The sequence below is a fragment of the Sphingomonas corticis genome, assembly GCF_012035195.1.
GTDB lineage: Bacteria > Pseudomonadota > Alphaproteobacteria > Sphingomonadales > Sphingomonadaceae > Sphingomonas > Sphingomonas corticis.
In genome coordinates, this window is the sequence record NZ_JAAVJH010000010.1 from 55288 (window position 1) to 110480 (window position 55193).

At 70.5% G+C, this 55193-nt stretch carries 58 protein-coding genes, 1 tRNA gene and 1 pseudogene (1 of these 60 running past the window's edge); 48 read left to right on the top strand and 12 right to left on the bottom strand.

All coding sequences use genetic code 11. The features are described from left to right. The first annotated feature begins 72 nt into the window (after positions 1-72). The 4 genes and pseudogenes from HBH26_RS14740 to HBH26_RS14755 form a co-directional block, all read left to right on the top strand. A complete protein-coding gene (locus HBH26_RS14740; protein WP_338057405.1) occupies positions 73-564 on the top strand; it encodes a cold shock domain-containing protein in 492 nt (163 codons plus the stop codon). After that, on the top strand, positions 561-1025 hold the full coding sequence (locus tag HBH26_RS14745) for a DUF192 domain-containing protein (protein WP_168135400.1): 465 nt from the start codon (positions 561-563) through the stop codon (positions 1023-1025). The genes HBH26_RS14740 and HBH26_RS14745 overlap by 4 nt, the downstream gene beginning before the upstream one ends. 127 nt (positions 1026-1152) lie before the next feature. Further along, positions 1153-1584 (top strand): NADH:ubiquinone oxidoreductase subunit NDUFA12, encoded by a 432-nt coding sequence (locus HBH26_RS14750; protein ID WP_168135401.1) that lies wholly within the window; start codon positions 1153-1155, stop codon positions 1582-1584. 194 nt (positions 1585-1778) lie between these two features. Continuing rightward, positions 1779-2012, top strand: a pseudogene (locus HBH26_RS14755) (DUF2155 domain-containing protein); the annotation flags it as partial. A 35-nt stretch (positions 2013-2047) separates the two neighbouring features. Here the strand turns inward: HBH26_RS14755 and aat are convergent. From aat to HBH26_RS14780, 5 genes are all read right to left on the bottom strand, one after another. After that, the gene (gene aat / locus HBH26_RS14760) at positions 2048-2770 is read right to left on the bottom strand and encodes a leucyl/phenylalanyl-tRNA--protein transferase (protein WP_168135402.1); all 723 of its coding nucleotides are present in this window, start codon (positions 2768-2770) and stop codon (positions 2048-2050) included. 85 nt (positions 2771-2855) lie between these two features. Continuing rightward, complete coding sequence (locus tag HBH26_RS14765) at positions 2856-3248, bottom strand: hypothetical protein (RefSeq protein ID WP_168135403.1); 393 nt, start codon at positions 3246-3248, stop codon at positions 2856-2858. 71 nt (positions 3249-3319) lie between these two features. Continuing rightward, on the bottom strand, positions 3320-4624 hold the full coding sequence (locus HBH26_RS14770) for a Y-family DNA polymerase (RefSeq protein ID WP_338057406.1): 1305 nt from the start codon (positions 4622-4624) through the stop codon (positions 3320-3322). A 21-nt stretch (positions 4625-4645) separates the two neighbouring features. Further along, positions 4646-5038 (bottom strand): PIN domain-containing protein, encoded by a 393-nt coding sequence (locus HBH26_RS14775; RefSeq protein WP_168135405.1) that lies wholly within the window; start codon positions 5036-5038, stop codon positions 4646-4648. Beyond that, positions 5035-5304, bottom strand: coding sequence for a type II toxin-antitoxin system VapB family antitoxin (locus HBH26_RS14780; protein WP_168135406.1), 270 nt, complete (start codon positions 5302-5304; stop codon positions 5035-5037). The genes HBH26_RS14775 and HBH26_RS14780 overlap by 4 nt, the downstream gene beginning before the upstream one ends. Positions 5305-5404: 100 nt before the next feature. On the opposite strand from HBH26_RS14780, the gene HBH26_RS14785 reads away from it, so the two are divergent. The 23 genes from HBH26_RS14785 (at position 5405) to tatC (ending at position 28883) form a co-directional block, all read left to right on the top strand. Then, positions 5405-6400: a cysteine synthase A gene (locus HBH26_RS14785; protein WP_168135407.1), complete on the top strand. Its 996-nt coding sequence runs from the start codon at positions 5405-5407 to the stop codon at positions 6398-6400. 13 nt (positions 6401-6413) lie between these two features. Further along, on the top strand, positions 6414-6719 hold the full coding sequence (locus HBH26_RS14790; protein ID WP_168135408.1) for a hypothetical protein: 306 nt from the start codon (positions 6414-6416) through the stop codon (positions 6717-6719). Between the two features lie 293 nt (positions 6720-7012). Continuing rightward, entirely contained in the window at positions 7013-7567 is a 555-nt protein-coding gene (locus tag HBH26_RS14795) for a division/cell wall cluster transcriptional repressor MraZ (RefSeq protein WP_338057407.1), read from the top strand. Next, a complete protein-coding gene (rsmH, locus tag HBH26_RS14800; protein WP_338057408.1) occupies positions 7564-8496 on the top strand; it encodes a 16S rRNA (cytosine(1402)-N(4))-methyltransferase RsmH in 933 nt (310 codons plus the stop codon). Before HBH26_RS14795 ends, rsmH begins: the two co-directional genes overlap by 4 nt. Before the next feature lies 1 nt (position 8497). Then, a complete protein-coding gene (locus tag HBH26_RS14805) occupies positions 8498-9217 on the top strand; it encodes a hypothetical protein (RefSeq protein WP_168135410.1) in 720 nt (239 codons plus the stop codon). After that, entirely contained in the window at positions 9214-10923 is a 1710-nt protein-coding gene (locus HBH26_RS14810) for a peptidoglycan D,D-transpeptidase FtsI family protein (protein ID WP_168135411.1), read from the top strand. The genes HBH26_RS14805 and HBH26_RS14810 overlap by 4 nt, the downstream gene beginning before the upstream one ends. A gap of 49 nt (positions 10924-10972) precedes the next feature. Continuing rightward, positions 10973-12388: a UDP-N-acetylmuramoyl-L-alanyl-D-glutamate--2,6-diaminopimelate ligase gene (locus HBH26_RS14815; protein WP_168135412.1), complete on the top strand. Its 1416-nt coding sequence runs from the start codon at positions 10973-10975 to the stop codon at positions 12386-12388. Positions 12389-12419: 31 nt separating this feature from the next. Further along, positions 12420-13793 carry a UDP-N-acetylmuramoyl-tripeptide--D-alanyl-D-alanine ligase gene (locus HBH26_RS14820; protein ID WP_168135413.1) on the top strand — a complete coding sequence of 458 codons (1374 nt, stop codon included), beginning with the start codon at positions 12420-12422 and terminating at the stop codon, positions 13791-13793. Continuing rightward, on the top strand, positions 13794-14864 hold the full coding sequence (gene mraY, locus HBH26_RS14825; RefSeq protein ID WP_168135414.1) for a phospho-N-acetylmuramoyl-pentapeptide-transferase: 1071 nt from the start codon (positions 13794-13796) through the stop codon (positions 14862-14864). It abuts the gene before it with no gap. Beyond that, a complete protein-coding gene (murD, locus tag HBH26_RS14830; RefSeq protein ID WP_338057410.1) occupies positions 14861-16267 on the top strand; it encodes a UDP-N-acetylmuramoyl-L-alanine--D-glutamate ligase in 1407 nt (468 codons plus the stop codon). Before mraY ends, murD begins: the two co-directional genes overlap by 4 nt. Beyond that, complete coding sequence (locus HBH26_RS14835) at positions 16264-17478, top strand: FtsW/RodA/SpoVE family cell cycle protein (protein ID WP_168135415.1); 1215 nt, start codon at positions 16264-16266, stop codon at positions 17476-17478. Before murD ends, HBH26_RS14835 begins: the two co-directional genes overlap by 4 nt. Further along, entirely contained in the window at positions 17475-18632 is a 1158-nt protein-coding gene (gene murG, locus HBH26_RS14840) for an undecaprenyldiphospho-muramoylpentapeptide beta-N-acetylglucosaminyltransferase (protein ID WP_168135416.1), read from the top strand. The genes HBH26_RS14835 and murG overlap by 4 nt, the downstream gene beginning before the upstream one ends. Next, positions 18629-20047 (top strand): UDP-N-acetylmuramate--L-alanine ligase, encoded by a 1419-nt coding sequence (murC, locus tag HBH26_RS14845; protein ID WP_168135417.1) that lies wholly within the window; start codon positions 18629-18631, stop codon positions 20045-20047. Before murG ends, murC begins: the two co-directional genes overlap by 4 nt. Before the next feature lie 146 nt (positions 20048-20193). Next, a complete protein-coding gene (murB, locus tag HBH26_RS14850; RefSeq protein ID WP_168135461.1) occupies positions 20194-21069 on the top strand; it encodes a UDP-N-acetylmuramate dehydrogenase in 876 nt (291 codons plus the stop codon). Between the two features lie 40 nt (positions 21070-21109). Further along, positions 21110-22027 carry a D-alanine--D-alanine ligase gene (locus HBH26_RS14855; RefSeq protein WP_209308592.1) on the top strand — a complete coding sequence of 306 codons (918 nt, stop codon included), beginning with the start codon at positions 21110-21112 and terminating at the stop codon, positions 22025-22027. Continuing rightward, entirely contained in the window at positions 22024-22995 is a 972-nt protein-coding gene (locus HBH26_RS14860) for a cell division protein FtsQ/DivIB (RefSeq protein WP_168135418.1), read from the top strand. Before HBH26_RS14855 ends, HBH26_RS14860 begins: the two co-directional genes overlap by 4 nt. A gap of 16 nt (positions 22996-23011) precedes the next feature. Continuing rightward, positions 23012-24271 carry a cell division protein FtsA gene (gene ftsA, locus HBH26_RS14865; protein ID WP_168135419.1) on the top strand — a complete coding sequence of 420 codons (1260 nt, stop codon included), beginning with the start codon at positions 23012-23014 and terminating at the stop codon, positions 24269-24271. A 135-nt stretch (positions 24272-24406) separates the two neighbouring features. Continuing rightward, positions 24407-25891: a cell division protein FtsZ gene (ftsZ, locus tag HBH26_RS14870; protein WP_168135420.1), complete on the top strand. Its 1485-nt coding sequence runs from the start codon at positions 24407-24409 to the stop codon at positions 25889-25891. A gap of 90 nt (positions 25892-25981) precedes the next feature. Further along, entirely contained in the window at positions 25982-26707 is a 726-nt protein-coding gene (locus HBH26_RS20800) for a segregation and condensation protein A (RefSeq protein WP_168135421.1), read from the top strand. Next, a complete protein-coding gene (scpB, locus tag HBH26_RS14880; protein WP_168135422.1) occupies positions 26704-27276 on the top strand; it encodes an SMC-Scp complex subunit ScpB in 573 nt (190 codons plus the stop codon). Before HBH26_RS20800 ends, scpB begins: the two co-directional genes overlap by 4 nt. A gap of 73 nt (positions 27277-27349) precedes the next feature. Continuing rightward, on the top strand, positions 27350-27604 hold the full coding sequence (locus HBH26_RS14885) for a twin-arginine translocase TatA/TatE family subunit (protein WP_168135423.1): 255 nt from the start codon (positions 27350-27352) through the stop codon (positions 27602-27604). 26 nt (positions 27605-27630) lie between these two features. After that, positions 27631-28104, top strand: a complete 474-nt coding sequence (tatB, locus tag HBH26_RS14890; protein ID WP_168135424.1) for a Sec-independent protein translocase protein TatB — start codon at positions 27631-27633, stop codon at positions 28102-28104. Then, entirely contained in the window at positions 28101-28883 is a 783-nt protein-coding gene (tatC, locus tag HBH26_RS14895; protein ID WP_168135425.1) for a twin-arginine translocase subunit TatC, read from the top strand. Before tatB ends, tatC begins: the two co-directional genes overlap by 4 nt. Positions 28884-28948: 65 nt before the next feature. Here the strand turns inward: tatC and HBH26_RS14900 are convergent, their stop codons facing one another. From HBH26_RS14900 to HBH26_RS14910, 3 genes are all read right to left on the bottom strand, one after another. Next, entirely contained in the window at positions 28949-29086 is a 138-nt protein-coding gene (locus tag HBH26_RS14900; protein ID WP_168135426.1) for an entericidin A/B family lipoprotein, read from the bottom strand. A gap of 268 nt (positions 29087-29354) precedes the next feature. Next, positions 29355-30977, bottom strand: coding sequence for a sensor histidine kinase (locus HBH26_RS14905; RefSeq protein ID WP_168135463.1), 1623 nt, complete (start codon positions 30975-30977; stop codon positions 29355-29357). Between the two features lie 34 nt (positions 30978-31011). Further along, positions 31012-31170: a NepR family anti-sigma factor gene (locus HBH26_RS14910; RefSeq protein WP_239024827.1), complete on the bottom strand. Its 159-nt coding sequence runs from the start codon at positions 31168-31170 to the stop codon at positions 31012-31014. A 248-nt stretch (positions 31171-31418) separates the two neighbouring features. Here HBH26_RS14910 and HBH26_RS14915 point away from each other — a divergent pair, with 248 nt between their 5' ends. From HBH26_RS14915 to HBH26_RS14925, 3 genes are all read left to right on the top strand, one after another. After that, entirely contained in the window at positions 31419-32213 is a 795-nt protein-coding gene (locus tag HBH26_RS14915) for a response regulator (protein WP_168135428.1), read from the top strand. An 88-nt stretch (positions 32214-32301) separates the two neighbouring features. Continuing rightward, positions 32302-32439, top strand: coding sequence for a hypothetical protein (locus tag HBH26_RS14920; protein WP_168135429.1), 138 nt, complete (start codon positions 32302-32304; stop codon positions 32437-32439). Between the two features lie 118 nt (positions 32440-32557). Continuing rightward, positions 32558-33214, top strand: coding sequence for a sigma-70 family RNA polymerase sigma factor (locus HBH26_RS14925; protein WP_168135430.1), 657 nt, complete (start codon positions 32558-32560; stop codon positions 33212-33214). Positions 33215-33251: 37 nt separating this feature from the next. Here the strand turns inward: HBH26_RS14925 and HBH26_RS14930 are convergent, their stop codons facing one another. Further along, the gene (locus HBH26_RS14930) at positions 33252-33416 is read right to left on the bottom strand and encodes a hypothetical protein (RefSeq protein ID WP_168135431.1); all 165 of its coding nucleotides are present in this window, start codon (positions 33414-33416) and stop codon (positions 33252-33254) included. Between the two features lie 45 nt (positions 33417-33461). Between HBH26_RS14930 and HBH26_RS14935 the strand changes: the two genes are divergently transcribed. The 4 genes from HBH26_RS14935 (at position 33462) to HBH26_RS14950 (ending at position 38601) form a co-directional block, all read left to right on the top strand. Next, complete coding sequence (locus HBH26_RS14935) at positions 33462-36137, top strand: bifunctional [glutamine synthetase] adenylyltransferase/[glutamine synthetase]-adenylyl-L-tyrosine phosphorylase (protein ID WP_168135432.1); 2676 nt, start codon at positions 33462-33464, stop codon at positions 36135-36137. Next, positions 36095-36565 carry a peroxiredoxin gene (locus HBH26_RS14940; protein WP_168135433.1) on the top strand — a complete coding sequence of 157 codons (471 nt, stop codon included), beginning with the start codon at positions 36095-36097 and terminating at the stop codon, positions 36563-36565. The genes HBH26_RS14935 and HBH26_RS14940 overlap by 43 nt, the downstream gene beginning before the upstream one ends. Positions 36566-36870: 305 nt before the next feature. After that, complete coding sequence (locus HBH26_RS14945; RefSeq protein ID WP_168135434.1) at positions 36871-37617, top strand: M23 family metallopeptidase; 747 nt, start codon at positions 36871-36873, stop codon at positions 37615-37617. A gap of 186 nt (positions 37618-37803) precedes the next feature. Further along, on the top strand, positions 37804-38601 hold the full coding sequence (locus HBH26_RS14950; RefSeq protein ID WP_168135435.1) for a pyrroline-5-carboxylate reductase family protein: 798 nt from the start codon (positions 37804-37806) through the stop codon (positions 38599-38601). A gap of 201 nt (positions 38602-38802) precedes the next feature. Here HBH26_RS14950 and HBH26_RS14955 read toward each other — a convergent pair whose 3' ends face one another. Continuing rightward, positions 38803-39291, bottom strand: a complete 489-nt coding sequence (locus HBH26_RS14955; protein ID WP_168135436.1) for a MarR family transcriptional regulator — start codon at positions 39289-39291, stop codon at positions 38803-38805. Positions 39292-39344: 53 nt separating this feature from the next. Here HBH26_RS14955 and HBH26_RS14960 point away from each other — a divergent pair, with 53 nt between their 5' ends. The 6 genes from HBH26_RS14960 to HBH26_RS14985 all read left to right on the top strand — a co-directional run bounded on the left by HBH26_RS14960 (position 39345) and on the right by HBH26_RS14985 (position 45315). After that, entirely contained in the window at positions 39345-40433 is a 1089-nt protein-coding gene (locus HBH26_RS14960; RefSeq protein WP_168135437.1) for a branched-chain amino acid aminotransferase, read from the top strand. A 49-nt stretch (positions 40434-40482) separates the two neighbouring features. After that, positions 40483-40557, top strand: a tRNA-Gln gene (locus HBH26_RS14965). Positions 40558-40668: 111 nt separating this feature from the next. Beyond that, positions 40669-42717: a site-specific integrase gene (locus HBH26_RS14970; protein WP_168135438.1), complete on the top strand. Its 2049-nt coding sequence runs from the start codon at positions 40669-40671 to the stop codon at positions 42715-42717. Positions 42718-42796: 79 nt separating this feature from the next. Next, positions 42797-43681 carry a 3'-5' exonuclease gene (locus HBH26_RS14975; protein WP_168135439.1) on the top strand — a complete coding sequence of 295 codons (885 nt, stop codon included), beginning with the start codon at positions 42797-42799 and terminating at the stop codon, positions 43679-43681. Between the two features lie 117 nt (positions 43682-43798). After that, positions 43799-44347, top strand: a complete 549-nt coding sequence (locus tag HBH26_RS14980; RefSeq protein WP_168135440.1) for a hypothetical protein — start codon at positions 43799-43801, stop codon at positions 44345-44347. 83 nt (positions 44348-44430) lie between these two features. Then, complete coding sequence (locus HBH26_RS14985; protein ID WP_168135441.1) at positions 44431-45315, top strand: 3'-5' exonuclease family protein; 885 nt, start codon at positions 44431-44433, stop codon at positions 45313-45315. Between the two features lie 39 nt (positions 45316-45354). On the opposite strand, the gene mazF is transcribed toward HBH26_RS14985, so the two are convergent. Both mazF and HBH26_RS14995 read right to left on the bottom strand, forming a co-directional pair. Then, entirely contained in the window at positions 45355-45675 is a 321-nt protein-coding gene (gene mazF, locus HBH26_RS14990; protein WP_168135442.1) for an endoribonuclease MazF, read from the bottom strand. Further along, positions 45672-45914 (bottom strand): AbrB/MazE/SpoVT family DNA-binding domain-containing protein, encoded by a 243-nt coding sequence (locus HBH26_RS14995; RefSeq protein ID WP_168135443.1) that lies wholly within the window; start codon positions 45912-45914, stop codon positions 45672-45674. The genes mazF and HBH26_RS14995 overlap by 4 nt, the downstream gene beginning before the upstream one ends. 114 nt (positions 45915-46028) lie before the next feature. Here HBH26_RS14995 and HBH26_RS15000 point away from each other — a divergent pair, with 114 nt between their 5' ends. The 8 genes from HBH26_RS15000 to HBH26_RS15035 form a co-directional block, all read left to right on the top strand. Next, positions 46029-46880, top strand: a complete 852-nt coding sequence (locus HBH26_RS15000) for a protein NO VEIN domain-containing protein (protein ID WP_168135444.1) — start codon at positions 46029-46031, stop codon at positions 46878-46880. Between the two features lie 96 nt (positions 46881-46976). Beyond that, complete coding sequence (locus HBH26_RS15005) at positions 46977-47999, top strand: helix-turn-helix transcriptional regulator (RefSeq protein WP_239024828.1); 1023 nt, start codon at positions 46977-46979, stop codon at positions 47997-47999. Next, the gene (locus HBH26_RS15010; RefSeq protein ID WP_168135446.1) at positions 47996-48745 is read left to right on the top strand and encodes a PGN_0703 family putative restriction endonuclease; all 750 of its coding nucleotides are present in this window, start codon (positions 47996-47998) and stop codon (positions 48743-48745) included. The genes HBH26_RS15005 and HBH26_RS15010 overlap by 4 nt, the downstream gene beginning before the upstream one ends. 11 nt (positions 48746-48756) lie before the next feature. Continuing rightward, on the top strand, positions 48757-50259 hold the full coding sequence (locus HBH26_RS15015) for a DUF2779 domain-containing protein (protein ID WP_239024839.1): 1503 nt from the start codon (positions 48757-48759) through the stop codon (positions 50257-50259). A 2-nt stretch (positions 50260-50261) separates the two neighbouring features. Continuing rightward, positions 50262-50681 carry a hypothetical protein gene (locus HBH26_RS15020; protein WP_168135447.1) on the top strand — a complete coding sequence of 140 codons (420 nt, stop codon included), beginning with the start codon at positions 50262-50264 and terminating at the stop codon, positions 50679-50681. Then, a complete protein-coding gene (locus HBH26_RS15025; protein WP_168135448.1) occupies positions 50674-51597 on the top strand; it encodes a TerB family tellurite resistance protein in 924 nt (307 codons plus the stop codon). The genes HBH26_RS15020 and HBH26_RS15025 overlap by 8 nt, the downstream gene beginning before the upstream one ends. Before the next feature lie 65 nt (positions 51598-51662). After that, complete coding sequence (locus HBH26_RS20470; protein WP_209308593.1) at positions 51663-54338, top strand: McrB family protein; 2676 nt, start codon at positions 51663-51665, stop codon at positions 54336-54338. Beyond that, on the top strand, positions 54335-55193 hold the 5' portion of the coding sequence (locus HBH26_RS15035) for a 5-methylcytosine restriction system specificity protein McrC (protein WP_168135449.1). Its footprint extends 452 nt past the window's final position; only the first 859 of its 1311 coding nucleotides appear in the window; its start codon is at positions 54335-54337; its stop codon lies beyond the right edge, outside the window. The genes HBH26_RS20470 and HBH26_RS15035 overlap by 4 nt, the downstream gene beginning before the upstream one ends.

Sequence of the window (55193 nt, forward strand, 5' to 3'; positions counted from 1 at the left end):
TCCGCACCCGCCGGCGATGGCACGGACATCGCGGGTCGGGAAACTGACGCCGGGGCGGCACCGCCCCGGGCGGTGGGCGGCGTGCTGAAATGGTTCGACGCCACGCGCGGCTTCGGTTTCCTCGTCGCGGACGAGGAAGGGATCGGCGACGTGCTGATCCACTTCAGCGTCCTGCAGAGCTTCGGCCGCCGCACCCTGCCGGAGGGGACGCGCATCGACGCCATGGCGGTGAAGGGCGCGCGCGGCTGGCAGGCGACGGAGATCCGCGCCATCGACGTCAGCGACGCCGCCGAGGTGGTGCGCGAGCGCGACCGCGCTCGGGTCGATCCCGACGTGCTGGCCGACCGCGCCGGCGACTGGGAGGACGTGGCGGTCAAATGGTTCAACCGCCTGAAGGGCTACGGCTTCCTCACCTCCGCCACGCGCGAGGGCGACATCTTCGTCCACATGGAGACGATGCGCCGGGCCGGGATCGACGAGATCCTGCCCGAACAGCCGCTGCGCGCCCGCATCGTCGCCGGTCGCAAGGGGCCCCTGGCCGTGACCGTGGCGGCGGTGGAATGAGGGCGCTCGCGTCTTTCGCCGCGCTCGCGCTCGCGCTGCCGGGCTGCAAGGGCGAGAGCGCACCCGCCGCGGCCGCGACGCCGGCCACGATCCCGCTGACGATCGAGAGCGGGGGCAAGCGCCACGCCTTCCGCGTGGAGGTGGCGCGCACCCCCGCCGCGCAGCAGCGCGGGCTGATGTTCCGCCCGCCGCTCGCCGACGACGCGGGCATGCTGTTCGCGCCCTATCCTCCCGAGGGCGGGCCGCCGCGCGAGGCCAGTTTCTGGATGAAGGACACGCCCAGTCCGCTCGACATCGTCTTCATCCGCGCGGACGGCACGATCGCCACCGTCGCGGCGGACACCATCCCCTATTCCGAAGTGCCCGTCACCTCGGGCGAGCCGGTCGCCGCGGTGCTGGAACTGCGCGCCGGCCGCGCCGCGGAACTGGGGATCGCGGAGGGCGACCGGGTCCGCTGGTAGCGGAAGGCCCATCTTCCGTTCGCGCTGCCGGCACGGACGCCGACGCCTCGACAGGCCCGGTGCCCCGGCATCCCGCTTCACACCCCGGTTGAAGCCGCGCCCGCGGGGCGGTAAGCGCGTCGCCACGATGGGCATCAACCTCAATCCCTTCACCTGGTGGACCGGCGCGAGCTGGGGCACGATCCTCTACGGCCTGCGCGGCAAGACGCAGGTGGGCGAGGATTCGCTCGGCAACACCTATTGGGAGGGCGGCAGCGACACCGCGGGCAATCCGCGCCGCTACGTCATCTACGCCGGCGCCAACGACACCAGCCGCGTGCCGCCCGAATGGTTCAGCTGGCTGCACCACCAGGTCGACCACGCGCCCGACCGCTCGCTTCCCGCGCCGCGCGCGTGGGAGAAGCCGGCGGTACCCAACCTGACCGGCACCGCGCTCGCCTATCGCCCGCAGGGCGCGCTGGAGAAGGGCGGCCGCCGCGCCTCCGCCACCGGCGACTACGAGGCGTGGACGCCCGATGGCGACGAGGCGCCCGGCGACGAGAGGGGCGCCGCGGCGTGAAGCGCGGGCTCGCGATCGGCGGGCTGGTAGTGCTGGCGGCGGGCGGGATCGCCTGGGCGGGCGCCAACCTGATCGGTCGCGGCAACGCGCCCAAGGGCGCGGTCTCCGCCGACGTGCCGCCTCCCGTGGCGGAGAGCGCCGATGCGGCCGAGGTGACCGACGAGGGCGGGCCGGTCGACGCCGGGCAGACGCCGATGGCCCAGCGCGTGGCGGTGCTGGGCGTCCTCAACAAGCGCAACGGCGTGTCGCGCGACATCTCCCTGCGTCCCGGTCAGGCGATCCGCGTCGGGGACGTCGTTGTCAGGCTGCGCGCGTGCGAACGGACCGCGCCGTGGGAGCCGGACCAGCTGACCGGCGCCTTCGTCCAGCTCGACGTGCGCGGCGCGGACCAGGGCTGGCGGCGCGCCTTCTCCGGCTGGCTCTACAAGGAGCGGCCGGCGATGAACGTGGTGCTCCACCCCATCTACGACGTCTGGCCCAAGAGCTGTACCGTAACCTTTCCCGGCACCGCTCCGTCCACGGCGCCCAGCGCGTCGAGCGCGCGGAAACCGCCCGCTCCCGCACCCAGCGCCTCGCCCGAGGCGGAGGGCGCGGCCGACGACAGCGCGGCGCCCAGCAATTCCATATAGGCGGCGCGGTCGATCTCCTGCGCACCCAGCGAGGCGAGGTGCGCGGTCATGAACTGGCAGTCCAGCAGCGTGAAACCGCCCGCCTTCAACCGCGCGACCAGATGCGCGATCGCGACCTTGGAGGCGTCGGCGGCACGGCTGACCATGCTCTCGCCGAAGAAGGCGCGGCCGAGCGCGAGGCCGTACAGCCCGCCCGCCAGCCGGTCGCCGATCCAGCACTCGACCGAGTGCGCGTGGCCCAGCGCGTGGAGGCGCAGGAAGGCCTGCTCGATCGACGGGTTGATCCACGTGTCCGGCCGGTCGGCCGCCGCCTCCGCGCACAGGGCGATCACGGCGGGAAAGGCGCGGTCGGCGGTGACGCGGAAGCGATCGGCCGCGATCGTGCGGCGCAGGCTGCGCGACAGGTGGAAGCCGTCGAGCGGCAGGATCGCGCGTCGGCGCGGCTCCACCCAATAGACGCTGCGCGCGTCGCGCGCGTCCGCCATGGGGAAGACGCCGACGGAATAGGCGCCGAGCAGCAGCGCCGGGTCCAGCGTCTCGAACGGCATGCCGCTCATCGCGGCGGATGCGAAACGCGCGCCGCGGCAGGGCCGCGACGCGCGTGAAGGGGAACCGGTGCCGCGGGATCCGCGGCGCGGGGCATCAGGCGTGGCAGGCGAGCGCGCCCTTGCCGGGCACCTTCACCTCGACCGCGTCGGTGTTGCCGGTCAGCGACCAGCCGCCCTCTGCGGTCAGCGGCTGACCCGCCTCCGCCGCCTTCAGCGTGGTGGGCGTGCCGCCCTTTTCCGTCCGGACGACGGCCTGCTTGTCGCCCTGGAAGAAGGTGACGTAGACGAGCTCGCCGCTCTTGCAGCGCATCGTCTTGTCCGCCTTGATGGCGGGGGGCAGCTCGACCGGCGCGGCGTTCGCCAGCGTCGAGGCCATCGGGTCGGGATTGGTGTCGATCACCTGCGGCTCGTTGGACTGCGAGTTGCAGGCGCCGAGGACGAGCAGCGAGGAGAGGGCGGCGGCGATGGGGAGGGGGGTCTTCGTCATAGCGGGCCTTCGCTTCGCCCATGCAGCACGGACCGTCAAGCGCGTTGTCGCAGTGCAGCGCAGCCGCGCGATCACTCGTGAAATTCGCCGAGCTCGGGAATGCGGCCGAACGCGATCTTCGTGCCCACCCGGTCCAGCCGTCCGCCATTGAGCGGTCCTACGGAAACGGCATTGCGCCCGAAGCGCTGGTTGATCCGGTCGATCGCGCGGCTCAGCGCCAGGCCGCGGGTTTCGCGCGCCAGGGGATCGTCGGCATCCAGGTGCGCGAACAGCGACGCCTGCTCGCCCGCCACCGGCTCGATCTCCGCCAGCGTCACGCCGATCATGCGGCAGCCGGTGCGATGCGCGCGGCCCGCCTCGGCCAGGCGCGGGAACAGCGTCTCCAGCCGGTCGAGCACCTGGAAGCTGTCCTGCGTGGCGGGCAGCCTCGCCGACGTGCGCCACGTCGACTTGTCGTCCTCGAACCGCGCGTGAAGCACCAGCAGCCGCGCGCGATAGCCCTTGCGCCGCAGTCGGCTGGCCGCCTTCAGCGCCAGCCGCCGCGCGGTGAGCCGCACGGGCGCGTAACCGCGCTTGCCCGGACTCAGCACGTGGCTGTGCCCGATCGTGCGGCTCTGCGACGCCTTCTCCGGCAGGTCGACGCCGTGGAGCAGGAACCACAGCCGGTCGCCGTCGCGCCCGCCCCAGGCATGGCCCGCGTCGCGCGGGCGGCGGGCCAGCAGCTGCGCGATGTCGTTCACGCCGTCGCGCGCCAGCCGCCGCTCCATCTTGGCGCCGATCCCGGCGATGTCGCGCAGCTTCAGCGGGTGAAGCGCGTGGGGCAGATCCTGCTCCTCGAACACGACCAGGCCATCGGGCTTCATGAGGTCGGACGCCAGCTTCGCCAGCAGGCGGTTGGGCGCGATGCCGATCGAGGAGGTGAGGCATTCGCCGACCCGAGCGCGGATGCCCGCCTTGATCCGCCCCGCCAGCGCCACCGCGGCGTCGCGCCCGTTCTCGTTGTCGAGCAGGCGGCACGCGACCTCGTCGATCGAGCAGACCTTCGTGACCGGCACGTGCCGCTCGATCTCCGTGATGATGGCATCGTGGAAGGCGACGTAGCGCTCGTGCCGCGCCGGCGTGACCACCAGGTCGCGGCACAGCCGCTTCGCCTCGTAGACCGGCGTGCCGGTGGAGATGCCGTAGCGCTTGGCCTCGACGGACGCGGCGATGGCCACGGTCGTGTCCGACCCCACCGGCGCGACGATGACGGGGCGTCCGCGCAGCGCCGGCTGCACCTGCTGCTCGACGCTGGCGAAATAGCTGTTCAGGTCGAGGAACAGCCAGCGCAGCGGGCGCGGGGGAAGGTCGAGGAGCGGGGAGGGCGACTCGGGCACGCCCGCGAACATAGCATGAACTTACGCCGCAGGCTCGACGTCGGTGTGGGTGAAATCGTCGCCCTTGAACAGCAGCGGCTCGCTGCGTTCCTTCGCGAGCGCGTAGGAGAAGCAGTCGCCGAAGTTGAGCCTGGCCGGATGACCGGTGCCGCGGCCATATTCGCCATAGGCTCGGCGTCCGATCTCCGCCTGGGCGGCGGTGACGGGCACGACCTCGATCCGAAGGCCGGGAAGGATGCGCTCGGCGTAGAAGGCAAGTTGCGGATCCTGGCGCCGGACGAGCACGGTGCCGAGTTCTACCCACGATCCCGCTGACATCCGGCGGGCCGAAGCGGTCACCATCAGGCGCAGCATCCTGTCGGCTTCGTCCTCCTGACACAGCATCGCCATGATCGCCGACGTGTCGACGATCACGACGCGAAGGAGCCGTCTTCGTTGTAGATCTCGTCCATGATCTCCTTCGACGTCCTTCCCTCCCACTCGGGCGGAAGATGCTGTCGTATGTCCGCCAGGACCGCCTTCATGTCGGCCATGCGGCGCTGGATCTCCGCTTCGCGTTCCTCCGCCATCTTCTCCAGCGCCGCGCGCACCGTCTCGGTCACGGTCCGTCGCGTCTGGCCGGCGAGCTCTCGCGCGAGCCGCACGGTCTCGGGATCCTTGATGTTCAGCTGAACGCCCACGTCTACCTCCTGGCCCCCGCTTTCTACCATGGCTCGGCCTTGGCCTCAATCAAGCGACCCTCGCTTGCCGTCGCGCCCGGGCGGACGCATCTGTCGCGCCATGCACACCGCGCCCGACACGCTCGCCCTCATCGGCAACACCCCGCTCGTCCGGCTGAAAGGGCCCAGCGAGGCGACCGGGTGCGACATTTTCGGCAAGTGCGAGTTCGCCAACCCGGGCGCCAGCGTGAAGGACCGGGCCGCGCTGTTCATCGTGGAGGATGCGGAGGCGCGCGGGCTGCTGCGTCCCGGCGGCACGATCGTCGAGGGGACGGCGGGCAACACCGGCATCGGGCTGGCGCTGGTCGCCAATGCGAAGGGCTATCGCACGATCATCGTCATGCCCGACACGCAGTCGAAGGAGAAGATGGACACGCTGCGCGCGCTCGGCGCGGAGCTGGTGACGGTGCCCGCCGCGCCCTATTCCTCCGCCGCGCACTTCGTCCACACCTCGCGCCGCATCGCGGAGGAGACGCCCGGTGCGGTGTGGGCGAACCAGTTCGACAACATCGCCAACCGCCGCGCGCACATCCTGACCACCGCGGAGGAGATCTGGTCGCAGATGGACGGACGGATCGACGGCTTCACCTGCGCGGTCGGCACAGGCGGGACGCTGGCGGGGGTCGGCCTGGGATTGAAAGCGAAGGACGAGAACGTCGTCGTCGCGCTCAGCGATCCCCACGGCGCCGCGCTCTACGATTACTACGCGAACGGCGAGCTGCGCGCGGAGGGATCGTCGGTGGCCGAGGGGATCGGCCAGGGGCGCATCACCGCCAATCTGGAAGGCGCGCCGGTCGACACGCAGTTCCGCATCCCCGATCAGGAAGGGCTCGACTGGATCGACCGACTGCTGACGGAGGAAGGGCTGTGCCTGGGGCTGTCCTCCGGCATCAACGTCGCGGGCGCGGTGCGGCTGGCGCGCGAGTTGGGGCCGGGCCGGCGGATCGCGACGATCCTGTGCGACACAGGCTTCCGGTATCTCTCCACGCTCTACGATCCCGCCTGGCTCGCATCCAAGGGGCTGCGGCGAATCGACAGCGGCGCGGCGAAGGGGTAGAACGACGGGACGAATGACTGCGCCCTCGCCAGACCGGAGCCATGCCGAACAGGTGCGCCAGCGCGCGCGGGTGGGGCTCGTCGGTCTCGCCGCGGTGGTGCTGCTGATCGGCCTCGCCAGCGCGATCCTCGCCACCGTCAATCGCGAACAGCCGGTGACCGCCGCCGGCGCCGCGCGGCCGGAGACGGTCGCCAACATGGCCGACGCCCCCGCCATGCCCTCCGCCGGCAGCCAGCCCCTGGTCGAGATGGGCGTCGCGCCCGCCACCGGCAACGTCGCCGCGCCGACATCGGACCCGTCGCCCGACGCCGCGCGCTGATTCGCCTGCCGTAGTGACGCGGGCGGTTCGGGGAAATCCGGGGAAGGTCCCTGACGGTGCCACGAAGTCCACCGATGTTCGTTCTATGTTCTGGAGGAGGGGCTGCGAAGTCGTGCTCGCCTTGCCTGCACGTCCGCCATCTCCGACCTTCGTAGGACGGAAAAGGTTACAAAAACGGGGCTGATCCCCGACTTTCCCCGATCCTCCCTTTCCATCCCCGCAACTCCCTGATACATCCTTCAGCAGACATTGGGGGCAGGACCAGCGTCATCTGAAGATCGGATCACTCGTCGGTGGCGGTGGCCGCGGGCGAGGCGGGAAGTCCTGTGCCCGGGTGCGAGGTGGGCGTGGCCGAAAGGGTGCAATATCAGGGAAAGGGACTGGGGCTCGTCGATCCGAAGGGTCGCGTCGCCATCCCGAACGCCCTGCGCGCCATTCTCGCGGCCAACTCGCCGCGTGACGACGGCAAGGACGGCGGCACCGTCATCGTCGCGCCGCATCCCGAATATCGCTGCCTGATCGCCTACGATCCCGCCTTCGTCGCGCTGTGGCAGGCGAAGCTCGAGTCGCTCGACGCGGCGCAGTTCGCCGCCTCGGGCCGTACCGACTGGAATATCCTCGACCGCGCCGGCGGGGCCGAGCCGCTGCCCTTCGACGGATCGGGCCGCTTCATCCTGCCCGCATTCGAGCGTCGCTACGCGCGGATCGACGAATCGGCCTATTTTCACGGCTCGTTCAACTGGATGACGATCTGGTCGCCCAAGGTGATGATGGAGACCGACGGCGTGGACGCGTTCCTGAAGGAATCCTGCGCGTTCGCGTGCGAGGAGAAGGGGATCGTGCTGTGACGCCGCACGTCCCGGTCCTGCTCGCGGAAGTCGTCGCCGCGCTCGCCCCCGCCCCCGGCGAGCGCCACGTCGACGCGACCTTCGGCGCCGGCGGCTACACCCGCGCGATCCTGTCCACCGGCGCCAGCGTCATCGCCTTCGACCGCGATCCCGACGCGCTGGCCGCCGGCCGTGTGCTGGAGAAGGAGGAGGCGGGCCTGACGCTGGTCGCGTCGGATTTCTCGCGGATGGAGCGCGAGCTGGCGTCGCGCGAGCTAGCGCCGGTGGACGGCGTCACGATGGATATCGGCGTGTCGTCGATGCAGCTCGACCAGGCGGATCGCGGCTTCTCCTTCCAGGCCGACGGCCCGCTCGACATGCGGATGAGCCGCGAGGGCGAGAGTGCGGCGGATTTCCTGAACACCGCCGACGAGGAGACGATCGCCGACGTCCTCTACCGCTACGGCGACGAGCCCAAGTCGCGCCGCGTCGCGCGCGCGGTGGTGGCGGCACGCCCGCTGGCCACCACGGGCGAGTTCGCCACGGTGGTCAGGAAGGCGCTGGGCCATCGCCCGCACGAGAAGAAGGACCCGGCGACCCGCGCGTTCCAGGCCGTGCGCATCCACGTCAACCGCGAGCTGGACGAGCTGGCCGAGGGCCTCGCCGCGGCGGAGCGCGTGCTGAAGCCGGGCGGACGGCTGGCTGTCGTCACCTTCCACAGCCTGGAGGACCGGATGGTGAAGCGCTTCCTGCGCGACCGTTCCGGCGCGGCGCCCGCGGGATCGCGGCACCTGCCGGTGACCGCCGCGGCGCGCGCGCCCAGTTTCGAGATCACGTCCCGCGCCATCCGCGCGGGCGAGGCGGAGGTGGCCGCGAACCCGCGCGCCCGTTCCGCGACACTTCGCACCGCCCGGCGTACCGCGGCGGCACCCTGGCAGTCGGAGGCGTAACATGGCGGCGATGTATCGGTTGAAGGGGATCGGCTGGCTGGGAAGCTGCGCCTTCGCGGCGATCGGCTTCTATCTCGTCTCCTCGCAGGTGGCGGCCGAGCGCAAGAAGCTGGAGACCATCGACCGCCAGATCGTGTCCGCCGAGCGCGACATCCGCGCGCTGGAGACCGAGTTCGACGTGCGCGCCAACCTGGCGCAGCTGGAGCGGTGGAACGGCGACACGCTGGCGCTGACCGTGCCGGTGGCGGCGCAGTTCGTGTCCGACGAGGGCGCGCTGGCGGCGCTGTCGCCCCGGCCCGTGGCTCCGGCGATGGGCGGGGTGCCCGGGATCGATGGGGCCGAGGTGCGCACCGCGCAGCTGATCGTCCCCGCCGCCCCCGCGCCTATGCCCGCGCTGATTCCCGTCGCCGCCCCCGTCACTGGCCCCGTCGCCGCCCCCGCGACGGCGCGCCCGGTGATCGCCGCGGTGGCGCCCGCCACGCGCCACGCCGAGACGCCGGTGGTCTCCGGTGGCACGCGCCCGCTGCCGACGCTGGTGAAGGCCGCCGCGATCCGCCCCGCCGCCCCGGTCGCACGGATGCAGACGGTCGCGATGGTGCAGCCCGCGGCGCGCGCGCGAAACATCCGCGCGGTGGCGATGCTGGACAAGTCGCTGCTGTCCGACACGACCATGGGCGACCTGATGAGCGGCGCGCGGCACGAGGGGAGCCGTCTGCGTTGACCGCACTCGTCGCCCGGCCGATCAGGACGCAGCGCGCGCCCGACCAGCGTCAGGCGATGCTGGCGACGCAGCACCTGCGCCTGATGGTGCTGATGCTGCTGTTCGGCGCGGCGGTGACCGTCATCGTCGCGCGGTTGGCGCTGCTCGGCGTGCTGGAGGGCGGCGGGGCGGATCGCGCGCGCGCGCTGGTGGCGTCGCGCGGCGACATCGTCGACCGCAACGGCGCCCCGCTGGCGCGCACGATCGACGCCTGGACGATCGGCGTCCATCCCGGCAAGCTGATCGGCGATCCGGCGACCATCGCGCAGAAGCTGGCCGACCTGATGCCCGACAAGGGCGATCAGTCGGCGTTCTACGCGCAGATCACCAAGCCGGTCAGCTTCACCTACCTCAACCGCCGTGCCAGCCCCGCGCTGGTGGAGGCGGTGAACGCGATCGGCGAGCCGGGCATCGTCTTCGAGCGGGAGACGCAGCGGCTCTATCCGCAATCGACGCTGGCCGCGCACGTTCTGGGCTTCATCAGCAACGGGCACGGGCAGAGCGGGATCGAGCGCGCGCTGGACGACCGGCTGACCGGCGCGGCCACGTCGGGCGCGCCCGTCGCGCTGTCGATCGACGCGCGCGTGCAGGCGGCGATGGAGAGCGAGCTGGGCGGCGCCATGGCCTCCATGCAGGCGCGCGCCGCCGCGGGCATCGTGCTGGACGTCGACAGCGGCGAGGTGATCTCGATGGTCTCCATGCCGCTGTTCAACCCCAACCGCGTCGGCATGGCGGGCACCGAGCAGCTGCGCAACACGGTGACGCAGTCGGTCTACGAACTCGGCTCCGCCTTCAAGCCGATCACGATGGCGGTGGCGATCGATTCGGGCGTGGTCAGCGACATGAGCCGCCGCTTCGACGCGACCGCGCCGCTCCAGGTCGGCCGCTTCCGCATCAAGGACGACCATCCGCAGAAGCGCTGGCTCAACATCCCGGAGACGCTGATCCATTCGTCGAACATCGCCACCGCGCGGATCGCCGACGAGATCGGCCCGGCGCGGTTGCAGGCGATGTTCCGCAAGCTGGGCTTCGATACGAAGCCCGATATCGAGCTGCGCGAGAAGGGTCGTCCGCTGTGGCCGACGTTCTGGGCGCGCACGACGACGATGACCACCGCCTACGGCCACGGCATCGCCGTCACGCCGCTGCACCTGGCCAGCGCCTATGCCGCGCTGGTGAACGGCGGTATCTGGCGGCCGTCCACGCTGCTGCGCGTGCAGCCGGGCCACGCGCCGCAGGGCCGCCGCGTCATCAGCGCCGACACCAGCTACCGGATGCGCCAGCTGCTGCGGCTGATCGTGCTGGACGGCACCGGGCGCAAGGCGGAGGCGCCCGGTTATCGCGTGGGCGGCAAGACCGGTACGGCGGAGGCGGCGTCGGCGGGTGGCTACGACCGCAACCGCAACGTGTCGACGTTCGCGGCGGCTTTCCCCATGGACGCACCGCGTTATGTCGTGCTGGTGATGATGGATTCGCCCAAGCGCGTGGAAGCGAACTCGTTCCAGACCACCGCGGCCTATACCGCGGCGCCGGTGGTCAGCCGCGTCATCAGCCGGACGGGCGCGATGCTGGGCGTGATGCCCGACGACCGGCGCGACGTCGACACGACGCAGATCGGCAGCCTGGTGTGGCGCGCGCCCGGCGAGCACGGGTCGCAGGGCGAGTGACGGGGACGCGCTCCTCGCCGCCCGCCGCGCCGGATGGAGCCATGGTCGCATGAGGCTCTCCCACCTCGTCCCCGGCGCACCCGACGTCGCCGTCACCGGCTTCGCGATCGACCATCGCAAGGTCGCGCCCGGCACCATCTTCGGCGCGTTCGAGGGCGCGCGCGTGAACGGCGAGGACTTCATTCCCGCGGCGGTGGAGGCCGGCGCGGTCGCGGTGGTGGCGCGCTCCGCCGCCCGCGTGGAAGGCGCGCTCCACGTCCGCTCCGACGAGCCGCGCGCCCTGTTCGCCGCGCTCGCCTCACGCTTCTTCGCGCCGTTCCCGGCGACCTGCGTGGCGGTGACGGGCACCAACGGCAAGACCTCCACGGTGGAGATGACGCGCCAGCTGTGGCGCATGGCGGGGCGCCACGCCGCCTCCATCGGCACGTTGGGCGTCACCACCGCCGATGACCGCGTCACCACGGGGCTGACGACGCCCGACGTCGTCACCTTCCTCTCCAACGTCGGCGGGCTGGCGCGCGAGGGCGTGACGCACCTCGCGTTCGAGGCGTCGAGCCACGGGCTGACGCAATATCGCACCGAGGGGCTGCCGGTGGCCGCGGCCGCCTTCACCAATCTCAGCCGCGACCACCTCGACTATCACGGCGACATGGCGGCGTATTTCACCGCCAAGCTGCGGCTGTTCGCCGAGGTGCTGAGCGCGACGGGCACCGCGGTCGTCTGGCGCGACGATCCCCAGTCGGAGCGGGTGGTCAATCTGGCGCGCGAGCGCGGCAACCGCATCGTGACGGTGGGCGAGCACGGCGACGACCTGCGCCTCGTCGCGCGCGAGCCGACGCTGCTGGGGCAGGGGCTGACGATCCGCGCGGGCGATGCCGACCACCGCGTCACGCTGCCGCTGATCGGCGCGTACCAGGCCGCCAACGCGCTGGTCGCGGCCGGGCTGGTGATCGCGACCGGCGGCGACGTGGCGGCGACGATCGCGGGGCTGGCGCGGCTCCAGCCGGTGCGCGGCCGGCTGGAACGCGCCGCGATCACGACGACGGGCGCGCCGGTCTACGTCGACTACGCGCACACGCCCGACGCGCTGGAGGCCGCCACCGCGGCGCTTCGCCCCCATGTCGAGGGTCGGCTGATCCTCGTCTTCGGCGCCGGCGGCGACCGCGACCAGGGCAAGCGCGAGCCGATGGGCGAGGCCGCGGCGCGCACCGCCGACGTCGTCATCGTCACCGACGACAATCCCCGCGGCGAGGATGCCGCCGCGATCCGCGCCGCGGTGCTGAAGGGGGCGCCCGGCGCGCGCGAGATCGGCGACCGCCGCTCCGCCATCGCCGCCGCCGTGGCGGACGCGGGCGCGGGCGACATCGTGCTGATCGCGGGCAAGGGGCACGAGCAGGGACAGATCGTCGGCGACCTGGTGCTGCCGTTCGACGACGTCGCCGTGGCACGGGAGTGCGCGGCGTGAGGCCCGCTTCGCATGACGGACGTATGCGCCGATGACTCCGATCTGGACCGCCCCCGCCATCGCGCGTGCCGTCGGCGGCACCGCCTCGGCCGACTTCGCCGCCACCGGCGTCGCCTTCGACAGCCGCGAGGTGGGCGAGGGCGACCTGTTCGTCGCGCTGACCGGCGAGAGCACGGACGGCCACCGCTTCCTCGACCAGGCGTTTGCGCAAGGGGCGGCGGGCGCGATCGTCTCCGCCGACACGCCCCATCCGCACGTTCGCGCCGCCGACACCTTCGCCGCGCTGGAGGACCTCGCCCGCGCCGCCCGCGCGCGCGTGGCGGGCAAGGTGATCGGCGTCACCGGATCGGTCGGCAAGACCTCGACCAAGGAAGCGCTGTTCGCCGCGCTCAACCGTTCGCCGTCGAGGCGCGCGCACCGGTCGGTGAAGAGCTACAACAACCATACCGGCGTACCGCTCAGCCTGGCGCGGATGCCCGCGGACAGCGACTATGCGGTGCTGGAGATGGGGATGAACCATCCCGGCGAACTCGCGCATCTCACCACGCTGGTCCGCCCGCACGTGGCGATGATCACCGCCATCGCCCCCGCGCACACCGAATTCTTCCCCGACGAGGGCGCCATCGCCGACGCCAAGGGGGAGATCTTCCGCGGGCTGGAACCGGGCGGCACCGCCATCGTGCCGTTCGACAGCCCGCATCGCGACCGCCTGATCGGCCACGCCCGCCCGCACGCCGGCACGATCGTCACCTTCGGCATGGACCGCGCGGCGGACGTCCACCCGCTCGAACTGGCGCCCGCGCCCACCGGCGGCACCTTCGTCACCGCACGCCTGGGGGCGCGGGAGCTGAGCTTCACCGTGTCGCAGCCGGGCGACCATTGGGTGTCGAACGCGCTCGCCGTCCTCGCTGCCGTCGATGCGGTGGGCGGCGACCTCGCACTCGCGGGCCTCGCGCTCGGCGAGCTTGGCGGGCTGCCCGGCCGCGGCGCGCGGCGCACGGTCGCGCTCGCCGGCGGCGAGGCGATGCTGATCGACGAGAGCTACAACGCCAATCCCGCCTCCATGCGCGCCACGCTGAAGGTGCTGGCGCGCGAGCCCGGCCGCCACGTCGCGGTGCTGGGCGAAATGCGCGAGATGGGCGACAAGGCGGATCGCTACCACGCCGGGCTGGCCGAGCCCATCGTGGAGGCGCGCGTCGAAGCGTTGGTCCTCGTCGGCGAGGCGATGACGCACCTCGCCGCGGCGCTTGAGGGGCGGGTGGATTTCGTCCATGTGCCCGATGCCGCATCCGCGCTGGATCATGCCCGCAGGCTGATCGCGCCGGGCGACGCGGTGCTCGTCAAGGGATCGAACGGAGTGGGGCTGTCGCGGGTCGTCGCGGGCCTCGCGGGGGGCCATCGCTAGGTGCTGTACTGGATCGCCGAACAGCTGGGCTTCCCCGGCGCGCTGAACCTGATCCGCTACCTGTCGTTCCGGTCGGGCGGCGCGGTGGCGACGGCGCTGGTGATCGGCTGGATCATCGGGCCGAAGTTCATCGGCTGGCTGCGCGTGCGCCAGGGCAAAGGGCAGCCCATCCGCGCCGACGGCCCGCAGACCCACCTCGCCAAGCGCGGCACGCCGACGATGGGCGGGCTGATGATCCTGACCAGCCTGTCGCTGTCGATCCTGCTGTGGATGGACCTCAGCAATCCCTATGTATGGGCGTGCCTGTGCGTCACGCTGGGCTTCGGCGCGATCGGCTTCCTCGACGATTACGACAAGGTGCGAAAGGCCAGCACCGCGGGCGTGCCCGGCCGGGTGCGGCTGCTGCTGGAATTCCTCATCGCCGGCGTCGCCGCGGCGATCATCATGCAGGAGAACGGGGCGCACCTCTACCTGCCGTTCACCAACCGCTACTACCTCGACCTCGGCTACGCCTATCCGCTGTTCGCCGCCTTCGTGATCGTCAGCTTCGGCAATGCGGTCAACCTGACGGACGGGCTCGACGGCCTCGCCACCATGCCCGTCATCATCGCCGCCGTGGCGTTCATGGTGATCGCGTACCTCGCCGGCAACGTAAAATACGCCGACTATCTCGGCATTCCCCACGTGCCGCGCGCGGGCGATCTCGCCATCTTCTGCGGCGCAATGGTGGGCGCGGGGCTCGCCTTCCTGTGGTACAATGCGCCTCCCGCGGCGGTGTTCATGGGCGACACCGGCAGTCTCGCGCTCGGCGGCGCGCTCGGCACCATCGCCGTCGTCGCGCATCACGAGATCGTGCTCGGCATCATCGGCGGGCTGTTCGTCGTGGAGGCGCTCAGCGTCATCATCCAGGTGTTCTGGTACAAGCGGACGGGCAAGCGCATCTTCCGCATGGCGCCGATCCATCACCATTTCGAGCAGCTGGGCTGGAGCGAGCCGACCGTCGTGATCCGGTTCTGGATCATCGCGCTGGTGCTGGCGCTGGCCGGTCTGTCGACGTTGAAGCTGCGGTGATCGTTTCGGGCGCCTGGGCGGGGAAGCGGTACGCCGTGCTCGGGCTGGCGCGATCCGGCGCGGCGACCGTGCGCGCGCTGCTGGTGGGCGGGGCGTCGGTAACGGCGTGGGACAGCGACGAGGCGAGGCGTGATGCTATCCTCCCCGAGCTTGCTCGGGGAGGGGGACCGGCGAAGCCGGTGGAGGGGCAGATGCGGGACGCTTCCGTATCCACCCCTCCGCCGTCGCTGCGCGACGGTCCCCCTCCCCAAGACGAGCTTGGGGAGGATCTGACGATCGCCGACCTCGACACGCTCGACCTCTCCGCCTTCGACGCGCTCGTCGTCTCTCCCGGCGTGCCGCTGAACACCCACCCCCTCGCCGCGCGTGCGCGGGCCGCCGGGGTGCCCATCGTCGGCGACATCGAACTGTTCTCGCAGGCCCGCGCCGACCTGCCGCCGCACAAGGTCGTCGGCATCACCGGCACCAACGGCAAGTCGACCACCACCGCGCTGGTCCACCACCTCCTCGCCACCGCGGGGATGCCGGCGCGCATGGGTGGCAACATCGGCCTGCCGATCCTGGCGCAGCAGCCGCTGGCTCAGGGCGGCGTCTACGTGCTCGAGCTGTCGAGCTACCAGATCGACCTCACGCGCTCGCTGGACTGCGACGTCGCGGTGCTGCTGAACGTCACGCCCGACCATCTCGACCGCTACGACGGGTTCGATGCCTATGCCGCCAGCAAGGCGCGGTTGTTCGCGATGCAGTCGCCCGCGCACGACGCCGTGATCGGCATCGGCGACGCGCCGTCGGCGGCCATCGCGCGCGGCCTGTCGGCACGTGGCGAGCACCTGACGAAGATCGCGCCCGGCGTCTGCATGGACCAGTCGCGCTGGCCGAGCCTGCAAGGCCCGCACAACGCGCAGAACGCGCTCGCCGCCATCGCCGCCGCGCGCGCGCTGGGCGTGGACGAGGCGGTGATCGACCGCGGGCTGGAGACGTTCGCCGGCCTGCCCCACCGCATGGAGCGCGTGGCGACGCTGGACGGCGTCACCTATGTCGACGACAGCAAGGCGACCAATCCGGAAAGCGCCGCCCCCGCGCTCGCCGCGTTTCCGCGCATCCACTGGATCCTGGGCGGGCGCGCCAAGGGCGACGACCTCGACGCCTGCCTGCCGCATCTCGGCCATGTCGCGCACGCCTATACGATCGGCGAGGCGGGTGCGCGCTTCGCCGAGGTGCTGCGCGACCACGTCGCCGTGACGGAGGCGGGGACGCTCGACGCCGCGGTGCGCGCCGCCGCCGCCGCCGCGGTGCGCGGCGAGGTGGTGCTGCTGTCGCCCGCCGCCGCCTCCTTCGACCAGTTCCGCGACTACGAACACCGGGGCGCCGCCTTCCGCGCGGCGGTGGAGGGGCTCAAGTGACCGACGTCGGCCGGATCTCGCGCGGCAAGCTGAAGAACCGGGGCGGGCGCGGCGATCCCTCGCCGCTGGGCACCTGGTTCTGGGACATCGATCGCGTGCTGCTGCTGCTCGCGCTGTTCCTGATGGCGATCGGGCTGATCGCGGTCGCTGCCGGCTCCCCCGCCAGCGCGATGCGCTATTCCGGCGAGCATCTGAAGTTCGCGCCGCTGCACTATTTCTGGCGGCAGGTGATGTGGGTGGCGGCCTCGCTGCCGGTGATGATCGGCGTGTCGATGCTGCCCGTCACGCTTGCGCGGCGGATGGCGCTGGTCGGCGCGGCGGCATGCGTCGCGCTGCTGGTGCTGGTGCCCTTCGTCGGCGTGACGGTGAACGGCGCGCGTCGCTGGATCGGCGTCGGCATCGCGCAGGTGCAGCCGTCGGAGTTCCTGAAGCCCTTCTTCATCGTCACCGTCGCCTGGCTGCTGTCGCTGAAGGCGCGCGAGGAGGATCTGCCCACCACTGCGCTGACCGCGGGGCTGACCGCGGTGATCGCCGGGCTGCTGATGCTCCAGCCCGATTTCGGGCAGACGATGATGTTCTCGATCATCTGGCTGGCGATGGTGACGATCGCGGGCGTCCCGACGCGGGTGATCGGCGGTTTCCTCGCCTGCGTGCCGGTGGGCCTGGGCGCGGCCTATGTCTTCTATGGCACGGCGCGCGCGCGCATCGACGCCTTCCTGTTCCCGGGCGTGGAAGGGGAGGGGGCGAGCGACCATTTCCAGACCAACGCCGCGCACGCGACGCTGACGTCGGGCGGCTGGACCGGCACGGGGCCGGGCGGCGGCACGGTGAAGTTCGGCCTGCCCGAGGCGCATACCGACTATATCTTCTCCGTCGTCGGCGAGGAGTTCGGCCTGATCGCGTGCATGGTCGTGGCGGTGGTCTTCCTCGCGCTGGTCGTGCGCGTCTTCGTGAAGCTGCTGGACGAGCAGGACCCCTTCAAGCTGCTCGCCGCTTCCGGCCTCGCCGTGCAGTTCGGCGCGCAGGCGCTGATCTCGATGGCGGTGAACACCGGCCTGGCACCGTCGAAGGGCATGACCCTGCCCTTCATCAGCTACGGCGGATCGTCGATGCTGGCGCTGTCGGTCGGGATGGGCTTGCTCCTCGCCTTCACCCGGCGCAATCCGTTCCTGATGCGCAGTCCCTATGTGAAGAACTGGAGCGCCTCTTGACGCGCCCGAAGCATTTCGTCCTCGCCGCCGGCGGCACCGGCGGGCACATGGTCCCCGCCGCCGCGCTGGCGGAGGAGCTGACGAAGCGCGGGCACCGCGTCGCGCTGGTCAGCGACGCGCGCGGCGTGCGCTTCCCCGGGCTTTTCCCCAATGGCGAGAACGCCGTACAGACGCACGTCATCCCCGCCGGGCGCTTCTCCGGCGGTCCGCTCGGCTGGCTGAAGGCGGCGCGGCAGATGCGGCAGGGGCGGGCGATGGCGGCGGAGCTGTATCGCGCGTTCAAGCCGGCGGCGGTGATCGGCTTCGGCGGCTATCCCGCCTATCCCGCGCTGTCCGCCGCCTTCGCCGCCGGCATCAGGACCGCGGTGCACGAGCAGAATGCGGTGCTCGGCCGCGTCAACCGGCTGGTCGCGGGCCGGGTCGACGCGATCGCGACCAGCTATCCCGATACCGAGCGGCTGAAGCCGCGCCACGCCGCCAAGGCGCACATGGTCGGCAACCCGGTGCGCGAGAGCGTGCTGGCGCTGCGCGCGAAGCCCTACCCGCTGCTGGAGGAGGAGAGCATCTTCCGCGTCCTCGTCACCGGCGGCAGCCAGGGGGCGAGCATCCTGTCGAAGGTGGTGCCGGAAGGACTCTCGATGCTGCCCGTCGCCTTCCGCCGCCGGTTGCAGGTGACGCACCAGGCGCGGATCGAGGATATCGACGCCGCGCGGGAGAAATACGCCAGTCTCGACATCGCGGCCGACCTCGCCACCTACCTGCCCGACCTGCCGGAGCAGCTCGGCTGGTCGCACCTCGTCATCGCGCGCGCGGGCGCCTCGACCATCTCGGAGCTGACCGCGGCGGGCCGCCCCGCCATCCTGGTGCCGCTGCCCAGCGCGACGGACGACCACCAGACCGCCAACGCGCGCGCGATCACGGCGGCGGGCGGCGCGCGCACGATCCCGCAGGACCGGTTCACGCCGTCGGAGCTGGCCAAGCAGATGCAGAAGCTGGGCCTCGATCCCGAGGCGCTGCAGAACGCCGCCGGCCGCGCGCGCGCCTGCGGCTCGCCCAACGCCGCGAGCGACCTCGCCGATCTGGTTGAGAGCCTGGACGCACCCGCCGCGCCGCAGATGGTCGGCCTCGCCCGCCCGAAGGAGGCGTTCGCGTGAAGGGCGTCGCGACCGACATCGGCACGATCCACTTCGTCGGCATCGGTGGGATCGGCATGTCCGGCATCGCCGAGGTGATGCACAACCTGGGCTACGCCGTGCAGGGCAGCGACGTGGCCGAGGGCTATGTCGTGGAGGGGCTGCGCGCGCGCGGCATCAAGGTGACGATCGGCCACGACGCCGCGAATGTCGACGGCGTCGCCGTGGTCGTCACCTCCACCGCGGTGAAGCGCGGCAATCCGGAGGTGGAGGCCGCGCTCGCCAATCGCATCCCCGTGGTCCGCCGCGCGGAGATGCTGGCCGAACTGATGCGGCTGAAATCCACCGTCGCCGTCGCCGGCACGCACGGCAAGACGACGACGACGTCGATGGTCGCCGCGCTGCTCGACGCGGGCGGGGTGGACCCGACCGTCATCAACGGCGGCATCATCAATTCCTACGGCTCGAACGCGCGGCTGGGCGCCAGCGACTGGATGGTGGTGGAGGCGGACGAGAGCGACGGCAGCTTCCTGCGCCTCGACGGCACGTTCGCGATCGTGACGAACATCGATCCCGAGCACCTCGACCATTACGGCGATTTCGACGCGGCCAAGCGCGCCTATGTCGAGTTCGTCGAGAACGTGCCCTTCTACGGCGCGGCGCTGCTGTGCCTGGATCATCCCGAAGTGCAGGCGCTGATCCCGCGCGTGCGCGACCGCCGCATCGTCACCTACGGCTTCGCCGCGTCGGCGGACGTGCGCGGCGTGAACGTGTCTCCTTATCCGGGCGGCAACCGGTTCGAGGCGCTGATTCGCCACCGCGACGGCTCGGTCCGCTCGATCGAGGGCATCGACCTGCCGATGCCCGGCCGCCACAACGTGCAGAACGCGCTGGCCGCGATCGGCGTGGCGCTGGAACTGGGCATCGACGACGCGACCATCCAGAAGGGCTTCGAGCGCTTCTCCGGCGTCAAGCGCCGCTTCACCAAGGTCGGCGAGGTGGCGGGCGCCACGATCATCGACGATTACGGCCACCACCCGGTCGAAATCCGCGCGGTGCTGGCGGCGGCGCGCGAGAGCGCGCAGGCCATAAAGGAGGGCGGGCGCGTGATCGCCGTCGTCCAGCCGCACCGCTATTCGCGGCTCGGCAATCTGATGGAGGACTTCCGCGGCGCGTTCAACGACGCCGACATCGTCTACGTGACCCCGGTCTACGCCGCGGGCGAGACGCCGGTGCCGGGCGTGGATGCCGAGGCGCTGGTCGCCGGCCTGCGCGACCGCGGGCACCGCCAGGTCGACGTCGTCGCCGACGCCGACGCGCTGGCAACCGCGCTGGCGGCCGAGGTGCGCGCCGGCGACCAGGTGATCTGCCTGGGCGCGGGCGACATCACGAAATGGGCCGCCGGGCTGGCGGCGGCGATCGAGACGAGAAGGTGAGCGCCGCTGACTATATCCTCTCCGGCACGGGGAGGGGGACCAGCGAAGCTGGTGGAGGGGGGGCGCCACGAAGCGCGTCGCCTGCGGCTGCCCCCCTCCACCACCAGCCTTCGGCTGGCGGTCCCCCTCCCCGTGCCGGGGAGGACATTCGGGTCCGCGGCCGCCTCACCGCCGCCGCTCCGCTCGCCCCGCTCGTCTGGTTCAAGTCCGGCGGCGCGGCGCAGTGGCTGTTCGAGCCGAAGGATGCCGACGACCTCGCCGCCTTCCTGCGCGATCTCGACCCGGCGGTGCCGGTGATGGCGCTGGGCCTCGGCAGCAACCTGATCGTGCGCGACGGCGGGGTGCCTGGCGTGGTCGTCCGCCTCGGCAAGCCCTTCGCCGCCGTCCGCGCGGACGGCGACACGCTGACCTGCGGCGGCGGGGCGAGCGGCATCCTCGTCTCCTCTACCGCGCGCGACGCGGGGATCGCGGGCGTCGAGTTCCTGCGCTCGATCCCCGGCACGGTGGGCGGCTTCGTGCGGATGAACGGCGGCGCGTATGGCCGCGAGACCGCCGACATCCTCCTGTCCGCCGACGTGATCCTGCGGACCGGCGAGCGGCGGACGCTGTCGTGCGCCGACCTCGGCTACACCTATCGCCACTCCGCGCTTCCCGACGGCGCGGTGGTCGTCGCCGCCACCTTCCGCGGCACGCCGGGCGAGCCGGCGGCGATCCAGGCGGAGATGGACCGCATCGCCGCCGCGCGCGAGGCGTCGCAGCCGCTGCGGTCGAAGACCGGCGGCTCCACCTTCAAGAACCCGCCGGGTCACAAGGCGTGGCAGCTGGTGGACGCGGCCGGCTGCCGCGGCCTCACCCGCGGGGCGGCGCAGGTGAGCGAGAAGCACGCCAACTTCCTCCTCAACCTCGGCGCGGCCACCAGCGCCGACATCGAGGCGCTGGGCGAGGACGTGCGCGCGCGGGTGAAGGCGCACGCGGGCGTGGAGCTCGAGTGGGAAATCCAGCGCGTGGGAGTGGCCAAGTGAAGGCGGCGGCACATACCCGCCCCGTGCAGGGGAGGAAAGCATGACCTTGCACATCGCCGTCCTGATGGGCGGCTGGTCCGCGGAGCGCGAGGTGTCGCTCTCGTCCGGCGCGGGCATCGCCGCCGCGCTGGAGGCGAACGGCCACCGCGTCACGCGAATCGACATGGACCGCGACGTCGCCGCGCGGCTGGCCGAGGCGAAGCCCGACCTCGTCTTCAACGCACTCCACGGCACGCCGGGGGAGGACGGCAGCGTGCAGGGGCTGATGGACCTGATGGGCCTCACCTACACCCACAGCGGCCTCGCCACCTCGGTGATCGCGATCGACAAGGTGCTGACCAAGCAGGCGCTGGTGCCGCACGGCATTCCCATGCCCGGCGGCCGGGTGGTGAAGTCGGCGGACATCCACCAGGCCGATCCGCTCCAGCGCCCCTACGTGCTGAAGCCCGTCAACGAGGGCTCCTCCGTCGGCATTGCCATCGTCACCGCGGACGGCAATTACGGCAACCCGATCGGCCGCGACGTGGCCGGGCCGTGGCAGGACTTCGACGAGCTGCTGGCCGAGCCCTATGTCCGCGGGCGCGAGCTGACCACGGCGGTGCTGGGCGACCGCGCGCTGGGCGTCACCGAGCTTCGACCGAAGTCGGGCTTCTACGATTACGACGCCAAATATACCGACGGCATGACGGAGCACCTGTTCCCCGCGCCGGTTCCGGACGAGATCGCCGAGGCGTGCAAGGCGCTGGCGCTGGAGGCGCACCGGCTGCTCGGGTGCAAGGGGTGCAGCCGCGCCGACTTCCGCTGGGACGACGAGCGCGGGGTCGACGGGCTGTTCCTGCTGGAGGTGAACACGCAGCCGGGCATGACCCCGCTCAGCCTGGTGCCGGAACAGGCGCGGCATACGGGCATGACGTACGAGGAACTGGTGCAGGCGATCGTAGAGGAGGCGCTGAGATGAGCCGTGCCGCCGCCGTTTCCCGCGGCACCGGCCGCCCCGCGCCCGCGCGCCGCCGCGTCGCGCCGAAGAAGTCGTTCGGCGACCGCATGATCGAGAAGCTGCCCGTCAGCCAGGAGACGCTGCGCAAGCTGGTCGCCTGGTCCATGCTGGGCGCGGGGAGCGCGGTGGCGCTGTCGGTCGCGGCGTGGCTGGGCGTGCCGCAGGCGATCGGCGTCGGCGTCGCCGAGTCCGCCGCGCGGCTGGGGCTGCGCGTGGAGCAGGTCGACATCACCGGCCTGAAGCGGATGGATCGCGAGACGGTCTACGCCGTCGCGCTGGAGGACCAGGGCACGCGCGCCATGCTGCGCGTCGACCTGGAGCATATCCGCGACCGGTTGCTCGCCTATGGCTGGGTCGCCGATGCCTATGTCGCGCGTCGCCTGCCCGACCGGCTACTGATCCACATCACCGAGCGCGAGCCCGCCGCGGTGTGGCAGGCCAACGGCCAGCTGACGCTGATCGACGCGGAAGGGCGCCTGCTGGCCCCGGTGGACGCGGCGAACATGCCCGATCTGCCGCTGGTGATCGGCCCCGGCGCGGACCGGCAGGAGGCGGGATACCAGGCGCTGCTGGCCGCCGCCCCCGCGCTGCGCCCGCGCGTCCGCGCCGCGACGTGGATCGGCAACCGGCGGTGGGACCTCACTTTCGACACCGGCGAGACGCTCGCGCTGCCGCAGGACGATGCGGCGCAGGCGCTGGTGAAGTTCGCCGAGATGGACGGCGCGCGCCCGCTGCTGGGCAAGGGATGGCTGCGCTTCGACATGCGCGATCCCGCCAAGCTGGTGGCGCGGCGGCCGGGACAGGACGCCAGCCTGGCGGCGGATACCGGCGGCCCGTCGGCGACGACGCCGCCGCAGGGAAGCGGCGGGAACACGGCAACGCCGGCGGCGGGGGACGGGGAACCCGCGCCGACCGGTGGGGAAGCATGACAGGGGGTTGAGGACAATGGCGAAGCTGGCACCCGACGAACTCATCACCGCACTCGACATCGGATCGTCCAAGGTCTCCGCAATGATCGCGCAGAAGGGCGACGGCGGCGAGCTGGTCGTGCTCGGCACCGGCCAGCGCGAGAGCCGCGGCGTGAAGCGCGGCTACATCGCCGACATGGACGCGACCGAGGTCGCGGTGCGCGAGGCGGTGGAGCAGGCCGAGCGGATCGCCGGGCTGAACATCGAGAACGTGTGGGCGGGCTTCTCCTCGGGCGGGCTCGTCAGCGACGAAGCGTTCATCGAGGACGAGCTGGGCGGCCAGCGGATCGAGCAGGGCGACATCGACGCGCTGTTGCAGGAGGCGCGCCGCGCGATCGACCCCGCCGGCCGCATGGTGCTCCATGCCCAGCCCGCGCTCTACACGCTCGACGGCCTCACCGGCGTGAAGAAGCCGATCGGCCTGCACGCCGACAAGCTGGGCGTCCACGTCCACGTCATCGCCGCGGACGGCTCGCCGGTGCGCAACCTGGACCTGTGCGTCCGCTCCGCGCATCTGGAGGTGAAGTCGATCATCGCCTCGCCGGTCGCGACCGGCCTGTCCTGCCTGACCAACGAGGAGCGCGACCTGGGCGTCGCGCTGGTGGAGATGGGGGCCGGGATCACCAACGTATCGCTGTTCGCCGGTTCGATGCTGGTCGGCCTGAAGTCGATCCCGATCGGCGGCGCCGACATCACCGACGACATCGCCAGCGCGTTCGGCACCACGCGGCTGCAGGCGGAGCGGATCAAGTGCTTCCACGGCAGCGCCAACGCCTCCCCGCGCGACAACCATGAGATGGTGACGATCCGCGAGCGGACCGAGGACGAGGAATCGGAGGCGCTGCAGATCACCAAGGCGGCGCTGATCGCGGTGATCCGCCAGCGGCTGGAGCATTGGACCACGGAGATCCAGAAGGCGCTGAAGGAGCTGCGCTTCGAAGGGCCCGTCGCGCGCCAGGTGGTGCTGACCGGCGGCGGCGCGGAGCTGAAGGGCATCGCCGACTATACGCAGCAGGCGCTTGGCCGCTCGGTGCGCGTGGGCCGCCCCCGTGGGCTGACCGGCCTGCCGGAGGCGCACGCCGGCCCCGGCTTCTCGACGCTGGCGGGCCTGGCGTTCTTCGCCGCCAGCGATCCCATCGACCTGCGCGCCATTGCGCCGCGGCAGCAGGTGGTGGCGCGGCAGAAGGGGTTGCGCGGCATCGCGCGGCTGATCCAGGCGGCGAAGGCCAATTACTGACATGTACGTTTTTGACGGGGCGGCGGGGCGTTCCGGCGCGTTTTCGCTGGCACCGCGCGTCCCGTTGTTGCACATCCACCAGAATCTTTTTCCGCGCGACACCGGCAAGAGGCGGAAAGACGGAGTAGTATCGCGATGAGCATCGAGTTTTTGCCCCCCGAAATGGACGACCTGACGCCGCGGATCACCGTGGTGGGCGTGGGCGGTGCCGGCGGCAACGCGATCGCCAACATGATGCGCGCCGACGTGCAGGGCGTGAACTTCCTCGTCGCCAACACCGACGCGCAGGCGCTGCGGCAGAGCCAGGCCGAGCAGAAGGTGCAGCTGGGCACGAAGATCACGCAGGGCCTGGGCGCCGGCGCCCGCCCCGAGATCGGCCGTGCCGCCGCGGAGGAGACGATCGACCAGCTCTCGCGGCTGCTCGAAGGCTCGCACATGTGCTTCATCGCGGCCGGCATGGGCGGCGGCACCGGCACGGGCGCTGCGCCGGTGATCGCGAAGGCCGCGCGCGACATGGGCATTCTGACCGTGGGCGTCGTGACCAAGCCGTTCAGCTTCGAGGGCAATCGCCGTGCCAAGGCGGCGGACGCGGGGATCGAGGAACTGCAGAAGTTCGTCGACACGCTGATCGTCATCCCGAACCAGAACCTCTTCCTGGTCGCCAACGCGAACACCACGTTCAAGCAGGCGTTCGAGATGGCGGACGAGGTGCTGCAGCAGGGCGTGCGCGGCATCACCGACCTGATGGTCATGCCCGGCCTCATCAACCTGGACTTCGCCGACGTGCGCTCGGTGATGCAGGAGATGGGCAAGGCGATGATGGGCACCGGCGAGGCGGACGGCGACGACCGCGCGCTGATCGCGGCGCAGAAGGCGATCGCCAACCCGCTGCTCGACGGCGTGTCGATGCAGGGCGCGAAGGGCGTGATCGTGTCGATCACCGGTGGCGACGACATGCGCCTGCTGGAAGTGGACGAGGCCGCCAACCACATCCGCGACCTCGTCGATCCCGACGCGAACATCATCTGGGGCTCCGCGTTCAACCCCGACCTGGAGGGCAAGATCCGCGTCTCCGTGGTCGCCACCGGGATTGAGGCGGGCGCCACCTCCGCGCAGCCGAGCGCCCCCTCGGCGCCGGCGTCGGAGCCGACGCGCACGTTCAGCTTCTCCGCGCCGCGCCGCGCCGAGCCGGCGGGCTACGCCCCCACTGCCGCGGCAGAGGCGCCCGAGCCGAGCGGTGCCGCCGCGGATGCGATGGCCGCGGGCGTGCCGCCGGTGACGCAGGGTCCGGTGGTCGAGCCCAACGCACCGGTCGGCGCGCCGGCCGACGACGAGCTGCTGCTGGGCAGCGAGGCGCTGCTGCCGGAGCAGCACGCCGCGCCGGTCTCCTCGCCCGCGCCGGCCCCGTCGGCCCCGGCGCAGCCCGCGGCCGATCCGGCACGCCGCCGCTTCCTCGGCGGCGACGACGCCGCGGAGACGCCGGCGCAGCCGCGCGTGAAGCTGGGCGGCACGCTGTTCGAGCGGATGCAGAACGCCACTCGCGCCGCCGCCCGCAACGAGGACGAGGGCAATGGCGGCGGCGATCTGCCGCGCTTCCTGAACCGGCAGAACAACCAGTAAGTTTTCTGCGAGAGTGAAGGCGACGGACGAAGCGCGCGGCGACCCGATCGGGGGCGCCGCGCGTCCCGTTTCGGCGCGGTGCAAGGCGGCATGAGCGACGACACGCTCACGCTCGACCTCGACGGCTGGGAAGGACCGCTCGACCTCCTCCTCGCGCTCGCGCGCGCGCAGAAGGTGGACCTGAAGGCCATCTCGATCCTCGCGCTGGTCGAGCAGTATCTCGCCTTCGTCGATCGCGCGCGCGCGCTGAAGCTGGAACTGGCGGCCGACTATCTCGTGATGGCGGCGTGGCTCGCCTATCTGAAGTCCGCGCTGCTGCTGCCGCGCGATCCGGCGGTGGAGCCGAGTCCCGAGGAACTGGCGCTGCGCCTTCAGCTCCGGCTCGAGCGGCTCGGCGCGATGCGCGAGGCCGGCGCCCGGCTGATGGCGCGCGACCGGCTGGGGCGCGACACCTTCCCGCGCGGCGCGCCGGAGGGGCTGCGCACGATCCGCCACGCGCGCTGGACCGCGGAGATCTTCGATCTGATCGCCGCCTACGGTCGCGTGTCCGCGCGCAACCGTCCCGTCATGCACGTCGTGCGCGACCGGCAGGTGATGACGCTCGACGCCGCGCTCGCGCGGGTGGCGGCGCTCGTCGGGAGTGCGGTGGACTGGCACGCGATCGAGCGTTTCCTGCCCGACGGCGCCGCCGGGCCGTTCCGCGCCTCCGCGCTCGCCTCCAGCTTCCTCGCCGCGCTCGAACTCGCGCGGCAGGGCCGGGTGGAGCTGCGCCAGGCCGAGCCCTTCGCGCCGCTCTACCTGAAGGCGCCGGCGTGACCCCGCCCGACGACGTGGTTCGCGCGGTGGAGGCGGTGCTGTTCGCCAGTGCCGAGCCGCTGGGCGTGGACGCGATCCGCGCGCACGTCGGCGGGGGTGACGTGGTGGCGGCGCTGGCCACGCTGCGCGGCGATTACGCGGGCCGCGGCATCGCGCTGGTGGAGCGGGGGCAGCGCTGGCATTTCGAGACCGCGGGCGACCTCGCGCACCTGCTCCGACGCAACCGGGAGGAGCCGCGCAAGCTCTCCCGCGCCGCGATCGAGACGCTGGCGATCGTCGCCTATCACGAGCCGGTGACCCGCGCCGAGATCGAGGCGATCCGCGGCGTGCAGACTGCCAGGGGCACGCTGGACGTGCTGATGGAGGCGGGCTGGATCCGCCCCGCCGGCCGGCGCGAGGTGCCCGGACGCCCGCTCGCCTACGCGACCACGCCGGGCTTCCTCACCCATTTCGGCCTCTCCAGCCGCCGCGACCTGCCCGGGATCGACGACCTGCGCGCGGCGGGGCTGCTCGACCCGGTCGACCTCGCGTTCGAGGCGGCGCTGGGCGGCGGCGACGCCGAGGAATGACGCGCCCAGCGGATCGTCGTTGCCGCGGTCCGTGTCACGCCCTAGATAGCGCCCACGTCACGGAGATTTCGTCATGGGCAGCTTCAGCCTTCCGCATATCCTGATCCTCGCGATCGTCGCGATCCTGCTGCTGGGCGGCGGCCGCTTTTCCAGCATGATGGGCGACGTCGCCAAGGGCGTGAAGAACTTCAAGAAGGGCATGAGCGAGGAGGACGAGGACGATCGTCCCGCCCGCGCCAAGCCGCGCATCGAGGCGCAGTCCGCCGCGCGTCCTGCATCGGAGACGGTGCTGGACCGCGATGCCGACCGCGTTCGCGAGGACCGCTGATCGTTCTCCATCGCTGACCGGCGACCATGTTCGACATCGCCCCATCCGAATTCCTGCTGGTCGCCTTCGTCGCGCTGGTGGTGATCGGTCCCAAGGACCTGCCCAAGGCGATGCGGGTCGTGGGCTATTGGGTCGGCCGCGCGCGCGCGGTGGGCCGCCAGTTCCGCAGCGGCTTCGACGAGATGGTGCGCGAGGCGGAGCTGGAGGAGATGGAGAAGAAGTGGAAGGCGGAGAACGAGCGCATCATGCGCGAACACCCCGCGCCCGCCCTGCCGCAGCCGGACGACGCCGCTGACGCCCCCGCGATGACCCCCGCCATGACCCCCGCCATGACGATGCACGACCCCTCCGGCTCCGATCCGGATCCTCGCGACGATGCGCAGGGCGCGCTGCCGCTGGACACCACCGACCGGGCGGTGACGGTGGAGCAGCCACAGCTGGTTCCCGCCCGGGAAGCGGACCCGGCGCCCGATCGCGACCAGACGAAGGCGCCGTCGTGAGCGACGCGGAGACCGACGAGCTGGACGCCAGCCGCGCGCCGCTGCTCGACCATCTGATCGAGCTGCGCCGCCGCCTGCTCTACTGTATCGCCGCCATCGTCGTCGCGTTCGGTGCGGGCTATTATTTCGCGGAGGACATCTTCGCCGCGCTGGTGCAGCCGCTGCTGTCCGCGGGTCAGAAGACGGTGATCTACACCCAGGTGTTCGAGGCGTTCTTCGTCAAGGTGAAGGTCGCCTTCTTCGCCGCGATGATGATCGCCTTTCCCGTGATCGCGATGCAATTGTGGCAGTTCGTCGCGCCGGGGCTGTACCGCAAGGAGAAGCGCGCGCTGCTGCCCTTCCTGCTCGCCACGCCGGTCCTGTTCGGCATGGGCGCGTCCATGGCCTATTTCATCGCCATCCCGATGGCGCTGCATTTCCTGCTGAGCTTTCAGGGGAACATCGGCGGGATCGAGCAGCAGGCGCTGCCCGCGATCGGCGAGTATCTGTCCTTCACCATGCAGTTCCTCTTCGGCTTCGGCGCGGCGTTCCTGCTGCCGGTGCTGCTGATGCTGCTGGAACGCGCCGGCATCGTCACCCGGCGCCAGCTGATCTCGGCGCGTCGCTACGCCATCGTCGGCGCCTTCGCGATCGCGGCGGTGCTGACCCCGCCCGACGTCGGATCGCAGCTGCTGCTCGCGATCCCCTTGTGCATCCTCTACGAGCTGGCGATCGTCGGCATCTGGTTCACCGAGCGCAAGCGCTCGCGCGAGGCGGCGGAGGCGGTCGCCGGAGAGTAGAAACGCGAAGGGCGGCGCACCGTCACCCGGTGCGCCGCCCTTCGTCGTCCCGGTTGGGCGAGCGATCAGTTCTTCACGTCGTTCGCCGCACCGGTCACGGTGTCGCCCGCGCTCGACACGTCCTTGCCGACGCCCGCCACGGTGTTGCACGCGGACACCAGCACCGCGCCGGCCAGGACGGCCATCGTCATGATCTTACGCATCGCTACTTGCTCCTTCGCATGAACCTCGTTCGTCCAATGCGCGTGGCGCACCTTCGTTCCGCTTGGGGAACGGGACGGCGAGGGAGGGGCAAGGCGGAAAGAATAAAGGCCCGAAAGCGTCACCGGGGGGGGGGAGGGGTGGACGCTTCCGGGCCTATGTCGTGGATCGCGAGAGCGGGGGGGCTAAGGTCGCGATCCGAAGGTCATAACGGCGATCGTGGCGGGCGGTTCCGGCGGCGGGTGCTTTTTTTGCCGCGCTCGGATTTTTTCACGCCGGCGCCATCACCGCGATCGCGATCTCATAGGCGCCGGTCAGCGGATCGTGCTGCAGCGTGGAGCGCAGCTGCCGCGTCAGCCCCTCGATCACCCGGCCGTAGCGGTCGCGCAGCCGCGCGCGCAGCACGTCGCTGTCGACCAGTGCGCGCGACGACAGCCGCAGCACGGCGCGGCCCTTCTCGCCATCGGGTTTCAGCGACACGCGCAGCTGCGCCTGCGGATCGCTGGTCATGGCCAGCTCGATCAGCTCCGTGGCGAGGAAGGCCACCGCCACCGCCACGTCCTGCGTCACGTGGAAATTGTCGATGTCGAGGACGATGCCGATCCGCGACCCCTCGGGCGCGGTGGCGCGGATGTTCGACGCCAGCTCGCCCAGCACCGCGCGCATCCCCACGCCGCGGTTCTCCTCCATCTCGGCGAAATGGTAGCGGTGGACCACGGCCAGCGCGTCGACGCGGCGCTGGATCGAGGCATAGGCATGGCTCACTTCCGCGCTGCTCGCGCCGCGGGCGTGGAAGTTGATGAGGCTGGCGATCACCTGCAGGTTGTTCTTGACGCGGTGATGCACCTCGCGGGTCAGCTTGGTCTGCCGCACCAGCCCCTCGGCAAGTCCCGCCTCGTGGATCGCCACCGTGCGGCTGAGCGCGCGGAACGTGTCGCCCAGTTCGCGTATCTCCTGCGCGGGCAGGGCGCGGAACAGCGCGGGATCGGGCTGGTCGCCCGGCGTGAAGGCGGCGATGCTGCCGCGCAGCGCGCGCAGCGGCGCGATCAGCAGCCGGTCGACGACGAACCAGCTGATCGCCGAGGCGAGCGCCCACATCACCAGCGGCAGTGCCAGCGCGATCAGCAGCGGCGATCCTACCGGTGCGCTGCGCACCTGCATCTCCAGCGACAGGCCGGCGATGGCCAGGTCGTTGCGCGATGTCTCGCGCCGCTCCAGCGTGCTCTGGCGGGGCAGCCGGACCAGGTCGAGCCGGTCGCCACCCAGCAGCAGCGCGGCGCCGTAATCGTTGCCGAGGCCACTCGGCCGGCTGATCCGCGCCAGGAAGGCGGCGGGGAAGAAGGCGGCTGCGCTGGTGCCGTCCTTGCGCCCGTCCACGCGCAGCATCACGCCGCCCCCGCCCGGTCCGGCGGGCACGATCCGGGCGCTCACCACGCCCGATCCGGCCTGGCGCGCGAAGGCCGCGGCACCGGGGAACGGCTCGCCGCACAGCGCGCGGCCGCGGCGGTCGACGATGACGAAGCTGGTCCCCTGCGTCGCCTGCTGCGCGAAGATGCCCTGCGCGCGCGCGCAACTGGGCGTGTCCCGGCTGTCCTCGCCCAGCGCATCCACCGCGACGCGCAGCGCGGTCATGTCGCCGACCAGCTCGATCGCGATCGACCGGCTCGCCTCCGCGGCGGCGACGCGCAGGTGCGCGCCCAGCTCGGTATCGGCGATCTGCGTGACGCGCAGCGTGGCGAAGGTGGCGATCAGCGCCAGCGGCAGCAGCGCGATGGAGAGGATCAGGAACAGCTTCGCGCCGGTCGGCCAGCGCGCGATCAGCCGGGGGCGGGGGGTCGCGGACGCGGCGGGACGGTCGGCGGCCGGGTGGGTCGCCGGATCGTCGGTGGCCATGGGATGTGTCGCGGGGGCGTCGGCCACCGCTCGGCTAGTCTAGCTTGCCGAGCAGCGACAGCAGGTCGTCCGGCACCGCCTCCTCGACGGTCTTGTTGTAGACGGAACGCAGGGCCGAGCCCATGTCGCGGTTCTTCGACTGTGCGGCGGCGCCCTTCTTCGGCTTTTCCGACGCTTGCTTGTCAGACGTCAACGCTTGAACCCCCATTCGCCCCGGCTGCGGGGGTCGAAACGAACCGATGCGACAGACCCTTTGACTGGCCGCGCGTGTGCCCGCGCTGGCCGATGAAACCAAAGATGGCCTCGTTGGTTCCACCGGGGCGCGACGAAAATCCGACCGGGGGAAAGCTTTAGCCACGGCCGAGGGGATGTCGCCGCTTCGTTTTGATTTTCGACGGACGGCCCGGTTGCCGGTCGTTCGCCAGGGAGGGCCAATCACTCATGTCGCTCGGACAACAACTCGCGCCGCATCTTCCGTTCCTGCGCCGCTACGGACGCGCGCTGACCGGAAGCCAGGCGCAGGGCGACCGCTACGTGCGCGCCACGCTGGAGGCGATCGTGGCGGCGCCGGACCAGTTCCCGCGCGACGTCGATCCCCGGCTGGGCCTGTACCGCACCTTCCAGGCGATCTGGAACTCCGCCAATTACGACGAGGTCGCCGACACGGGCGAGGTGGAGGAGCAGGAGGCGGTGGCCCGTGCGCGCCTGTCGCGCATGACGCCGCTGTCGCGCCAGGCGCTGCTGCTGACCGCGATGGAGGGTTTCACGCCCGAGGACGCGGCCTATCTGATTGAGGTGGACGCGGCCGAGGTCGACAGCCTGGTCGCCGAGGCGCTGTCGGAGATCGAGAAGCAGACCCGCGCGCGCGTGCTGGTGATCGAGGACGAGCCGATCATCGCGATGGACATCGAATCGATCGTGCGGGACCTGGGCCACGACATCACCGGCGTCGCCGTCACGCGCGACGAGGCGGTGGCGCTGGCGATGGAGGAGCGGCCGGGCCTGGTGCTCGCCGACATCCAGCTGGCGGACGACAGCTCCGGCATCGACGCGGTGAAGGACATCCTGGCGGAGTTCAACGTGCCCGTCATCTTCATCACCGCCTTCCCCGAGCGCCTGCTGACGGGCGAGCGGCCGGAGCCGACGTTCCTCATCACCAAGCCGTTCCAGCGCTCGACGGTGAAGGCGGCGATCAGCCAGGCGCTGTTCTTCGACCAGTCTACCGTTCCGGCCTGATCCGCGCTTCGGGGCGCGGCGCGGGTGCAACCCTGCGCCGCGCCGCGCGTTCGGTACGACATCACAACGATTTGGGCGGGCTGAACACATGGCCGAGGACAATAACCGGATCCACCTGGACGCCGAAGAGGCGCGCGCGGGGGCGAAGACCGGGGCGATGCGCTACGTCCTGGCGATCTCGCTGTTCCTCATCATCGCGATCTTCGCCGCGTTGCTGCTGCTGTAGTCCCGCGGACGTTCTGATCCCTATGTATCGCACGACGCTGGCCAATGGGCCCGGCGATCCCTATCTTACGGCCTCAGGCGCTTCCGCAACGGGCGGCGCGCCGAGGCAACGGAGCGGCATGACCCAATCCCCCTCGCGCGTCGACGACGCGGACGACGACGATGCCCCGGCGCCCGCGCCGGTCGAGCACGTCTCGCTGTCCGATCCCGAATTCAAGAAGCAGCTCGCCGTCGTCATTCCGCACCTGCGCGCCTTCGGCCGCTCGCTGTCGGGCAATCGCGACCTCGCCGACGATTTGGTGCAGGAAACGCTGCTGAAGGCGTGGGCCGCGCGCAAGCGGTTCCAGGCCGGCACCAACATGCGCGCCTGGACCTTCATCATCCTGCGCAACCTGTTCCTCTCGCAGATGCGCCGCGCGCGCTTCAAGGGGGAGTGGGACGATCTGGTGGCGGAGCGGGTGCTCGCCGCACCGGCCAGCCAGGACAAGCACGTCGAACTCGCCGACATGCAGCGCGCGTTGCTGCACCTGCCCCAGCCGCAGCGCGAGGCGCTGATCCTGGTCGGCGCGGGCGGCTTCGCCTATGAGGAAGCGGCCGAGATCTGCGGCGTGGCGGTCGGCACGATCAAGAGCCGCGTTGCACGCGGCCGCGTCGCGCTGGAGGCGCTGATGACCGATGGCAGCCTCTCCTCGCGCCGCGACCACGAGGGCAACGGCGACCGCACCACGCTCGACGCGATCATGGGCGAAGTGGACGAACTCAGCCGCGATCGGTAAGGGCGACCGGCCGCCGCGTGCCGCGCGGCGGCCCCGATTACCGCCGGTCCAGCGTGTCCAGCATCGCCAGCCATTCCGGCGGCATCTTCTCCTCGCGATACGCGGCGCGTAGCGACTTGGCCACCGCGTCGGTATGACGGGGCGTCTTCACCGCATAGGCGCCGCGCCACGGCACGGAGGGGAGAGGAGATTGCCCGGTCATGCAAGCTAGAACGACGCGCCCGGTCATAGGTTTCGGCATCGCGTCATGACCGATGCATCGCCGCCTCCCACTGTGGCCGTGCGGACACGCGCCGCGGAGGCGCCGTTCCTCGCCATGCTGATGGCGACCGAGGAAGCGACGCGCGCGCGCCTCGCCGCAGGGGGCGCGACGCCGGGCCAGCGGTTGCGCCGGGAGCGCCGGCTGGTCGCGCTCGACGTGGCGCTCGGCGACCTGTCCGGCGCACTCGACTTGCGCGGCGTGGTGGCGCGGCTCACCGACTTCGCCGACCGCGCGCTCGACACCGCCATCGCCGCCGCCATCGCCGAGCGCGTGCCCGGCGCCCCGCCGGTCGGCTTCGCGGCGATCGCGCTCGGCAAGCAGGGCAGCGGCGAGCTAAATTACTCCTCCGACATCGACCCGATCTTCCTCTACGATCCCGCCACGTTGCCGCACCGCGAGCGCGAGGACGTGGCCGACGCGGCGGTGCGGATCGGGCGCCGCGTGCTGGAGCTGCTGCAGCAGCGCGACGCCGACGGCTACGTTCTGCGCGTCGACCTCCGGCTGCGCCCCTCGCCGGAGGTGACGCCGATCGCGATCCCCGTCGACGCCGCGATCGGCTATTACGAGTCGCAGGCGCTGCCGTGGGAACGCGCCGCCTTCATCCGCGCGCGGGCCTGCGCCGGGGACGTCGCGCTGGGCCAGCGCTTCCTCGACGCGATCCGGCCGTTCGTGTGGCGCCGCAGCCTCGATTTCGGCGCGGTGCGCGAGATCTTGGACATCACCCGCCGCATCCGCGACCACCACGCGCAGGGGCAGGCGTTCGGCCCCGGCTTCGACCTGAAACGCGGGCGCGGCGGCATCCGCGAGGTGGAGTTCTTCGCGCAGATCCACCAGCTGATCCACGGCGGGCGTGATCCGGCGCTGCGCGCGCCCGCGACACTCGACGCGCTCGCCGCCCTGGCGGCGGCGGGGCGGATCGCGCCGCAAGATGCGGCGGCGCTGTCCGACGCCTACGTCCTGCTGCGCACGATCGAGCATCGCGTGCAGATGATCGACGACCGGCAGACCCACGCGCTGCCCGCGGGCGAGGCGCTGGACCGGCTCGCCCGCCTCCACGGGCTCGCCGACGGGGCGGCGCTGCTCGCGCTGCTGGCGCCGCACGTCGAGCGCGTGGCCGCGGTGTTCGACCGGCTCGCTCCCGCAGACACCGGCGCGCTGCCGCACGAGGGCGAGCGGCTGGAGGCGACGCTGCGCGACGCGGGGTTCGACGACGTGGCGCAGGCGGTGCAGCGCATCGCCGCGTGGCGCGAGGCGCGCTACCCCGCGCTGCGCAGCGCCGCCGCGCAGGACGCGCTGGAGGCGGTGCTCCCCGCGCTGATCGCCGCGATCGGCCGCGCGCCGCTGCCCGCCACCGCGCTCGTAAGGCTCGACCGGCTGCTGGAACGCCTGCCGAGCGCGATCAACGTGCTGCGCCTGCTGGAGGCGCGCCCCGCGCTCGCCCGCCTGCTCGCCGAGCTGCTGAGCCACGCCGCCCCGCTGGCCGAGGAACTGGCGCGCCGGCCCGACCTGCTCGACGGGCTGATCGACGCCAGCGCGTTCGCTCCGGTCGGCGACGTGGCGGTTCTGTCGCGCGAGATGGCGGCGGCGGAGCGCGGCGCGGACTATCAGACGCTGCTGGACCACGTCCGCCGCGTCGTCGGCGACAAGCGGTTCGCGCTCGGTGCGCAGATCGTCGCCGCCGCGTCGGACCCGCTGGACGTCGCCGCCGGCTATGCCCGCGTGGCGGAGGCGGCGACGGGGGTGCTGGCCCGCGCCGCGGTGGACGAGTTCGCGCGCGCCCACGGCCGCGTGCCGGACAGCGAGCTGGTCATCCTGGCGCTCGGCCGCTTCGGCGGCGGCGCGCTGACCCACGCCTCCGACCTCGACCTCATCTATCTGTTCACCGGCGACTTCGCGGCGGAATCGGACGGCGCCCGGCCGCTGGGCGCCACGCTCTACTACAACCGATTGGCGCAGCGCGTGACGGCGGCGCTGTCCGTCGCCACCGCCGCCGGGCCGCTCTACCCGGTCGACACGCGGCTGCGGCCGTCGGGCGCGCAGGGGCCGCTGGTCGTCACGCTGGAGAGTTTCGCGCGCTACCAGCGGGAGGACGCCTGGACGTGGGAGCATATGGCGCTCACCCGCGCGCGCCCGGTGTTCGGCTCGCCCGCGGCGCGCGCGGCGGTGGCCGGGGTGATCGCCGGCGTCCTCGCCGGTGCCCGCCCGCCCCGCGACATCGCCGCGGACGCGACCGCGATGCGTGAGGAGATGGCGCGGCACAAGCCGCCGCAAGGGCCGCTGGACGCCAAGCTGCTGCCCGGCGGCCTCGTCGACCTGGAGTTCGCGGTCCATGTCGCGCAGCTGACTCGCCGCACCGGCTTCGATCCCGACCTGTCCCGCGCCATCGACGCGCTGGCGGCGGCGGGCGCGGTCTCGCCCGACCTGCGCGGCGCGCACGACCTGCTCACCCGCCTGCTCGTCACGGTCCGGCTCGTCGCGCCCGACGCGGGTGAGCCCGCCGACGAGGCGACGCGCACGCTGATCGCGCGCGCGCTCGCCTGTCCGGACTGGCCGGCGGTGCTGGCCGGCTTCGCATCGGTGCGCGACACGGTGACGCGCGCGTGGCAGGAGAGCATCGCATGGAGCCCCCGACAGACCTTTCCTCGGCCGACCTCGCGCTGACCGGCGCCGACGGCGCCCCGCTGCGCCTTCGCGACCTGCCTCGCCCGCTGGTCCTGTATTTCTATCCGAAGGACGACACGCCCGGCTGCACGCGCGAGGCGCAGGATTTCTCCGCATTGGCCGATCGCTTCGCCGCGGCCGGCGTCGCCGTCCTCGGCGTCTCGCGCGACACGGTGGCGAAGCACGCGAAGTTCACCGCCAAGCACGCGCTCGCCGTACCGCTCGCCAGCGACGCGGACGGCAGCGTGACGGAGGCGTTCGGCGTCTGGGGCGAGAAGCAGCTGTATGGCCGCACCTACATGGGCGTGGAGCGCGCCACCTTCCTGTTCGACGCTGACGGACAGCTGGCACAGGCATGGCGCAAGGTGAAGGTCCCGGGCCATGCCGAGGCGGTGCTGGCGGCGGCGGAGACGCTGCGCGACACCTGATCCTGCGGCCCAAAGGCGGGCCGTCGCCGATACCGCTACCTTCGGTCGGGCCGATTCGGAGTTAACCATTCGGTTACGCTTGAACCCGCGCAGTTCCGCCATTTTCGCCGTTCACCTTCAACTCACCGCACCGCTCCGACGCTTGGCCGCGCCCGCCTCCCCCTTGGGGTTGCCGTCGTCCGCCAAGCCGGGTCACACAACCGCCACGCAGGGACGGCGGGGGACGCCCACCTGATCGACAGTTGATGGCGGCGCGGCCGGGGCATCCTCCCCGGTTGGGCTCCACGCAAGATAGATGGGGTCCGATGACTTCTTCCACGTCCGTGCCGGCTCGCCGGTCCGCTGCCGCAACCGGCTCGCGCCGCCTGCTTCATGTCGCCGCCGCCGCGCTGTTCGCGACCGGCGGTGCCGGCGCCGCGCTGGCGGGCGAGCCGGTGCGCGAGGCGCCGCGCGCCGCCGCCGGCGGCCCGCTGATCGAGGCGGGCAGCGCCGAGGCGCGCGGGTCGCTGAACGCCGACACCCAGTTCCGCAGCCTGTTCATGACCTGGAAGAAGCTGGACAGGCTGGAGCAGGGCACGATCGCGATCCCGTCGGTGCAGCCGGTCGACAAGCTGAACTTCACCAGCAACTTCGGCATCCGCTCCGATCCGTTCCGCGGCACCGCCGCGATGCACGCCGGCGTCGATATCCCCGGCCCCACCGGCACGCCGATCTACGCCACGGCGGACGGCGTCGTCGCCCATGCCGCGCGCCAGGGCGGCTACGGCAACATGGTCGAGATCAACCACGGCAAGGGCATCGCCACCCGCTACGGCCACCTGTCGAAGATCATCGTGTCGGACAACACGCGCGTTCGCCGCGGGCAGATCATCGGCCTGATGGGTTCCACCGGCCGCTCCACCGGCCCGCACCTCCACTACGAGGTGCGCATGGACGGCCACGCCGTGAACCCGGTGCCGTTCCTGACGACCGGCGACTATCTCCTCGCCGCGCAGGATCGCGACGTGCGCCACGTGCCCGTCTCGACCAACGGGCCGGCCGCGCAGGACTGACGCTTTCTTTCATAGGAGAGGGGGTCGGCGCCGGAAGGCGACCGGCCCTTTTTTCTTTGGGGGGCGCCAGTCCTTTCGTGAGCGCACGAGGCGACGGACGGCGCCTCGACAGCCACGACGGGAACCGCGCGTTCCTCGCACGCGCCGTCACTTCCCCCCGCACCGCCGATCCTCTACGCGCCCGATATGCGCCTGTGGATGATCGGATGCGGCAACATGGGTTCGGCCATGCTGCGCCGCTGGGTGGACAGCGGGACGGTCGCGCCCGCGGACGTCTTCGTCGCCAATCGCACGGATCGCGGGCTTCCCGCCGGCGTGCGGCAGGGCCGCGCGCTGCCGGACGAGGCCGCACCCGATGCCGTGGTGCTGGGCGTCAAGCCGCAGCAGCTGCGCGAGGCCGCCGCCGTCCACCGTGCCCAGGTGGCGCCCGCACCGCTGCTCGTCTCGATGCTCGCCGGGGTCGATCCCGCCGCCTTGGGGCGCGCGTTCCCCGGCCCCGCAGCGGTGCAAACGATGCCCAACCTGCCGGTGGAGCTCGGCCGCGGCGTCGTCGCGGTGCACGCGCCCGGCCTCGGCCAGGCACCGCGCGCCGCCACCGACCGTCTCCTCGCCCCGCTGGGCCTCGTCCGCTGGTTCGACGATCCCGCGCGCTTCGCCGCCGCGGGCGCGCTGTCCGGCACCGCGCCGGCCTTCCTCTTCCGCTTCGTCGACGCGCTGGCCGCGGGGGGCGAGGCGATCGGCCTGTCTCCCGCGGAGGCTGCCGCGGTCGCGCTCGCCAGCGTGGAGGGCGCCGCCGCCATGGCCGCGACCAGCGACCGCACGCCCGCCGCGCTGGCCGATGCCGTCGCCAGTCCGAGGGGCATGACTCGCGAGGGGCTGGACGTGCTCGACGCTGATCGCGCGCTGTTCCGCCTGCTGGAGGAAACGCTGCGCGCGGTCGCCCGGCGCGGCGAGGAGATGGCGGAGGCGGCGCGCAGCGGCTGACGGGGTCTCGTCTCCAGGCACGTCGCTGTCCTACGGCGGCGCGATCCGTTATCCTCCCGGTGCTCTTTCTCGCCGTCGACCCATCGCCCGCGCCGCCGCCGTCGCCCGTGCCGGCGTGTCAACATTCGCCGCCCAAACCGCGCCGGCGGGTCAACAGTGTCAACATCCGCCGTTCCACCGCGCGGCGGGACGGCGGCGCCGCTACCGCCGCAGCGCCTCCACGCGCGGCATCTCGTCCTCGGGGATCAGGCCTTCCAGCACCTTCCAGAACCCCGTCACCGCCTCCTGCCCGGCGCGCGAATAGGCCGCCGACAGCCGCTCGCGTAGTGCCTCGAACAACAGCGCCTCCATCGCCGCGCCCGGTTCGGTCAGCCGCAACAGGCGCTGCCGCCGGTCGCGCTCGCCCGGTCGCGTCTCGACCAGGTCGCGCTCCAACAGCTCGTTCAGCACGCGGCCGAGCGACTGTTTGGTGATGTTCAGCAGCGCCAGCAGCTCGCTCACCGTCAGGTCGGGCTTGCGCGCGATGAAGTAGAGCGCGCGGTGATGCGCGCGCCCCAGCCCCTGCTTGGCGAGCCCGCGGTCGATCGCTCGGGTGATGTGGCTATTGCCGAAATACAGCAATTCCATGCCGCGCCGCAGTTCGGGCTCGCGGAGGAAGAGGGCGGAAGCGGACTGGGTCGGGGCAGCCATGTTGACCCGCTGTGCCATCGGCCCTAACCGGCCGCAACCCTTCTGAAAGGAGCTTGCGCGCCGTGTCGTTCGCGATCGAACCGAACCCGTCCCCCGTCGCGGTGGAGGAGCGGTCGGCCCGGCTCGTCGATCCCGGTTTCGGTCGCGTCTTCACCGATCACATGGCGACGATGCGCTGGTCCGAGGCGCAGGGGTGGCATGACGGCCGCATCTCCGCACGCCAGCCTTTTCAGATAGATCCGGCGTCCGCCGTGCTCCACTACGCGCAGGAGATCTTCGAGGGGCTCAAGGCGTACCGGCTCGACGACGGGGCGCTGGCGCTCTTCCGACCGGAGGCGAACGCGCGCCGGTTCCAGCGCTCGGCGCGGCGCATGGCGATGCCCGAGCTGCCCGAGGAGCTGTTCCTCTCCTCGATTCGCGCGCTGGTGCGGACGGACGCGGACTGGGTGCCGGCGCAGGACGGCGGTTCGCTCTACCTGCGCCCGTTTCTGATCGCGAGCGAGGTGTTCCTGGGCGTGAAGCCCGCGTCGGAGTATCTCTACGTCGTGCTGGCAAGCTCCGCCGGATCCTATTGGAAGGGCGGCACGCGCGCGGTCTCGCTGTGGGTCAGTCACGACTATTCCCGCGCCGCCATCGGCGGGACGGGCGAGGCCAAGTGCGGCGGCAATTACGCCGCCAGCCTGGTCGCCCAGCAGGAGGCGATCCGCCGCGGCTACGACCAGGTCGTGTTCCTCGACGCGGCGGAGCGCCGCTGGATCGAGGAGCTGGGCGGCATGAACATCTTCTTCGTGTTCGCCGACGGCACGATCCGTACGCCCCCGCTGACCGGCACGATCCTGCCCGGCATCACGCGCGACTCGATCCTGCAGCTGCTGCGCGACGAGGGCTTGCGCGTGGAGGAGGCCCCCTACGCCATCGACGACTGGCGCGCCGACGCGCAGAGCGGCCGCGTGACGGAGAGCTTCGCCTGCGGCACCGCGGCGGTGGTGACGCCGATCGGCCAGGTCGCGGGGCCGGACTATGCCTTCACGGTCGGCTCGGGCGCGACCGGCCAGGTCACGCAGCGCATCCTCGACCGCCTCACCGCCATCCAGCGCGGCCGCGCGCCCGACCCCCACGGCTGGCTGCAGCGGATCGCCTGACGCGATCGGTTGAGCTTTCCGCCGCGTGCCGCTAAGCGCGCGGACCAGTTGGGGCGTCGCCAAGCGGTAAGGCAACGGTTTTTGGTACCGTCATACGCAGGTTCGAATCCTGCCGCCCCAGCCATACGTTGATTTCACGGTTCAAGACACAGAAAACGTTCAGTTTTCTCCTGCCTTGGCCTGGGTGAACCGCCCACTGGCGTCAATTGACGCCAGTGTGTGGAGCCAGTGCCCAATGCCAGCGATCGACAACGTGACTCGCCGCGGTGCCGTCTATTGGTGGCGCCGGCGGGTGCGCTTCGTTGCAGGCGACCTCCCGCCTATAACCGTCGTGACGATGGTCAGCCTTCAGACGAAGGAGCAGGCGGTCGCGCGCAGGCGCGGCGCCGCGATGACCGGACGGAGCGAGGTGGTGCGGATGAGCCTGTACGAGAAGATCGAGCGCGAGGGGCTGACGGCGGATCAGGCGACCAGCCTGTTCCAGGCCGAGATGCTGCGGTATCGCAACATGCTGGCCTATCAGCACTCGCTCATTCAGGCGGACGGCGAGGGCAACGTGCCCGCACGCTTCGCGCAGATGCTGGCCATCTATGCGGCACTCAACGGCGACTTCGCGGTCAACGGTTTCGCCGACTATATGGGCATCGACTATGTCGGCGGGTTCGACCAGCGCTTCGCCGGCCTCGACGACGAGGCGCGGGGCCATCTGGGCGCGCTGCTGGGCCGGGCCGGCGACCTGCCGGCCAATCTGCTCGCCGAGGCGCGTGCGCTGATGGATCGCGTGGGCATCGCCGCGACCGGCTACCGTGCCGAGAATGCGCGCCGTATCATGTGCGAGGCCCGCGCGGTGGCGGCGGCGACCTATGACGATCCCGCGGTGCGTGACACCGCCAGCGCGCTGGCGCTGGTCAGGGCGCTGGCCTCCGGCGCCGCGCCCGCTGCCATCATCGCCGTTCCGCAGGAACCGCCCCGTCCGTCGGAGCCTCCCGCGCCGCCAGCGTCGATCCTGACGGTGGAGCAGCAGCGTCACGCGGCGATGACGCCGGTCGAGGCGGTGGAGGAGTATATCCGCATCAAGCCTAAGGCGCGGGGCGCCGGCGCCGTGTCCGCTTCTGCCCAGCAGGGACGGAAGTCGCAGGCGAAGGTGTGGGGCGAGAGCCAGCGACGGCAGTTCCGCGCGGCGGCGTTCCTGTTCGGCAAGTCCAACGGCGGCGGGCCACTGGCTGCCACGTCGCAGGACCATCTCAACGACTTCTACGATCGGCTGAACCGGCTCCCGTCGTCGCACCACAAGTCACCCCGTCACGAACCGATGGCGCTGGAGGCGATCTGCGAGGAGGCGGCGGCGCGGCAGGCCGAAGATGCGGGCGGCGTGTCGATCGGCCTCGACGTCGGGACGATCAACCGCCACTTCGCCAACCTCAAGCGCCTGTGCAGCTGGATGGCGGGCAAGACGCCGATGGGGCCGCTCGACTTCTCCGATTTCATCCTGGACGAGGATGACCGGGACGACCGTGACGAGCGCGATGCCTACACGATCGAACAGGGGCTCGAATTGTTCCGATTGCCGATCTGGACCGGCGGCGCCTCGCTCGACGATCGGCTGGCGGTGGGGCCGGCCGGCAGCATCTGGCACGACGCCGCCTATTGGGTGATGCCCATCGTCTGGTATTCGGGGATGCGGCGCGAGGAAGCCTGCAAGCTCCTCATCGACGACATCGACGAGGAGGACGGCATCGCCTTCTTCAATATCCGCAAGACCCACGCGGGCACGGTCAAGACAGCGACCAGCGTGCGAAAGGTGCCCATCAACGGCGAGCTTCGCCGCCTGGGTCTGCTCGACTATGTCGCCGCCATGAAGGCGGCGGGCGAAACCTACCTGTTCCCGGAGATCATCCCCGGTCGCGGTGGCCGGACGCTAGGCGACGTGTTCTTCAAGACCGTTTGGCTCAACATCAAGCCGCACCTCACGCTCGTGAAGCCGGGCCAGGCGGTGCACAGCGGGCGCCACATGGTCAGCACCGAGCTGAAGATGCTGCAGACCTTCGAGGAATTCCGCGCCGACCTGCTCGGGCAGAAGGCCGGCGGCGAGAATGCCGGGCGCTACGCCGACGCCACCCGGCTCGAACTTCTTCTCGAAGTCGTGGAGCGGATTCCCGTCGTGACCGCCCATCTGCCGGACGCGACGACGATCAACCTGCTGCCCAAGGCACGCCGCCAGCCGAGGCCGGTGCGGCCCAGCAGCGGCCGTCGTCAGCGGGGAGCGTCGCCGGCGGCAGCCTGAAGCGACGGCTTCTGTGACCGGAAAGGCGGTGAGGAAAAGCCTCGCTGCCGCTCGGTCGATCCAGACAGGAGCATCGATCATGACCCACGCCATCACCACCGCCCCGGCCGGGGCGGGGGAACTCGTTCGCGTCGACGATCCGGACATCCGCATCCTGCGCCGCGTGTCGTCGCTGGGCGACTTCCCGCTTGCCGACCGCGTCACCAGGTCCGTTCGGCGCGTCGGCATCGTGGACACCGAAACGACCGGAACCGACGTCCTGCATGACGAGATCATCGACATCGCGGTCGTGGTGATCGAGGTGGACGAGGCCGGCGAGATCGTCGGCATCGCCAGCGCCGGGCAGGCGCTGCGCGACCCGCACATGCCGATCCCCGCGGCGATCACCCGGCTGACCGGGATCACCGATGCGGACGTCGCCGGCAAGGCGATCGATCTGGATCGGCTCGAACGCCTGCTTCGGAGCGTGGACGTGCGCATCGCCCACTCCGCGGCGTTCGACGTCAGCTTCATCGAGAACCTGCTTCCCGGGCTCGCCGGGTCCGCGTGGGCCTGTTCGATGCGCGACTTCGACTGGCTGACCGCGGGGTTCGACGGTGCCAAGCTGGGCCATCTGCTGATGCAGATCGGTCGGTTCAACACCGCGCACCGGGCGATGGCCGATGTCGTCAGTCTGCTCCACCTGCTCGCCCATCGGCTTCCGCACGGCGGCACGGTCCTCGCCGGGCTGCTGGCCAACGCCGAACAGCCATCGGTCCGCTTCGAGGCGACCGGCGCCCCGTTCGATCGGCGCGGCCTCCTCAAGGCGCGAGGATACAGCTGGGACGCCCGTCGCCGCGTGTGGTGGACCGAGCTCTCCGAAGGTGAGTGTGCCGAAGAGGAGCGCTGGTTCCGCGAGCACATCGCGCCCGCCGGCCCGTTGCCGCGGATGACGCCGATCACCTGGCACCAGCGCCACCGCTGAGACCTTGGGGCGCGCGCCGCGACGCGCGCCCTGTTTTCGAACCGAGATGAAGCGAGCACCCCGGGTTGGGGAAAAATGCTTCGGCCATGACGGTCGCCATCAAAGGAAATGAACACCATGCATCACAACGGCAACATCCCCCTGCGCCACCAGCAGTTCATGTTGGCGGTACGCCGCGAAATGGGCTGGCCGGCGTTCAAGCCAGCGAACGACGCCGTCGCCTTCTGCTCGGGTCGCGAGATGAGCTTCGAGGTCGGGGCGGAGATGGCGCGCATCACGCAGATGCTGCGCAAGGATGCGGTCTACACCGGCTGGGCGAACTCCAGCGCCGCCCTGCCGACCAGCTTCACGATCGTCTATCGCGAACTGCTGGCTGTCGACATCGTCGATCGCGTCGTGCCCTTCGCCGAGAACGACGACGCACCGATCGTGTTCGTAAGCACCCGCGCCGACGAGATCTTCGCGGTCGACCGCCGTGGCACATTGGTCAGGGTGCCGGGCAAGCCCAAGGCGATCGGCACCGGTCGCAAACTCGCGATGAAGCGCATCAAGGCCACCGCCGCCACGATGGGCGACACGTTGCTCGACGGCAACCGCTTCCTGGCTCCCGGTGCCGAGTGGATCGAGCCGGAAGCGTCGCTCGAAACCGTCGTCCGCTTCGGCTGAAGCATGGGCGGGCCTCACCCGGCGAGGTCCGCCTCCACGTTCGTCAAGATCATGATCGGGAATGATCCCGGTGGAGAAAAAGCATGAAGATCGAAAACCCGTTCGAACCGCGCCAACGCCGCAGCTACGTCATCGTCGACCTCGAAAGCGCCGTGCTGGATGAGGCCGGCCACCAGCGCTACCGCGAGATGGAGCGCTGGGTCCCGGGCCAGGACGAGGGTGAGAGCCGCCGCGGCTACACCCGCGCGGAATGTCCGCTGAAGACGCCGCGCTGGGTCTTTCAGACGATCGTGACTGCGTCCGCGATGGTGCTGACCGAGCACGAGGACGGCAACGTCGACGTGTCGCGCTTCGTCACGCTGAGCGCACCGGACCACGACGAGCGCGAGGTCATCGCCGGTGTCCTGAAGGTGCTGGCCGATGCCCCGTCCAACGCCGAGTTCGTGTCGTGGGCCGGCTCGTTCCACGACCTGCCGCTGATCGCCTGCGCGGCCATGAAGCACGGCCTGTCGCTGCCGGCGAATTGGGGGTGGATCGCGTTCGGCGGCGACGGACGCGTGCGGCACGTCGACTTTGCCCGCGTCCTGACCGGCGGGCTCAAGATGAAGCCGATCCACCAGGCGGAATACGCCGCCGCGCTCGACATTCCCGCCAAGATGACGGTGGCGCCGTTCATGGTCGCCAAGCTCATCAACGCCGGGCAGTTCGAGCTCGTGCAGGAGGTGTGCGAGGGCGACGTCATCACGCTGGCGCTGCTGCTCGCCCGCTGGCGCAAGCTGCTGGACGGCCGTGCCGACATCGCCGTTGTCGAGGATCGCATCCTCCGCAGCATCGAGCAGCTGCGCGAAGGGCGCGGGTACATACCGGCGCTACAGGCGCGACGCGCGGCCAGCTTCGCAAAGCGGGTCGGCAAGGCCAGCAACGACGCCGAGGTGTTCGCCCCGTGGCTGGCGGGGGAAGCGGCCTGATACCGGCCGGGGGAGGCGGGCTTCGGCCTGCCTCTCCGACTACAGCTCGAGCAGCGCGCGGACCTTCGCGCGCACTTCCGCCAGCGTGGCCGGCGACACCCGACCCTTCCTCTCGGCCCGCCGGGCGCGCCAGTCGAGGCTCTTCACCTGATCGGCCAACACGACGCTCGGCGGATCGTCACCGTCGACCACCTCGAACGGATAGCCCTTGATCCGCGAGGTCATCGGGCAACAGAGCATCATGCCACGCACCCCGTTGTAGCGCGCGGGGGACAGCACCAGCGCCGGGCGGTGCCCCGCCTGCGGATCGAAGTGTAGCCAGACGATGTCGCCAGTATCCGGGACGTAACCCGGCTTCACCACGCCTCCTGTCCGACCGGGCGTCCGAAATCGACCTCGTCGGGGAAGGTTTCCGGCGCCATCCCGGCGAGCAGCGAGTCGAGATCATAGGACGGGGCGATGACGGGCTCGATCACGATCCTTCCCTCGTCCTCGCGGACATCGACCTCCTGATCGATCCGCAAGGCCGCCGCCGCCATCACCGATGCGGGAATGCGCACCGAGGCGCTGTTGCCCCACCGCTTGACCTGGACACGCATCGGTGACCTCCCATGTATCTACATTTGTGATACATAGGAGGTCGCTGCTGGCTGTCAATCCGCCGAGCAATGGTCGCGAGTGACAGCGGCCCGGCGATCGCATAGCCTCTCACGATGGCATCCGGCGACTGGACCGATCAACAAAACGACGCAATCGTCGCCGACTATTTCGCGATGCTGGCCGATGATGAGGCCGGGCGCCTATACAGCAAGGCCGAACATAATCGGCGGCTGCAGGAGGCGATCGGGCGCCCGCGCGGATCCATCGAATACAAGCATCAGAACATCAGCGCGGTGCTCAAGGGTCTCGGCGAAGACTGGATCCCTGGCTACAAGCCGGCCTTCAACTTTCAAGGATCATTGGTCGATGCCGTCGCGCGGTGGTTGGCCGCTCATCCTGCCTGGCTTTCTCCGGACACCCGCCTGTCCCTAGCAGACACAGCGGGACTATCGCGCGTGCAGGAAGCACCGACGCTGTGGATCGGGCCGCCGCCGACGCTCAGCAACTTGCCCCCGCCGGACGAACTCGAGCAGATGCAGCATATCGCCCGGCGTTTCGACGTTGCTGAGCGCGATGCCCGCAACCGCGCGTTGGGCCGCGCGGGCGAGGAGCGGATCGTCCTTCACGAACGATCGTCACTGACCGCAGCCGGTCGCGACGACCTTGCCCAGCGCGTCCGCTGGGTGTCGGATCAAGACGGCGACGGCACCGGCTATGACATCGCCAGCTTCGACGCCGATGGTCGTCCGCGCCTCATCGAGGTGAAGACCACCAACGGCTGGGAGCGAACGCCCTTCCACATCAGCCGCAACGAACTCTTGATCGCCGAGGAACGGCGGCGCGACTGGTGCCTCGTCCGCCTGTGGAACTTCGCCCGCGAACCGCGCGCATTCGAATTGCGGCCACCGCTCGACGCCCACGTTTCGCTGATGCCGACGAGCTTTCAGGCGAGCTTCGACGCCTGATGCCAGGAAAGACGGCTTTGCACGGCGCTTGCCATCCAATGGCGCTTGCTCGATCCTGCGACAGATACGGACGCAGGGGGCGTGATGACCGAACGGATGGCGAAGCTCGACCGCCTGCTGGCGCTTGTCCAAGCGCTTTCTGACACGACCGAGGGCCTTACGCTCGACGAGATGGCCGGCCGCCTCGACGTCAACCGCCGCACGGCGGAGCGGATGCGCGATATCATCGCCCGCCACTTCGACCTAGACGAGGTTGCAGACGATCGACGTAAGCGCTTCCTGATCCGAGACAGCTTGCGGCGGGCTTACACAAGGCCGAACGCTGCCGAGGTTGCCGCCCTGCAGGCCGAGGTCGATGGCCGCACGTTGGCCGGGCAGAACGCCCGCGCAGAACAACTGGCCAGCCTGCTCGCCAAGGTGAAAGCGGCGCTCGACGACCGCGAGAGGCGGCGGCTCGATCCGGACCTTGACGCCCTTGCCCGGCTCCAGCGGACAATGGTGACCGCCGGGCCGATCGCTGCCGTCGCGCCGGAAACCGTCACGACCATCCAGAGCGCCATCCTCTCCGGCCGGTGCGTGGAATTCCACTACGCGACCGAAGAACGGCCGGAGGCGCGCTGGCGGCGCGTGATCCCCTACGGCTTGGTCCACGGGCCGTTGACCTATCTGCTTGGCAAGATGCCGGCCCGCGACGACCAGCCGGTCTATTTCCGGCTCGACCGCATGACCGCGGTGACGGTGAGCGATACGATCGGCTGCGCACCGGACGAGTGGGATATCGATGCCTGGCTGGCCGACAGCTTCGCGGTGTGGCGCGACGAGAAGCAGGATGTCGTGTTGTGTGTTCCGGCGTCCTCCGTCGCCCGCGCGCGACATTGGCGGTTTCACGCCCGGCAGCAGATCGAGGATCTCGCTGACGGTGGACTTCGCATCCGGTTCGGCACCGGCGGCATGCGCGAGCTAGCCGAGCATCTGTTCACCTGGGGCGGCGAACTGGTGATCGAAGGGCCGGACGTGCTCGTCGCGGTGATGCGGGAACGCATCGCGGCGGCGCAGACAATGCTGCCGAACGACGTGCGACCAATCCTGTCGCAGGACGCCGCCACAGGTACATCATGACGATTCGCCTCCCTACCTTCCTGCCCGGCGTGCCCGAGTATCTCGTTCGTGCCGCCTTGACGAAGGCAGGCGGCAACGAGATCGAGAGCGGCAAGCTCGACCGCCCGGAGAGCAGCGCGGCACTGGCCGTCAATGCGTTCGGCTGGTTCATCGAACGCCCGCGCGACTTGCCGCCGTTTCCCGGCCTTGCCGACCTCGACTGGCCCGCCGCGCGCGTCGATATCGAGCGGCAGATGCGGTTCCCGTGGCGTGGCGGGCGACACCCCTGGCTCGACGCGGCGGTCGAGACTGCGGGCCATGTCATCGGCGTCGAATCCAAGCGGTTCGAGCCCTTCCGCGACGCCAAGACCGTCAGATTGTCTGACGCCTATGATCGCGACGTCTGGGGCGAACGGATGACGCCGTTCACCGCGATGCGCGACCGACTTCGTGCCGGTGATGGCGGCTATCACCGTCTGGACGCCGCCCAGCTGGTCAAGCACGCCTTCGGCCTGGTCACGGAGGGCAGCCGGCTCGGCAAGTCGCCGGTGCTACTGTATCTCTACGCCGAACCCTCTCACCGCGGTGCCGCGCTCACGCCGGCCACTGCAATCGAACGCCATCGCGCCGAGATCGCCGACTTCGCTTTCGCCGTGGCGGGGGCAGAGGTTCGGTTCGCCGCCTGTTCCTGGCGCGAGTGGCTGGCCGGCTGGGCCGGCGATGCCCGCAATCATGCCGACGCGCTCATCGCGCGCTTTCAACCGTGAAGGAGGTGGCCATGATCGATCGTCCGCGCCGCTTCGGCCTGTCCAAGTCGAAGATCACCATGTTCGAGCAGTGCCCCAAGAGGCTGTGGCTGTCCGTGCATCGCCGCGAACTGGCCGAGCATGATGACGGCGCCGAGGCGCGCTTCGCCACCGGGCATGAGGTCGGCGCGATTGCTTGCACCCTGCTGCCGAATGGCGTGATGGTCGAGGCCGAGCCGGACCTCGCGGCGGCGCTCGTCACGACCCGGGCGCTGCTCGACAACGGTCTTGCCCAGCCGATCTTCGAGGCGACGCTTCAGCATGACGGCGTACTCGTGCGGATCGACGTGCTGGAGCCGGATGGCGCAGGCGGCTGGCACATGGCGGAGGTGAAGAGCTCGACCAAGGCCAAGGACTATCACGTCGGCGACCTCGCGACCCAGCTGTGGGTCGCGCGCAATGCCGGTGTGCCGATCAGCAGTGCGGCGATCCGCCATGTCGACAGCAGCTTCGTCCTCGAACGCGATGGCGATTACGACGGCCTGTTCGCCGACACCGATCTGATGGCGCAGGCCGAGCCGATCGTCGCGGGTCGCGGCGATGCTGTCGCTGCCGCGCGGGCGACGCTGGCCGGTGCCGAACCGGATACCGCGCCCGGCGCGCATTGCGATGCACCGTTTCCGTGTGAGTTCGCCGGCTATTGCCATGCGGCGCTGCCGGCCGGCCCGGAATGGCCCGTGTCCGTGCTGCCGCATGGCGGCGGCAAGCGCTGGATCGAGCAGGGCATAGTCGATCTGCTGGCCGTTGATCCCGCGGCGCTGTCCAACGCCGTCCACGCCCGGGTCCACCGTGCAACTGTGTCGGGCGAGGTTTATCACGATGTCGAGGGCGCCCGCGCAGCGATGGCCGGCTGGGCGTTCCCGCGCACCTGGCTCGACTTCGAGACCATTGGCTTCGCCGTTCCGCGCCGGATCGGCACGCGACCCTATCAGCAGGTGCCGTTCCAGTTCTCGGCCCATGTCGAGACCGCGGACGGCGGCATCATGCACCGCGAATTCCTCAGCCTCGATGGGAGTGATCCGCGTCGCGCGTGCGCCGAGGCGCTGGTCGAGATGGTCCCGCCGACCGGCGCGGTCATCGGCTACAACGCCAGCTTCGAAAAGGGGCGCATCCTCGAACTGGCCGCCGCGTTCCCGGACCTTGCCGACGCGCTGACCGCGATGGCGGCGCGCGTCGTCGACCTGCTGCCGGTCACCCGCGCCAACTGGTATCACCGCGACCAGCGTGGCAGCTGGTCGATCAAGGCCGTGCTGCCGACGATCGCCGCCGAGATGGACTATGCCTCGCTCGAAGTGAAGGACGGCGGCAGCGCACAGGAGGCTTACGCGGAGGCGATCGTGGCGGGCTGCACGCCGGAGCGCAGGCTGGCGCTGGATACCGCACTGCGCGCCTATTGCGGTCGCGATACCGAGGCGATGATCGTGCTGGCGCGACGACTGCAACTTCATGATGATGTGTGCGGAGGGGAGATATGACGATGGACGACGATGCCAATTCGCTGGTGCTGGAGTCGATGCCGCCGAAGCGCGCGCTTCGCGACCGCATCGACCGCCTATTGGTGTCGGCGGATGCAAAGGCGCTGCTGAACGATCTGCTCGAGATGGCGATAGAGGTCGGTGGTCGTGTCCTCGACGCCGGCCGACGAATCCTCGCCTTCGTCTTCGATCTGGTCGAACGCTTTCCGAACACCGCCTTCGGCGTGATCGTCGCATTGGTGGTTTCCACGCTGATCGCGTCGATCCCGCTGCTTGGCCTGGTGCTCGGCCCGCTTCTCTCGCCGCTATTGCTGGCGTTCGGCTTGGCTGCCGGCGCGATCGCAGATCTCAAGGATGCCCCGCTGCGAGCACGGGTGGGCGCGCTGGAACGCCATTTCGCATCCGCGACGCAACATGCGTGAGGGTGGCGCAACCGATCTGACGCTGAAGGAAGGGTTCGCCTCCGTCGACCGCGTGGTGGCGGACCCGGTACGCTTCAAGCTGCGTCTCGGGATCGGTGAGGAGGCCTACACCTCGCTCCGCCTGAAAAACAACGTCCTGAAGGTCTGGGACATCGGCAGTTGGGGCGGGACCGGCGCGGCGGTGGCGTCGTCGAAGGTAGTCGCCAGCACGTTCTTCGCGCCGACCGGCTTCATGGCACTGATCGGCCTTGGCACCGCGGCGACGCCGGTCGGATGGGTCGTGGCGGCGGCGGTAACGTCGGCGGGTGCCTATTACGGCGTGACGCGCCTATTCGGCCGCTATGCCGGATCACGGGTCGACACGATCCCCAAATTCATCAACACGCCCATCGACGTCCTCGGCGCTGCCCTGCTGGACCTGATGGGCGGGCTGGCGATCCGTGTCGCCGCCATCGATGGCGACATCCACGATCGCGAGATCGAAACCATCGTTGATCACTTCGTCGCCGATTGGGGCATGGATCGGGACTACGTCGAACAGGCGCTGTCGGTGTTCCAGGCAAACATCGCCAAGGCGACGATCAAGGAACTGGCGGGCGAGCTCGCGAAGTTTATGACCGCCAACCCTGACTGCAACGCGACCGCAATGTCGGCAACGCTGACCGCCTTCCTGCGAGATATCGCGATGGCCGATGGTCGCATCGACGAACGCGAAGACCTGGCGATCGACGCTATCGCCGGCGTCATGGCGCAATCGGAGCCGGGAATGATCGCGAGACTTGGGGACGGTGCGAGCCGTGCATGGTCGGCGACTACGGATGCGGTCGCAGCGGTCGCGCAGACCCTGCCAGACAAAATGAAAAATCTGAACCTGCTCAGCGGGAAGCAAGCCAATGCGGGGGGCAACGACGCGTGAGGGAAGCGGAATTCAAAGCGTGGCTTGAGGCCGAGGGGTATTCGAAGGGCACCGTCAGCACACAGTTGGCCGACGTCCGCCGCGTCGATCGCGCCTATGGCGATCTCGACAACCTGCCGCCCGGGCAGACCATCGCGGGCATCAGGCAGTCGCTGGTCTATTCCAAGGCCGATCAGCGAGCGGGGCGACCGAACCCCGCCAAATTTCCGATCGACGGCAGCCTTTACGACAGCCTTGCCAGCTATCGCGCGGCGTTAAACTTCTACCAGCGGTTTTTGGATGCCCAATCCATTGCTCGGGGCGGTTCCACGTTCGAGCTGACCGCGCAGGACATCCTCGACGCCATCGACCGGTGCGATGCCGCCGGGTCGGTTGAGGCCTTCATCGCCAGCCAGGAAGGACTGGGCGCGCCCGCGAAATTCTGGCTGCTGCACCGGGGCAGGCGCTATCCCAGCAAGGCGATCGTCCGCGATGCGCTCGCGCATACCGGCAGCGGGTCGCTGCCTGGCGGCGCACAATGCAAGGCCGCGCTCGATGCGCTGGGCTTCGTCGTGATCGACTGGCCGGCGTTCAAGTCGCTCCGCGACACCTTCCTGGCGCGCATGAAGGGTTGCGAGAATTTCCGTCGGCAGGATGGCGATTACTGGACGATCGAACGCCGCTACAAGGACCAGATCATCGACAAGGTCCGTGCGCTCGCCGCGTCGGATGCCGACGACCGCGCGGTCGGCGAGCAGATCTATCGCGCACTGAGCGTCGACACGCAGGGGCTGCCACTCAGCTGGCGCACGCTCGACGAGGTGCAGAAGGCTGACGCACCCCTACGCGACCGCTTCTTCGAGATCGTCGCACGGCTGGCGCGCAGCGAGGATGACCCGTTGGCCACGATCTCCGATGGTGCCCGTGCGCTGGAGCAACTGAAGATCGACGGTATCGCCGGGCTGCGTCGTGGCGAGGTGCTGGCGATCACCATCAGCGTCGTCGGCACGATGCACCCGGAAGCGGCGAGCTGGTTCAAGGTCAGCCGGGTCGAAGCGATGGGCAAGACCCTCTTCGGCCGCAAGCTGTTCGCCCATCCGCAGTTCGAGCTGACCGATCTCGACGAATATCTCCAGCTGCTGCGGGCGCTATTCGCTTTGTTCGGGGAGGAGTTGGGCTGGGATCCGCTCGATCTGTTTGACGTGCAGGGCTTCGTGTGGGTGGCGTTGGAAGACAAATGGGACGGCGCGGAGACGCCGCCGCCAGCCGCCCCAGTCGAGAAGGTCGCGCCGGAAGTGTTGCAGGACGGCCCCTATTGGTTCGTCGGCGCATCCTACGGCCGCCGCGACGATCAGGTCGAACGCTTCCTGGCCGAGGGCATTTGGGACATCGACAGTCCCAGCGATCGCAACCGCGAGCAGGTGCTGCGGATGCAGCCGGGCGAGCGGATCGCGATCAAGGCGACCTATGTCCGCAAGAACGGCCTGCCGTTCGACGGGCGTGGTCGGTCGGTGTCGGTCATGTCGATCAAGGCGATCGGCACGATCACCGCCAACGCCGGTGACGGCGAGCGCGTGTCCGTCGACTGGCAGGCAGGGTACACCCCGCGCGAGTGGTATCACTACACCTATCAGCCGACGATCTGGGAGGTGTATCCGACCAACGAGATGGCGCAGCGGCTGATCCGCTTCGCCTTCATGGACGAGCCGCAGGATTACGACTGGTTCCTGCGCAACATGTCGCATTGGGGCGGCTTGCCGGCCGAAGAAGCACCTGCGCCGGACCCCATGAAGCGTTCGCCGCTCAACCTGATTCTCTACGGGCCGCCGGGCACGGGCAAGACCTATCGCACGATGGCCGAGGCGGTGCGGTTGTGCCGCGGGCTGGCCGGGAACGACCCGTTGCTGACCGACGTGGGCCGTCGGCAGGAACTGCGCAGGGCGTATGAGGAACTGAGAGTTCAGGGTCAGATCGGCTTCGTCACCTTCCACCAGAATTACGCCTATGAGGACTTCGTCGAGGGTCTGCGCCCACAACCGCTGGCGGACGGCGTTGGCTTCACGCTCAAGGCTAAGCCCGGCATCCTCCGTCAGATGGCGGAGGCGGCCGAAGCGAGCGCCGAGGAGCATGTCCTCGTCATCGACGAAATCAATCGCGCCAACATCTCCAAGGTGTTCGGCGAGCTCATCACGCTGATCGAGCCGGACAAGCGTCTGGGCATGGATGAGGGGATGCGACTGACCTTGCCCTATAGCGAGGCGCGGTTCGGCGTCCCCGCGAACCTGCACATTATTGGCACGATGAACACTGCCGACCGCTCGATCGCGCTGCTCGACACCGCGCTGCGCCGCCGGTTCGAGTTTCGTGAGCTGATGCCGGACGCCAGCCTGCTCAAGCCGGTCGACGGCATCGACCTTGCCAGCCTACTCGCCACGATCAACGAGCGGATCGAATATCTGTTCGACCGCGAGCATCAGATCGGCCACGCCTATTTCATCCGCTGCGCGACCCGCGCCGACGTGGACGAGGTCATGCGCCACAAGGTCATCCCGCTGCTCGCCGAGTATTTTTACGAAGATTGGGCGAAGGTCGCCGCGGTGCTGGGTGACGGCGATGATGGTGAGGGTGATCGTAAGGGCAGGTTCATCGACCGCCGCCGGCTGAAAGCGCCGAAGGGTCTAGGCGGGGACGAGGACGCCGCCCCGCGCTATCGCTGGAGTGTCCGCGACAGCTTCTCCTACGACGGCTTCGCCGCCGCGTGATCCGCCGCACGATCCTCGAATGGGAAACCATCCGTTACGGCGAGGCGACCGACGAAATGCCGGTGATCGCCGCCGATCGGATCGCGGCCATCGCGGCAGCCTCGTCTCTTGCCGGCCGCGGTGGTGGCGGCGTCCTCGAGCATGGTCGCAAGGGGCTGCGCGCGCGGGGCGTGGTCGGCGTCATCGCGGCGCAGGGCTGTGCGCTCGAAATCCTGCCCAAGATCGACGTGGCCGGTGGAAGCGATGCCGAGACCACGGGCAACATCCGCCAGCGGCTCGTCCACATGCTGGCCGTCGCGCTCGACCTGAAGATCGACGCGGGCCAGGTCACCGCGCTCGATTGGCAGCGCGAGACGCTGCTCGAAATCCTGATCCGCCTGTTCTCGGAAAAGCTGGTCGATGCCGTCCGGCAGGGAATGCCACGCCGCTATGTCGAACATGCCGACGACCTGCCGGCGCTGCGCGGTCGGTTGAACGTGACGCGACAGTTCACCGCGCTGGCGGTCGAGCCGTCTCGGCTGGCGTGCCGGTTCGACGCGCTGACCTCGGACATTGCCCTGAACCGGATCATGAAGGCGGCGGTCACCCACCTGTCGCGGATTGCGCGCACGACAGACAACCAGCGGCGGTTGCGGGAGCTGGCGTTCACCTATGCCGATATCGCCGACCTGCCAATCTCGGCATTGCGGTGGGACGATGTCACGCTGGATCGCACCAACGCCCGCTGGCGCGAGCTACTTAATCTCGCGCGCCTGCTGCTCGGCGAGCGCTTCCAGACCACCTCGGCCGGCGGCAGCGACGGCTTCTCGCTGCTGTTCGAGATGAACACGCTGTTCGAGGAGTATGTCGCCCGGA

Excerpts from the sequence above, each read along its gene's own strand:
- HBH26_RS14925 (WP_168135430.1), top strand. The coding sequence starts at position 32,558 with ATGACCCAATCCCCCTCGCGCGTCGACGACGCGGACGACGACGATGCC.
- HBH26_RS14750 (WP_168135401.1), top strand. The coding sequence starts at position 1,153 with ATGGGCATCAACCTCAATCCCTTCACCTGGTGGACCGGCGCGAGCTGG.
- HBH26_RS14765 (WP_168135403.1), bottom strand. The coding sequence starts at position 3,248 with ATGACGAAGACCCCCCTCCCCATCGCCGCCGCCCTCTCCTCGCTGCTC.
- aat (WP_168135402.1), bottom strand. The coding sequence starts at position 2,770 with ATGAGCGGCATGCCGTTCGAGACGCTGGACCCGGCGCTGCTGCTCGGC.
- HBH26_RS14860 (WP_168135418.1), top strand. The coding sequence starts at position 22,024 with ATGAGCCGTGCCGCCGCCGTTTCCCGCGGCACCGGCCGCCCCGCGCCC.
- HBH26_RS14785 (WP_168135407.1), top strand. The coding sequence starts at position 5,405 with ATGCACACCGCGCCCGACACGCTCGCCCTCATCGGCAACACCCCGCTC.
- HBH26_RS15025 (WP_168135448.1), top strand. The coding sequence starts at position 50,674 with ATGCGTGAGGGTGGCGCAACCGATCTGACGCTGAAGGAAGGGTTCGCC.
- HBH26_RS14975 (WP_168135439.1), top strand. The coding sequence starts at position 42,797 with ATGACCCACGCCATCACCACCGCCCCGGCCGGGGCGGGGGAACTCGTT.
- HBH26_RS14995 (WP_168135443.1), bottom strand. The coding sequence starts at position 45,914 with ATGCGTGTCCAGGTCAAGCGGTGGGGCAACAGCGCCTCGGTGCGCATT.
- HBH26_RS14815 (WP_168135412.1), top strand. The coding sequence starts at position 10,973 with ATGAGGCTCTCCCACCTCGTCCCCGGCGCACCCGACGTCGCCGTCACC.
- HBH26_RS14915 (WP_168135428.1), top strand. The coding sequence starts at position 31,419 with ATGTCGCTCGGACAACAACTCGCGCCGCATCTTCCGTTCCTGCGCCGC.
- HBH26_RS14935 (WP_168135432.1), top strand. The coding sequence starts at position 33,462 with ATGACCGATGCATCGCCGCCTCCCACTGTGGCCGTGCGGACACGCGCC.
- HBH26_RS14900 (WP_168135426.1), bottom strand. The coding sequence starts at position 29,086 with ATGCGTAAGATCATGACGATGGCCGTCCTGGCCGGCGCGGTGCTGGTG.
- HBH26_RS14940 (WP_168135433.1), top strand. The coding sequence starts at position 36,095 with ATGGAGCCCCCGACAGACCTTTCCTCGGCCGACCTCGCGCTGACCGGC.
- HBH26_RS15005 (WP_239024828.1), top strand. The coding sequence starts at position 46,977 with ATGGCGAAGCTCGACCGCCTGCTGGCGCTTGTCCAAGCGCTTTCTGAC.
- HBH26_RS14820 (WP_168135413.1), top strand. The coding sequence starts at position 12,420 with ATGACTCCGATCTGGACCGCCCCCGCCATCGCGCGTGCCGTCGGCGGC.
- HBH26_RS15015 (WP_239024839.1), top strand. The coding sequence starts at position 48,757 with ATGATCGATCGTCCGCGCCGCTTCGGCCTGTCCAAGTCGAAGATCACC.
- HBH26_RS14955 (WP_168135436.1), bottom strand. The coding sequence starts at position 39,291 with ATGGCTGCCCCGACCCAGTCCGCTTCCGCCCTCTTCCTCCGCGAGCCC.
- ftsA (WP_168135419.1), top strand. The coding sequence starts at position 23,012 with ATGGCGAAGCTGGCACCCGACGAACTCATCACCGCACTCGACATCGGA.
- HBH26_RS14790 (WP_168135408.1), top strand. The coding sequence starts at position 6,414 with ATGACTGCGCCCTCGCCAGACCGGAGCCATGCCGAACAGGTGCGCCAG.
- HBH26_RS14930 (WP_168135431.1), bottom strand. The coding sequence starts at position 33,416 with ATGACCGGGCAATCTCCTCTCCCCTCCGTGCCGTGGCGCGGCGCCTAT.
- HBH26_RS14855 (WP_209308592.1), top strand. The coding sequence starts at position 21,110 with ATGACCTTGCACATCGCCGTCCTGATGGGCGGCTGGTCCGCGGAGCGC.
- HBH26_RS14980 (WP_168135440.1), top strand. The coding sequence starts at position 43,799 with ATGCATCACAACGGCAACATCCCCCTGCGCCACCAGCAGTTCATGTTG.
- HBH26_RS14745 (WP_168135400.1), top strand. The coding sequence starts at position 561 with ATGAGGGCGCTCGCGTCTTTCGCCGCGCTCGCGCTCGCGCTGCCGGGC.
- HBH26_RS15000 (WP_168135444.1), top strand. The coding sequence starts at position 46,029 with ATGGCATCCGGCGACTGGACCGATCAACAAAACGACGCAATCGTCGCC.
- HBH26_RS14805 (WP_168135410.1), top strand. The coding sequence starts at position 8,498 with ATGGCGGCGATGTATCGGTTGAAGGGGATCGGCTGGCTGGGAAGCTGC.
- HBH26_RS20800 (WP_168135421.1), top strand. The coding sequence starts at position 25,982 with ATGAGCGACGACACGCTCACGCTCGACCTCGACGGCTGGGAAGGACCG.
- HBH26_RS14945 (WP_168135434.1), top strand. The coding sequence starts at position 36,871 with ATGACTTCTTCCACGTCCGTGCCGGCTCGCCGGTCCGCTGCCGCAACC.
- HBH26_RS15010 (WP_168135446.1), top strand. The coding sequence starts at position 47,996 with ATGACGATTCGCCTCCCTACCTTCCTGCCCGGCGTGCCCGAGTATCTC.
- HBH26_RS14920 (WP_168135429.1), top strand. The coding sequence starts at position 32,302 with ATGGCCGAGGACAATAACCGGATCCACCTGGACGCCGAAGAGGCGCGC.
- tatB (WP_168135424.1), top strand. The coding sequence starts at position 27,631 with ATGTTCGACATCGCCCCATCCGAATTCCTGCTGGTCGCCTTCGTCGCG.
- HBH26_RS14905 (WP_168135463.1), bottom strand. The coding sequence starts at position 30,977 with ATGGCCACCGACGATCCGGCGACCCACCCGGCCGCCGACCGTCCCGCC.
- HBH26_RS14950 (WP_168135435.1), top strand. The coding sequence starts at position 37,804 with ATGCGCCTGTGGATGATCGGATGCGGCAACATGGGTTCGGCCATGCTG.
- HBH26_RS14970 (WP_168135438.1), top strand. The coding sequence starts at position 40,669 with ATGCCAGCGATCGACAACGTGACTCGCCGCGGTGCCGTCTATTGGTGG.
- HBH26_RS15020 (WP_168135447.1), top strand. The coding sequence starts at position 50,262 with ATGGACGACGATGCCAATTCGCTGGTGCTGGAGTCGATGCCGCCGAAG.
- ftsZ (WP_168135420.1), top strand. The coding sequence starts at position 24,407 with ATGAGCATCGAGTTTTTGCCCCCCGAAATGGACGACCTGACGCCGCGG.
- HBH26_RS14985 (WP_168135441.1), top strand. The coding sequence starts at position 44,431 with ATGAAGATCGAAAACCCGTTCGAACCGCGCCAACGCCGCAGCTACGTC.
- HBH26_RS14885 (WP_168135423.1), top strand. The coding sequence starts at position 27,350 with ATGGGCAGCTTCAGCCTTCCGCATATCCTGATCCTCGCGATCGTCGCG.